The organism is Cellvibrio fibrivorans, from assembly GCF_031457055.1.
Classification (GTDB): Bacteria; Pseudomonadota; Gammaproteobacteria; order Pseudomonadales; family Cellvibrionaceae; genus Cellvibrio; species Cellvibrio fibrivorans.
In genome coordinates, this window is the sequence record NZ_JAVDVX010000001.1 from 634,384 (window position 1) to 692,054 (window position 57,671).

53 protein-coding genes and 3 pseudogenes (2 of these 56 only partly in view) are annotated in these 57,671 nt (G+C 43.4%); 32 read left to right on the plus strand and 24 right to left on the minus strand.

What is annotated here, in order from left to right; all coding sequences use genetic code 11:
• The 3 genes from potB to J2X05_RS02685 all read right to left on the minus strand — a co-directional run.
• On the minus strand, positions 1-235 hold the start of the coding sequence (gene potB / locus J2X05_RS02675; protein ID WP_310068290.1) for a spermidine/putrescine ABC transporter permease PotB. The gene continues 638 nt to the left of window position 1, outside the view; 235 of the gene's 873 nt are visible here — the first part of the coding sequence; the start codon lies at positions 233-235; the stop codon falls past the left edge of the window.
• Entirely contained in the window at positions 225-1,325 is a 1,101-nt protein-coding gene (gene potA / locus J2X05_RS02680) for a spermidine/putrescine ABC transporter ATP-binding protein PotA (protein WP_310068292.1), read from the minus strand. The genes potB and potA overlap by 11 nt, the downstream gene beginning before the upstream one ends.
• Positions 1,326-1,608: 283 nt before the next feature.
• Positions 1,609-1,920 (minus strand): hypothetical protein, encoded by a 312-nt coding sequence (locus tag J2X05_RS02685; protein WP_310068295.1) that lies wholly within the window; start codon positions 1,918-1,920, stop codon positions 1,609-1,611.
• Positions 1,921-2,222: 302 nt separating this feature from the next.
• On the opposite strand from J2X05_RS02685, the gene J2X05_RS02690 reads away from it, so the two are divergent.
• The gene (locus J2X05_RS02690) at positions 2,223-2,546 is read left to right on the plus strand and encodes a hypothetical protein (RefSeq protein ID WP_310068298.1); all 324 of its coding nucleotides are present in this window, start codon (positions 2,223-2,225) and stop codon (positions 2,544-2,546) included.
• Positions 2,547-2,615: 69 nt separating this feature from the next.
• On the opposite strand, the gene J2X05_RS02695 is transcribed toward J2X05_RS02690, so the two are convergent.
• From J2X05_RS02695 to J2X05_RS02710, 4 genes are all read right to left on the minus strand, one after another.
• Positions 2,616-2,954, minus strand: coding sequence for a P-II family nitrogen regulator (locus J2X05_RS02695; protein ID WP_007639554.1), 339 nt, complete (start codon positions 2,952-2,954; stop codon positions 2,616-2,618).
• 198 nt (positions 2,955-3,152) lie between these two features.
• Positions 3,153-4,418, minus strand: coding sequence for an ammonium transporter AmtB (gene amtB / locus J2X05_RS02700; protein ID WP_310068309.1), 1,266 nt, complete (start codon positions 4,416-4,418; stop codon positions 3,153-3,155).
• A gap of 71 nt (positions 4,419-4,489) precedes the next feature.
• Positions 4,490-5,932, minus strand: a complete 1,443-nt coding sequence (locus tag J2X05_RS02705; RefSeq protein ID WP_310068312.1) for an ammonium transporter — start codon at positions 5,930-5,932, stop codon at positions 4,490-4,492.
• 65 nt (positions 5,933-5,997) lie between these two features.
• Positions 5,998-6,336 (minus strand): P-II family nitrogen regulator, encoded by a 339-nt coding sequence (locus J2X05_RS02710; RefSeq protein WP_310068315.1) that lies wholly within the window; start codon positions 6,334-6,336, stop codon positions 5,998-6,000.
• A 437-nt stretch (positions 6,337-6,773) separates the two neighbouring features.
• Between J2X05_RS02710 and J2X05_RS02715 the strand changes: the two genes are divergently transcribed.
• The 7 genes and pseudogenes from J2X05_RS02715 to J2X05_RS02745 all read left to right on the plus strand — a co-directional run bounded on the left by J2X05_RS02715 (position 6,774) and on the right by J2X05_RS02745 (position 14,599).
• The gene (locus tag J2X05_RS02715) at positions 6,774-6,998 is read left to right on the plus strand and encodes an accessory factor UbiK family protein (RefSeq protein WP_310068317.1); all 225 of its coding nucleotides are present in this window, start codon (positions 6,774-6,776) and stop codon (positions 6,996-6,998) included.
• A 120-nt stretch (positions 6,999-7,118) separates the two neighbouring features.
• A pseudogene (locus tag J2X05_RS02720) lies at positions 7,119-7,967 on the plus strand (YifB family Mg chelatase-like AAA ATPase); the annotation flags it as partial.
• A 112-nt stretch (positions 7,968-8,079) separates the two neighbouring features.
• The gene (locus J2X05_RS02725) at positions 8,080-9,918 is read left to right on the plus strand and encodes a hypothetical protein (RefSeq protein WP_310068321.1); all 1,839 of its coding nucleotides are present in this window, start codon (positions 8,080-8,082) and stop codon (positions 9,916-9,918) included.
• Positions 9,919-10,208: 290 nt separating this feature from the next.
• Positions 10,209-11,189, plus strand: coding sequence for an exodeoxyribonuclease VII large subunit (locus J2X05_RS02730; RefSeq protein ID WP_310068325.1), 981 nt, complete (start codon positions 10,209-10,211; stop codon positions 11,187-11,189).
• 875 nt (positions 11,190-12,064) lie between these two features.
• A complete protein-coding gene (locus tag J2X05_RS02735; protein ID WP_310068330.1) occupies positions 12,065-12,250 on the plus strand; it encodes a hypothetical protein in 186 nt (61 codons plus the stop codon).
• Between the two features lie 630 nt (positions 12,251-12,880).
• Positions 12,881-13,111 (plus strand): hypothetical protein, encoded by a 231-nt coding sequence (locus J2X05_RS02740; protein ID WP_310068333.1) that lies wholly within the window; start codon positions 12,881-12,883, stop codon positions 13,109-13,111.
• Positions 13,112-13,171: 60 nt separating this feature from the next.
• Entirely contained in the window at positions 13,172-14,599 is a 1,428-nt protein-coding gene (locus tag J2X05_RS02745; protein ID WP_310068336.1) for a hypothetical protein, read from the plus strand.
• Positions 14,600-14,738: 139 nt separating this feature from the next.
• Here J2X05_RS02745 and J2X05_RS02750 read toward each other — a convergent pair whose 3' ends face one another.
• Positions 14,739-14,864, minus strand: coding sequence for a hypothetical protein (locus J2X05_RS02750; RefSeq protein ID WP_310068339.1), 126 nt, complete (start codon positions 14,862-14,864; stop codon positions 14,739-14,741).
• A gap of 370 nt (positions 14,865-15,234) precedes the next feature.
• On the opposite strand from J2X05_RS02750, the gene J2X05_RS02755 reads away from it, so the two are divergent.
• Genes J2X05_RS02755 through J2X05_RS02775 form a run of 5 tightly spaced genes read left to right on the plus strand, consistent with a single transcriptional unit; the run spans position 15,235 to position 20,499 of the window.
• Positions 15,235-15,567, plus strand: a complete 333-nt coding sequence (locus J2X05_RS02755; RefSeq protein WP_310068345.1) for a helix-turn-helix transcriptional regulator — start codon at positions 15,235-15,237, stop codon at positions 15,565-15,567.
• The gene (locus J2X05_RS02760) at positions 15,552-16,451 is read left to right on the plus strand and encodes a DNA adenine methylase (RefSeq protein WP_310068348.1); all 900 of its coding nucleotides are present in this window, start codon (positions 15,552-15,554) and stop codon (positions 16,449-16,451) included. Before J2X05_RS02755 ends, J2X05_RS02760 begins: the two co-directional genes overlap by 16 nt.
• A 15-nt stretch (positions 16,452-16,466) precedes the next feature.
• The gene (locus tag J2X05_RS02765) at positions 16,467-17,681 is read left to right on the plus strand and encodes a metallophosphoesterase family protein (RefSeq protein ID WP_310068351.1); all 1,215 of its coding nucleotides are present in this window, start codon (positions 16,467-16,469) and stop codon (positions 17,679-17,681) included.
• Entirely contained in the window at positions 17,678-19,519 is a 1,842-nt protein-coding gene (locus J2X05_RS02770; protein WP_310068355.1) for an ORC-CDC6 family AAA ATPase, read from the plus strand. The genes J2X05_RS02765 and J2X05_RS02770 overlap by 4 nt, the downstream gene beginning before the upstream one ends.
• Positions 19,516-20,499 (plus strand): hypothetical protein, encoded by a 984-nt coding sequence (locus J2X05_RS02775; RefSeq protein ID WP_310068357.1) that lies wholly within the window; start codon positions 19,516-19,518, stop codon positions 20,497-20,499. The genes J2X05_RS02770 and J2X05_RS02775 overlap by 4 nt, the downstream gene beginning before the upstream one ends.
• 73 nt (positions 20,500-20,572) lie before the next feature.
• Here the strand turns inward: J2X05_RS02775 and J2X05_RS02780 are convergent, their stop codons facing one another.
• The 9 genes from J2X05_RS02780 to J2X05_RS02820 all read right to left on the minus strand — a co-directional run bounded on the left by J2X05_RS02780 (position 20,573) and on the right by J2X05_RS02820 (position 30,966).
• Positions 20,573-21,010: a DUF6194 family protein gene (locus J2X05_RS02780; protein ID WP_310068360.1), complete on the minus strand. Its 438-nt coding sequence runs from the start codon at positions 21,008-21,010 to the stop codon at positions 20,573-20,575.
• Between the two features lie 140 nt (positions 21,011-21,150).
• On the minus strand, positions 21,151-22,587 hold the full coding sequence (locus tag J2X05_RS02785) for a vanadium-dependent haloperoxidase (protein WP_310068361.1): 1,437 nt from the start codon (positions 22,585-22,587) through the stop codon (positions 21,151-21,153).
• 193 nt (positions 22,588-22,780) lie between these two features.
• Complete coding sequence (locus tag J2X05_RS02790) at positions 22,781-24,193, minus strand: pyridoxal phosphate-dependent decarboxylase family protein (protein WP_310068362.1); 1,413 nt, start codon at positions 24,191-24,193, stop codon at positions 22,781-22,783.
• A gap of 7 nt (positions 24,194-24,200) precedes the next feature.
• Positions 24,201-25,418, minus strand: a complete 1,218-nt coding sequence (locus tag J2X05_RS02795; protein ID WP_310068365.1) for an ATP-grasp domain-containing protein — start codon at positions 25,416-25,418, stop codon at positions 24,201-24,203.
• Positions 25,419-25,468: 50 nt separating this feature from the next.
• Entirely contained in the window at positions 25,469-26,812 is a 1,344-nt protein-coding gene (locus tag J2X05_RS02800) for a coproporphyrinogen-III oxidase family protein (protein ID WP_310068368.1), read from the minus strand.
• A 10-nt stretch (positions 26,813-26,822) separates the two neighbouring features.
• The gene (locus J2X05_RS02805; protein ID WP_310068370.1) at positions 26,823-27,680 is read right to left on the minus strand and encodes an amidohydrolase family protein; all 858 of its coding nucleotides are present in this window, start codon (positions 27,678-27,680) and stop codon (positions 26,823-26,825) included.
• A complete protein-coding gene (locus J2X05_RS02810; RefSeq protein ID WP_310068373.1) occupies positions 27,681-29,270 on the minus strand; it encodes an NAD(P)-binding domain-containing protein in 1,590 nt (529 codons plus the stop codon).
• A gap of 21 nt (positions 29,271-29,291) precedes the next feature.
• Entirely contained in the window at positions 29,292-30,350 is a 1,059-nt protein-coding gene (locus tag J2X05_RS02815; RefSeq protein WP_310068376.1) for a methyltransferase, read from the minus strand.
• 166 nt (positions 30,351-30,516) lie between these two features.
• Positions 30,517-30,966 carry a MarR family winged helix-turn-helix transcriptional regulator gene (locus tag J2X05_RS02820; protein WP_310068378.1) on the minus strand — a complete coding sequence of 150 codons (450 nt, stop codon included), beginning with the start codon at positions 30,964-30,966 and terminating at the stop codon, positions 30,517-30,519.
• A 148-nt stretch (positions 30,967-31,114) separates the two neighbouring features.
• On the opposite strand from J2X05_RS02820, the gene J2X05_RS02825 reads away from it, so the two are divergent.
• The 6 genes from J2X05_RS02825 to J2X05_RS02850 all read left to right on the plus strand — a co-directional run bounded on the left by J2X05_RS02825 (position 31,115) and on the right by J2X05_RS02850 (position 36,328).
• The gene (locus J2X05_RS02825; protein WP_310068380.1) at positions 31,115-31,690 is read left to right on the plus strand and encodes a DUF1330 domain-containing protein; all 576 of its coding nucleotides are present in this window, start codon (positions 31,115-31,117) and stop codon (positions 31,688-31,690) included.
• A 27-nt stretch (positions 31,691-31,717) separates the two neighbouring features.
• The gene (locus J2X05_RS02830) at positions 31,718-32,605 is read left to right on the plus strand and encodes a hypothetical protein (protein ID WP_310068381.1); all 888 of its coding nucleotides are present in this window, start codon (positions 31,718-31,720) and stop codon (positions 32,603-32,605) included.
• A gap of 11 nt (positions 32,606-32,616) precedes the next feature.
• Positions 32,617-32,910, plus strand: a complete 294-nt coding sequence (locus J2X05_RS02835) for a hypothetical protein (protein ID WP_310068383.1) — start codon at positions 32,617-32,619, stop codon at positions 32,908-32,910.
• A gap of 598 nt (positions 32,911-33,508) precedes the next feature.
• The gene (locus J2X05_RS02840; protein ID WP_310068386.1) at positions 33,509-33,766 is read left to right on the plus strand and encodes a hypothetical protein; all 258 of its coding nucleotides are present in this window, start codon (positions 33,509-33,511) and stop codon (positions 33,764-33,766) included.
• Positions 33,767-33,836: 70 nt separating this feature from the next.
• Complete coding sequence (locus tag J2X05_RS02845) at positions 33,837-34,937, plus strand: hypothetical protein (protein ID WP_310068388.1); 1,101 nt, start codon at positions 33,837-33,839, stop codon at positions 34,935-34,937.
• A gap of 611 nt (positions 34,938-35,548) precedes the next feature.
• Positions 35,549-36,328: a hypothetical protein gene (locus J2X05_RS02850; protein WP_310068390.1), complete on the plus strand. Its 780-nt coding sequence runs from the start codon at positions 35,549-35,551 to the stop codon at positions 36,326-36,328.
• Positions 36,329-36,861: 533 nt separating this feature from the next.
• Here J2X05_RS02850 and J2X05_RS02855 read toward each other — a convergent pair.
• From J2X05_RS02855 to J2X05_RS02875, 6 genes and pseudogenes are all read right to left on the minus strand, one after another.
• The gene (locus tag J2X05_RS02855; RefSeq protein ID WP_310068392.1) at positions 36,862-37,746 is read right to left on the minus strand and encodes a hypothetical protein; all 885 of its coding nucleotides are present in this window, start codon (positions 37,744-37,746) and stop codon (positions 36,862-36,864) included.
• A gap of 580 nt (positions 37,747-38,326) precedes the next feature.
• Entirely contained in the window at positions 38,327-38,857 is a 531-nt protein-coding gene (locus J2X05_RS02860) for a hypothetical protein (RefSeq protein ID WP_310068394.1), read from the minus strand.
• A gap of 117 nt (positions 38,858-38,974) precedes the next feature.
• A pseudogene (locus J2X05_RS21135) lies at positions 38,975-39,439 on the minus strand (TniQ family protein); the annotation flags it as partial.
• Entirely contained in the window at positions 39,397-40,212 is an 816-nt protein-coding gene (locus J2X05_RS02865; protein ID WP_310068396.1) for a TniB family NTP-binding protein, read from the minus strand. The gene J2X05_RS02865 and the pseudogene J2X05_RS21135, both read right to left, overlap by 43 nt.
• Positions 40,213-40,286: 74 nt before the next feature.
• Positions 40,287-42,215: a TnsB C-terminal domain-containing protein gene (locus J2X05_RS02870; protein ID WP_310068399.1), complete on the minus strand. Its 1,929-nt coding sequence runs from the start codon at positions 42,213-42,215 to the stop codon at positions 40,287-40,289.
• On the minus strand, positions 42,212-42,898 hold the full coding sequence (locus J2X05_RS02875; protein WP_310068400.1) for a TnsA endonuclease N-terminal domain-containing protein: 687 nt from the start codon (positions 42,896-42,898) through the stop codon (positions 42,212-42,214). Before J2X05_RS02875 ends, J2X05_RS02870 begins: the two co-directional genes overlap by 4 nt.
• Positions 42,899-42,965: 67 nt before the next feature.
• Between J2X05_RS02875 and J2X05_RS02880 the strand changes: the two are divergent.
• From J2X05_RS02880 to J2X05_RS02905, 6 genes and pseudogenes are all read left to right on the plus strand, one after another.
• A pseudogene (locus J2X05_RS02880) lies at positions 42,966-43,337 on the plus strand (ATP-binding protein); the annotation flags it as partial.
• A 65-nt stretch (positions 43,338-43,402) separates the two neighbouring features.
• Positions 43,403-44,602, plus strand: a complete 1,200-nt coding sequence (locus J2X05_RS02885; protein WP_310068402.1) for a tyrosine-type recombinase/integrase — start codon at positions 43,403-43,405, stop codon at positions 44,600-44,602.
• On the plus strand, positions 44,599-46,602 hold the full coding sequence (locus J2X05_RS02890; protein WP_310068404.1) for a hypothetical protein: 2,004 nt from the start codon (positions 44,599-44,601) through the stop codon (positions 46,600-46,602). Before J2X05_RS02885 ends, J2X05_RS02890 begins: the two co-directional genes overlap by 4 nt.
• Entirely contained in the window at positions 46,599-49,280 is a 2,682-nt protein-coding gene (locus tag J2X05_RS02895; RefSeq protein WP_310068405.1) for a hypothetical protein, read from the plus strand. Before J2X05_RS02890 ends, J2X05_RS02895 begins: the two co-directional genes overlap by 4 nt.
• 2 nt (positions 49,281-49,282) lie before the next feature.
• Complete coding sequence (locus J2X05_RS02900) at positions 49,283-49,798, plus strand: hypothetical protein (RefSeq protein WP_310068408.1); 516 nt, start codon at positions 49,283-49,285, stop codon at positions 49,796-49,798.
• 147 nt (positions 49,799-49,945) lie between these two features.
• Positions 49,946-50,692 (plus strand): hypothetical protein, encoded by a 747-nt coding sequence (locus tag J2X05_RS02905; RefSeq protein WP_310068410.1) that lies wholly within the window; start codon positions 49,946-49,948, stop codon positions 50,690-50,692.
• 42 nt (positions 50,693-50,734) lie between these two features.
• Here J2X05_RS02905 and J2X05_RS02910 read toward each other — a convergent pair whose 3' ends face one another.
• Positions 50,735-50,989, minus strand: coding sequence for a helix-turn-helix domain-containing protein (locus J2X05_RS02910; protein WP_310068413.1), 255 nt, complete (start codon positions 50,987-50,989; stop codon positions 50,735-50,737).
• Between the two features lie 57 nt (positions 50,990-51,046).
• Between J2X05_RS02910 and J2X05_RS02915 the strand changes: the two genes are divergently transcribed.
• The 7 genes from J2X05_RS02915 to J2X05_RS02945 form a co-directional block, all read left to right on the plus strand.
• Complete coding sequence (locus J2X05_RS02915) at positions 51,047-52,027, plus strand: tetratricopeptide repeat protein (RefSeq protein ID WP_310068416.1); 981 nt, start codon at positions 51,047-51,049, stop codon at positions 52,025-52,027.
• A gap of 695 nt (positions 52,028-52,722) precedes the next feature.
• A complete protein-coding gene (locus J2X05_RS02920) occupies positions 52,723-53,211 on the plus strand; it encodes a thermonuclease family protein (RefSeq protein ID WP_310068419.1) in 489 nt (162 codons plus the stop codon).
• Between the two features lie 328 nt (positions 53,212-53,539).
• Positions 53,540-54,454 carry a hypothetical protein gene (locus J2X05_RS02925; protein ID WP_310068422.1) on the plus strand — a complete coding sequence of 305 codons (915 nt, stop codon included), beginning with the start codon at positions 53,540-53,542 and terminating at the stop codon, positions 54,452-54,454.
• Entirely contained in the window at positions 54,444-54,893 is a 450-nt protein-coding gene (locus tag J2X05_RS02930) for a hypothetical protein (RefSeq protein ID WP_310068425.1), read from the plus strand. The genes J2X05_RS02925 and J2X05_RS02930 overlap by 11 nt, the downstream gene beginning before the upstream one ends.
• Positions 54,894-54,895: 2 nt before the next feature.
• Positions 54,896-56,935: a hypothetical protein gene (locus tag J2X05_RS02935; RefSeq protein WP_310068428.1), complete on the plus strand. Its 2,040-nt coding sequence runs from the start codon at positions 54,896-54,898 to the stop codon at positions 56,933-56,935.
• A gap of 7 nt (positions 56,936-56,942) precedes the next feature.
• On the plus strand, positions 56,943-57,335 hold the full coding sequence (locus J2X05_RS02940; protein WP_310068429.1) for an Abi-alpha family protein: 393 nt from the start codon (positions 56,943-56,945) through the stop codon (positions 57,333-57,335).
• Between the two features lie 29 nt (positions 57,336-57,364).
• Positions 57,365-57,671, plus strand: the 5' portion of a protein-coding gene (locus J2X05_RS02945; RefSeq protein WP_310068431.1) for a hypothetical protein. The gene runs 224 nt beyond the window's last position; 307 of the gene's 531 nt are visible here — the first part of the coding sequence; its start codon is at positions 57,365-57,367; its stop codon lies off the right edge, out of view.

The following is a 57,671-nucleotide window of genomic DNA, read 5'->3' on the forward strand; positions in this document are numbered from 1 at the left end:
ACACCATCGCCAGCAGTGACATACGCAGTGAATCCCACAATACCTGCAAGTACAGCAGATCGAGAGTGCGCACGTAGCTGTCAGCATTGATGGGCAAGCTGACAGTGGCCTGAGGATCACGCGTCAGGAAACTGGTGAGGATCACCAGCAAGTTGGGGAAAAAGACAAACAGTGTCAACCAGACACTGGCGAGTCCAATTGCCCAGAAGCGGAATTGGCCGACACTAGACTTCATGGGGCAACACCACTTCCCAACCCGGCACCCACTTGATTGCCACTTTCTGGTTCAGGCTGTAATCGAACGAGGGGTCATCCTCATCGAAGAATTCACTGGCGATCACTTCAATACCGGAAGGCAAACGAATCAATGAATCGAGGGTTTTGCCTTTGTAATTGCGCTCGACCACAGTGCCAACAAGATACTGATCGGGATGCGGATCATCGATATATTCCACACGTACATCTTCCGGACGCAGCAATACATTGACCTTATCACCCGCTTTGAAATTGTGTTCTGCATGCAAACGCCATTGCAGACCTTCTACTTTAACTTCGTATTCGTGATTGCCATCAACGGCGACTATTTCGCCATCCAGTTGATTGATCTCACCAATAAACTTAGCGACAAATAAATTGGCGGGCTGTTCGTAAATTTCACGCGGCGTACCCAGTTGCTGAACCTTGCCCTTGTTCATCACCACTACGCGATCTGACATGGACAGCGCCTCTTCCTGATCGTGAGTCACGTACACAAAGGTGATGCCGAGTTTGCGCTGCAGGCGCTTGAGTTCGATTTGCATCTGCTGGCGCAATTTGTAATCAAGCGCGGAGAGGGACTCATCAAGCAATAATAATTTGGGACGATTAACTACCGCACGCGCAATCGCCACACGCTGCTGTTGGCCACCGGAGAGCTGCGCCGGTTTGCGCTGGGCGAAATCCCCCAGACGCACCATTTCCAGTGCTTCAGCAACGCGCGGTGCAATTTCCTCTTTCGCCACGCCGCTCATGCGCAAACCGAAGGCGACGTTATCGAACACAGTCATATGTGGAAACAGGGCGTAACTTTGGAAAACCGTATTGATCGGCCGTTTTTCGGCAGGCACTTGGCCAATGTCCTGGCCATCCAATTGGATGCTACCCGTATCGGTATCTTCCAATCCGGCGATCATTCTGAGCACAGTGGTTTTACCGCAGCCAGAGGGGCCTAACAAGGTGAAAAACTCACCGTCAAAGATAGTGAGATCAAAATTATCGAGAACTCGGTTACTGCCATACGTCTTGGACAGATGATTGAGATTTAGCAGGGCGCGCGGTTCATTCACCTCGACAGAGCTCCTCTGGTTATTTAGCAAGGGATCAGTAGTCACGTGCAGGCGCGCTCGGGACGGTTCAGGTTAGCAAAACAGAAAAATATTAGGATGCGAACCTACGCAAAAGAGAGGCCATTCTACTCAAATGGGCAGCTAAAAATCCAGCATTCAGCGGCGCAAAAAACAGCCTGTATAAACTCGCTAAGTCTATGGATTTAAAGCAAAAAATATTCAGGCAAGCAAACCGCACAAAACAAATCGGCCCCAGTGCGGGGCCGATAGCGGAAATAAGCGATTAGATAGGGCGACCACCGTAGTCAGGAGTCGGCTTTTTTGGTGGATCAGCGGTGACATTGGCCGGCACCTCATTGATCTTTCCTCCACGTGCGAGGAAAGCGGCAATTTGCGCTTCCAGCTCGTCGCGCGCTTTTTGGCGCGAGGCAATACTGAAATCTTCCAGTGCTTCAGACTCAACCACCTTGGCGGCAGGACTGGCATAGCTCACTTCATCACTATCGAGCGCCTCATCCACCTCATCGGCGTCTTCTTCCCCCTCTACGCCAGTGTCTTCTAATTCTTCGTCGTTAATGGGGTCTTCATCAGTCATAATGTCACCTGAAAACTTGTACAATGTGAGTTCTTAGTATTTTCATCCCAACCAAAGCCTAGCTTATTTCGCCGAAGGCTCCGGCTAATTTATAGCGCAGACTCTTTTAAACGTCATGATCATTGGTGATGAATTTTTAGGCTTTTTTTATCTTACCGACAGCCTTTGCGGCGGATTTTAGTTATTAACCATAGGCAAGTCTAGCGCTTGCCACAAGCGTGAAAAAAAGTTACAGCAAAGTTTCATCCACTGCCGGATCTTTGCACATCCAATATGCATTACCAGATTATTTATCGATCCTTATGAATTTCAAACGACTCGCAAAACACTTTCCAGAGCTGGCCACAAAAACACCAGCAGAACAACAAGCGCTGCTCACCCAAGCCTATCAAAACGCATTTGCAGCTGAACACAAAATGAAACTTTGGCGCAGCAACCTGCTAAGTGCATTGCTTATGGCTGGCCTGTGTTTTTTATTTGTGCTGGTGCTGCGACCAGCATTAGGGATGTCGCAGCAGACCAGTGCAATTGTATTAATGCTGATTGCATTTCCGGTGTATTTTTTTATCCAACAGCGCCGCTTTATTAACCAATTGCGCCGCAGCTTGCACAAACTTTTGCCATAAAAAAACGCCACTGCAATGTGGCGTTTTTATGGGTCACAGCAATATAAAACGCTGTGTTGCGAAGCTCAATTAAACAGCATCAGAACCGGTTTCGCCGGTGCGGATGCGGATAATTTCATCGAGCGGGGCAATAAAAATTTTACCATCACCAATTTTCCCGGTTTGCGCCGCTTTAGTAATAGCTTCAACTGCCTGCTCAACCATTGAATCGTCAACAGCCAATTCAATTTTTACTTTCGGCAGAAAATCTACAACATATTCAGCACCGCGATAAAGTTCGGTGTGACCTTTTTGGCGACCGAAGCCTTTTACTTCAGTTACGGTCATGCCTTGAACGCCTACGTCTGACAATGCAGTGCGCACGTCGTCGAGTTTGAACGGTTTTACAACAGCGGTAATCAGTTTCATTATTAATTCCTTTGCTGGAGTCTTGTGAATGCTGGTGCCGGAAAACCCATATCATCTTGCGATGAACCTGGATCCGGAAACTTGCGGTAAAGATACACCCAAGCTTCGCACATCAACAACAACTTTAGTAAGTGATAAGGTTTTTTGCAGCTGCAACCTGCTTAATCACTCAGGTTGCAGCTCGGTTATGTGGAGCAATTACTTGTTGGTGAACTCAGGATAAGCTTCCATACCACACTCAACCAGATCTACGCCTTCGAATTCCTCTTCTTCTGATACACGGATACCCATCACCAGTTTGATGACAAACCAAACCAGCAGGCTGACACCAAATACCCAACCAAAAATCACCGCTGCACCCGTCAATTGCCCGAGGAAGCTGGTACCTTCGGCCGTGAAGGGAACGACCAACAGGCCAAATAAACCTGCCGCACCATGTACTGAAATCGCACCGACCGGATCATCAATGCGCAATTTATCCAAGCCAAGAATAGAGAAGACGACGATGACACCGGCAACCACACCAATCGCCACTGAGCCAAATGCACTCGGGGTGTCTGGGCTGGCAGTGATCGCAACAAGGCCCGCCAGAGCGCCGTTGAGGATCATGGTCAAATCGGCTTTACCAAACAGGATACGTGCAACGATAAGCGCACCAATTAAGCCACCGGCTGCAGCTGCGTTAGTATTAAGGAACACCATAGCAACCGAGTTGGCGTTGGCAATATCGCCCAGCTTGAGCACTGAACCGCCGTTGAAACCAAACCAGCCGAACCACAGGATCAGAGTTCCCAAGGTCGCCAGCGGCAGATTTGCACCGGTAATGGCATTGATCTCACCGTTGGGGCCATATTTACCCTTACGTGCACCGAGCAACAGCACACCGGCCAATGCCGCAGATGCACCGGCAAAATGGACAATGCCCGAACCAGCAAAATCTTTAAAGCCGAATTGGTCATCGAGATTCAAACCAAAAACACCTTCTGCACCCCAAGTCCAAGAACCTTCCATTGGATAGATAAAGCCCACCATAACCAACGAGAACAGCAAGAACGCCCAGAGTTTCATACGTTCGGCAACAGCACCCGAGACGATTGACATACAGGTTGCCGCAAACACCACCTGAAAGAAGAAATCCGATGCACCTGAGTAAATGGACCCACCGGTGAAACCCTCTTCACGCTCGGCAAAACTTTTTAAGGTCTCACCAACATCAACTTCGCCAATCCCGCTCAGGAAAAAATTGCCACCATACATAATCGCGTAACCACACGCGAGATACATAATCGTAGAGGTCGCGTAGAGCACTACGTTTTTAGTCAAAATTTCGGTGGTGTTTTTAGCACGCACCAACCCGGATTCCAGCATGGCAAAGCCCGCCGCCATCCACATGACCAAGGCACCACAGATCAAAAAATAGAAGGTATCCATGGCGTACTGCAGGTGATAAATATTCTCTTCCATTCGATTTTCCCCGTCGCTGCTATTCAGCTCATTTGCAAACAGCCCCGGCCAGAGCAGGGGCTGCCAGTCAATTACATGTGGTAGCCACGCTCACCATGTTCAGCAGTATCGAGACCTTCGGTTTCCACTTCTTCGGTAACACGCAGGCCGATCAGAACATCAATCAATTTGAAAGCAATGAAGGAGACAACAGCAGACCACACGATGGTGACCAGTACAGCTTTGATTTGAATCCAGGTTTGCGCACCAATGCTGGTGAAGCCCCAAGTTCCTGCCACGTAGTCATATACACCGGTACCACCCAGATCAGGACTGTTGAATACACCGGTCAGGATTGCACCCACAATACCGCCTACGCAGTGCACACCGAATACGTCGAGTGAATCGTCATAACCCAGCATGGCTTTCAACTTGATAACCGCCAGCATACAGATCAAACCACCGGCAACACCTATCGCCAATGCACCCATTGGACCAACCCAACCACAGGCTGGAGTGATAGCAACCAAACCAGCGATAGCACCAGAAGCAGCACCCAACATAGTAGGCTTACCGCGTACCAGCCACTCACCAAAGGTCCACGCCAGTACTGCAGCGGCAGTCGCCAGGAAGGTGTTGATAAATACTTGTGCAGCGAAGGCGTTAGCTTCAAGATTAGAACCTACGTTGAACCCGAACCAGCCCACCCACAGAATCGCCGCACCCACCATAGTGAAAGGAACATTGTGTGGCGCCAATGAAGAGTTGCCAAAACCTTTACGCTTGCCGATCAACAAGCAGCCCACCAGACCAGCGATACCGGCGTTGATGTGCACTACAGTGCCGCCGGCGAAATCCAGCGCACCCATTTGGAAGATATAACCTGCACCAGCAGTCGCAGCAGCAGCAGCTTCAGCAGTGGTGTAGGCATCCGGACCCGCCCAGAACCACACCATGTGTGCGATAGGCAAGTAAGCGAAGGTGAACCAGAGCACTGCAAAGATCAGTACCGCAGAGAACTTCATACGCTCGGCAAAGGCACCCACAATCAAGCAGGGAGTCAAAGCAGCGAAGGTCATCTGGAAGGCGGCATACAGATATTCGGGCACATAAACGCCCTTGCTGAAGGTCGCTGCAGGCAGCAGGTTACCGGCTGCATCGAGCATGTCTTTCAGGAACAGGCGATCAAAACCGCCGAAGAAGGCGCTACCGGAAGTGAACGCCAGCGAGTAACCATAAATAGACCAGAGCACCGCGATCAAACAGAAGGTGACGAACACCTGCATAGAGAGTGACAAAATATTCTTAGCGCGAACCATACCGCCGTAAAACAGCGCAAGGCCGGGCAGAACCATGAAGATCACCAATAGTGTGGCGGTTAACATCCAGGCGATATCGCCCTTATCGAAACTGGCGGCAACCGGAGCGGCAGCTTCGGCGGCCTCCTGGGCAAACGCACTGCCTGGAGCAAGTAGTGACGCGGCCAATAGCGCCAGCGGTGTGAGCTTGGCGCCCATACTGAGTAGTTTATTCACGGAATTTCTCCTGAGGTGATTATCTGATGCTAGCAAGCTGTAACACTTGCCCGCTTGTTATTGATCTAAAGAGCATCGTTACCGGTTTCGCCAGTGCGTATACGTACTACTTGCTCCAAATCGGAAACAAAGATTTTGCCGTCGCCAATCTTGCTGCTATTTGCAGCCTTGGTGATCGCTTCCACCACTGTGTCGGTTTCGGCATCTGAAACGGCAATCTCAACCTTGGTTTTCGGCAAAAAATCCACCACGTACTCTGCCCCACGGTAGAGTTCAGAGTGGCCTTTCTGACGGCCAAAGCCTTTTACTTCGGTCACGGTCATGCCGTGCACGCCTATATCGGAGAGGGCTTCACGCACCACATCCAGCTTGAACGGCTTGATGATCGCTGTTACCAATTTCATCGTTTGCACTCCTGAAAAAAATCCCCGCACCGAGAGGCGCGGGAAACACCGGAAATACTGCCTAAGTAGAAGTCGCTACAGCAAAAACCGACTTCTTCGCCAGCGCAGAGAGGGTTCTCGTATCGACCCTGACTAGCATTACGTACTCGGGGACGATTTTGCACAGAGCAGGCCAATTTCATAAATTCGATAAAAATCATATAGATAGAGTTTATCCCTGAGTCAATTTGAGAAAATATCCAAGTTCGCATACAAGCTCTGCACCAATTTTGACCAACACAGCAAACAACAAGCACCAATAGTGAACATAGGCACCTCAAACAACATATTGAGGGATTTCAGGAATATCAGGATTTGAGTGGCAGGTGCGGGACTCCAAGGGAAAAGGTACACTTCCTCCGCGTATTAGCGGCGGCCCCGCCGAGGATGAGGATGACATGATTAAAGACCTGGCCCAACGACTGCTGGATGAATTACACACCCAAGCTCCCCATGCTGAGCAATTCCTGCCCAAACGCGAACTGCACATTGCCCTGCAAGCAGCACTGGCACGCCTGGATCTGGTGACGCGTGAAGAATTTGATGCGCAAACTGCGGTACTGCAGCGCACCCGACAAAAACTGGAAGCGCTGGAGCAGGAATTAGCGCGTCTGGAGCAGTAAATTAAGACCAGGCGGCCAATTGTTTTCTGCCACAGGATTGATTTATAGTCGCTCGACATTTCGCTGCAAGGTTCGCGGCGCAGCGAAAAAACTGTTCAAAAACAACTACAAGGATTGTCAATGTCACTCGCCATCGTAAACTCGCGCGCCAAACTCGGCATAAACGCCCCCCAAGTCACTGTCGAAGTCCACATTTCAAACGGCTTGCCCAGCCTCTCCATCGTTGGGCTACCCGAAACAGCCGTAAAAGAAAGCAAAGACCGGGTGCGCAGCGCACTGATCAATAGCCATCTGGAGTTTCCGGCCCAACGTATCACCGTTAATTTGGCGCCAGCCGATTTACCCAAAGAGGGTGGCCGCTATGACTTACCCATCGCACTCGGCATACTCGCCGCCTCGGGGCAAATTCCGTTAGAGCGATTGGATAGCTACGAATTTCTAGGCGAACTGGCACTTTCAGGCGAATTGCGCCCTATTAGTGCGGCACTTCCCGCCGCTCTCGCCTGCGGCGATGCCGCGCGTGACTTGATTATTAGCAGCGCCAATGCCAAAGAGGCAGCCTTTAGCAGTATTACGCGCGTATTTGGTGCAGAAAATCTCTTGCAGGTCTGCGCACATTTGCACCAGCGTGAATCCCTACAGCGAGCAATGGCGGAGCAAGATGGCGGCGAATTCAGCGATGATCCGCTCGACATCCTCGATGTAAAAGGCCAATCACAGGCTAAACGCGCGCTGGAGATAGCTGCCAGCGGCGGTCACAACCTGCTGTTTTACGGCCCGCCAGGTACCGGTAAAACCATGCTCGCCAGCCGCTTGCCGGGAATTTTGCCCGGCTTGAGCGAAAGAGAAATGCTGGATGTTGCAGCAATCTATTCAGTCGCCGCCCAGTCACAGGATTACCATGGACGTAGGCGCCCCTTCCGCGCTCCGCACCATACCGCCTCGGCGATTGCATTGGTCGGCGGTGGCTGTGACTTTTTAAAATAGCTGCGACATTTTTGAAATAATTGCGACTGAGCTTTGACTTTATAAATTGACGCCATTAATAATTACATCAGCTTTCCACTGGATGTGATTACAAATGCCCATACCCCTTCGCAGGCCATATGAGCTCCTTGCAAGCCAAATTTCTCTTAAAGACAACCTTTATAAAAATGACAAGCCTTGGGTAGCGTGGTGGTACGGCGGAATTTACAAAAACTCGAGAGATCAATCTCAACCTAACGTTGTTGTATCCTTCCGAGAGCTTACATCGGAAGGCTTGAGTGATAGCCAAATCCTACGACAAGTTCCTATTACTTCCCTTGGCCAATTAAGGCTGGGAAGCATATGGGAAGGTAGTACGTGCAAATCCCAGCTAAGTTATGAATCGCAAACTTTCAAGGTCAACTTTACGGCGGGGTCATGGAAATTTTCTTCATTTTCAGGAGCAAGCGCGCTCAACATTGAGCTGCCCTACGATCTAGACACGCATCCTCTATTCTATGACTTAAGAGACCAAAGCAAACTGATCGAGTTTCCAATAAGCACTGGCGGCAAACTCGTCGTGCCTTGTTTAGAGTTTTTTTCAAGGTGTTATGGCTACTCCCAAGAGATCAAAAGAATTCTGACGACATATTTTTGGGATGTACCGAAGGGTGCGAAAGAAAGATTGTTTGCCCCCATCAACCGTCCTGAAGTGCCCAATTTGTGGCAAGTCAGACTTAGAGAACGTTTATGTAACGATGATATAACGTTGTTGGCCCACATAAAATATGATCAATACACACTTAAGCGTGTGAAAAAAATTCATGCGGATCTGGCGACACAATTCAATCGAGTGTTGAAAGATCCAAATGGCAAGCCCATTGCACGCCCAGCATTTCTAGAGGCAGCACCATGGTTTGAAGGTGATGCGGAATTAGAGGTCGAAGGAATTTGGTTTAACGATACCAAGTCATTTTTAGGACTTCGGATCACTGGCTGCAGCGAACCTGGTGGACTCACTATCGAAGGAGATCGCACCAACAACGGCAAAGCCGAAAGATCTGCTCCACCCGGAAGCCCGACAAGCTGGGATGGGGTTCCGAGAAAAATAATATCCCATCCGCCCATACCGTTTGATGTGACAGGTTTCCAAGCGCCAGATCATGCAAGTGGAACTGTAGACATTAAAGATCCAAAGATGAAAATTCTTGGAAAGAGAAGGCGCGTAATCCATCGCAAGACCGAAGAGGCTTCAACTACCCCAGGAGCCGTAAGTGAGGATGAAGATTCGAAAAAGTTTTCCAGTGGTGAGCCTGGAGGAACAGGTAAGGGAACTGGACGAGCCTCTATCAAGGCGGAAGCCATCATGGAGTCGAAAGGAACGTTACGAGACATGTGGAACGCACTTTTATATCTTCGCGACGAATACCCTGAGGTAATTAAAGGAGTCGAATCGTACACAGGAAGCGAGGGTTTTAGTTCAGAAGAAGAACCAAAGTTGGTTTCTTTAACACCATTTGACGATATCGATGACTCCAAGGAAATTACCACCGCTATGCGATCTTGGGTGTATACCTCATATCCAGATCTTAGAGGCGTGCTAGCCGCTCGGATCACCACAGTACAGTCTGTGGTTTATTTGTTCGAAATCACGCGAAAACCGAGACTTAAAACAATTAAAGATATCTCAACAGAAGGAGAAGAGAATTATCAAGGTTTTATGTTCACGTTAAAAGACAATGATGGTTTTCAATCGTGGCTCGATACATTTACAGCGGAGATTAGAAAGACAAAGGGTGTAGTGAAAAAGTTGCTTACTAGATGCCCAGGAAAAGCAGAGGCATTTAATCATCGGATGGGAAAACAAGAGAGAGTCGCTCACGAAACCACCGCAAAAAAAGCGCTTCAAAAATTTGGGATCGTTTTCCCAAATGCAGAAGAGACTACTAGCTAAACCGCCAGTAGAAATGCGCCCCCGGTTAGAAGAAAAATATTACAATTCTTGACCCCGTGCGACCCAGCAAAAGATATGTGAGTGACAATACCATTTTCATTGCAATAATCATCAGCGAGTTATATTGCTGTATGTCGTTAACCCCGAATAATGAGCACAGCATGCGCTGGAAAAAATTGTCGATACACAGTTCAACGAACCTCTTGCACTAGAATAAGAATCAACTTAGTACTACTCCGATGGTTCTTACATACTGCAACACACAATCCCAAGGCTTGGAATCTGAACAAATGGAAATTACGCAATCAATCGACACCTCAACCGGACCATCATGCTACTCGCTCGAAGCCCTGCTGCTGAAAGCAGGCATTTATAGCCAACAAAAAATATTCACCCGCATAGAAGGCTTGGTGAGAGTGAAAGGAATTGTCACAAAAGTTAGCAGGTACAAAACCGCCACTTATCTAACACTAAAAGATCAAGAGTTTAGTGTTTCGGTCAAATGTGATAGCACCCAAGATGTTTATGAAAACGAATTGATTTTGGTTGAGGGAATTTTATATCTCAAACCGAGCACTTTTTTTGTCGGTTTGGAATGCTGTATCCACGGTAACATTGTGGGCTCATGGGAGGCAGCTGAGCGGAGTATCACAAAGAACCATTTAATACCGAAAAAGAAGCGGTTCATTAGCCTTGATAACGTGGTTAATGATGGCACTCTCAGCGGCCTACTATTGCTAGGGACAGAAACGGGAATTAACGACGCACTAAGTCAACTGGATAAAGCCACCGCGAAAAGTATCAGTCAAGCCATCATTCGCGTCGGACGCACTGATAATTTGTTAGAGGATATCAGAGCTGCTGCCCCACACAATTTTCGCGCCTTCATTATTGTCCGAGGCGGTGACGACAATACGATGGAGATATGGAACGATCCTGAGGTAATTACTTTTTTGCTGCATTACGATATTCCATTTTATACGGCGTTAGGACACAGCCACTCCAGAACGTTAACAGATCAGTACGCTGACTCGTTCTACCCCACACCGACTGCTTTTGGCTCTGCATTAAATTCAATAATGACGGGCAAACGTCGATTTAAGGAAATGGAAACTGAGTATACCCGACTAAAGCAGGAATACATTTTATTAGCCAGCCCCCCCCAACCCTCACCCACCCCATCTAAGCAAAGCCATGACTGGGTCAAAATCATTGCAGTTTTCACCACATGCTCATTACTGGTATATCTGTTCATCAGCACACTCTTCTAGAAAAAGACCTTATTGATTTATTGAGGCAACCCAAATGATTCGATACCCAACCGATGAAGAATACGCTTCTTACGATGGCATGCACTGCAATGTGAAGTGGAGCAGGCTTAGCCATGACTGGCAATGCCCAGTGTGCAACCGGAACAAGCGCCAAATATTGCAGTGGGGTAAACGAGTCGGCTCAAATGCACTTCGATATGGAAGTATCGGCTGGAAAGCAGGACTCCATACACACCACGATCATGGGGCAGACATTGGGCGGGAGCGCTTTTCCCCCACACTGCTTTGTGGTGCTTGCAATTATTTGGACGCACGATTGAAGCGCAAAGCAGGGGTTACTGGAGAATTCTCTTTTTCACCAAGCGAAATGCGCGAATGCCTGATACTGGCAAGGCCTAATGAGAAAATTCGCGATTGTGATATCGACTTTGACAGAGCAAAAAGTATCTACTCCGCTCTTTCCCTTATCAGAGCGTCCGCCAAGGACAGAATACTGCCTTTTTCACCCGCACTTTAGACCAAACTGCTCAGCCAGTACTCGCTAATTCAATGTGGAATTATCGATACCCAATCGTGAGGATCGACAACCAAGATCGAACTAAATCTTAATTTGCGGGCTAGTGCGAGCAACAACAATAGATGATGACTTCTAAGCTTTAGAGCCTGAAGTGATGTTCGCTCGTATAAGCTGCCTGAGAAGAAGCTCCCGCCCCATCAACTACCTGCAGCTAGGGGTCTTGATTTCATTAAGGTCGTGAAACTCGCTTTTTTAGATGCCATATCAAGCGTGGCTTATTTATCTTTCTTCGTCCGACTTACACCGGCACCGTCGTGATCATAACCTCAGCTGGAACCAACAGTTAGAGGTAAGTGAAATGCAAGTTATCTGGATATTTGAGAAAGGTCATCTTAAAGCGCGGAATCAATCAGGTGAATTAATGCGTTGCTGGTCAGCAGAAGCCGCCATAGGGCTGTTTCTTGCAGACTTATTAAACCGTGACATTAACTTAACCAGATTGATCCTTTGGCCGTTATTGGAAGACAGCCAATCAAATGGATAGAAAGCCTTCATAGATAAAAGGATGAGACACCGCTAACAAAACCCAAGAGGAGGGGTAAAGAAGCCCGTCGGACCGCAAAGAAAAACAGCAGTATCTCAATAGTGCGAGTACTTTGTCCGGACCGACGAAGTATTTTGTACATATGCTGGCCATTACAATTTATTACACAGCGTTAGAAACCACAGTAAAAATACGCCCAAAAGTGATGCTGATATTCTGCGTCAACAAAAAGCGATTCAACCTACGCTGCTACAACCCCTTGAACAGCAAGCACTTTTATTTCTACTACTGGCAATTTAAACAGCAAGGGGAAATAGCTCTCACCTATTGAAGAAGTAACCTCAATATACATCACTAATACGTTGATTATTAAAGTAACTTTAATGATATTCCAAAGAGTAATAGCGTGTAACTTGCAAAGTAACACTACCTTTGTCCATACTTGCAGAACGGTGATTTTCCAATGGCATCCAGCGGAACTACTTGTTGACACCGTGCACTAATGACGTGAGAATGCCGCGCCTTTTGCTAAGGGCGATCCATGCCAGACGGAATGGTTTTTGCATAAGGACGTTTATATATTAATCTTACAATTATAATAAAAAGCCTTAAAAACAGGAGTGATGGCAGATGAGCGTATTTGCTATAGCAATATCGATTGTATTTTTTTCTCTGTTAGCCGCCGAGTTTTACACCCTGTGGCGCAAAAACAGAATGCATGCCACCGAACAACAATTTAAAGAAGCCGGGATCGTCCCTTACGGTTCTGGTATTTGTCACGGCATGGTGCTATCTCCGGATAAAGCTGGCGTCCTCAAAGACCAGAAGAATACGCCTGCCTGGTATAACCGCCTCGACTAATTCAACAATAATACTGTTTTTGGAAATCCTGCTCAGGCAGGATTTTTTTTTGGAAAATCTATGGATAATTGGGAATACATGGGGTGGGTACCCTGCCTGAATGGACATTTGGATTTCGGGCTGATGAAAGTAGGCATATCCGGCCCCTTTAGTGTCGGAAAATCCCAGGATCGAGAATACATCTCAGTCAACCAATCGACAAAAAAAGAGCGCGACTCTCACGAGCGAAAAATCTTTCTCCAATCTAAAGTGGACTGGAGAGATTCTGAAACATTTAATCCCGATGATGGGCTTTTCAGGGTGCTGGTTTCCGCCGAGGTAACACCTTCGCTCTCAATGGATAAGCGCGCCCTGAGCGGGCACATCGCTATTTACCCTATCGGCGCAGAACCCTCTTCCTATGCCGAACGCATGGAGATGAACATTCATCGCCTCAGTCATGAACTGAGAAATATTGCTACTGAGCGCGATAGAATTAATCTTCGACTTGGGCAACATGAAAATAACCGTTTCGACGAACTGACGAGCGAAATGAACACCTATGCGTCGGAGCTTGAAAAAATCGTCTCCGGTCAAACCGTGATAGATAAACTGGACACCTCTTACTTCTTTGCCTCGTTTGAATTCCGCATTGAGGCAAATGGGATAGTCTGGATTAAATCGGTTAAAGATAATATCCGCACAGATATCAGGTATATCATCGCCAGACAGGCGTATTACTTTTTAAAATATGCACTGCATATTCATAAGCACCATCAAACCAAACAGGACGCACTTACCACGATCGTTGCCCTCGGTGCAGACGAAAACGCAAAGTCAGAAGCGGGCTTACGACTTGTGTGCCAATTGAAGCGAGAGCTTACCTCACTAAATCGCATCAAAAGTAATCGCTCCCATCGCTACAAAGACCAATTCTTTTTAAACGACACTTGCGGCATCATCGCGTACGGCAAAGCACTCATCCGATCACTCCGAAACAGTGAAATTTTTTCGGCGGATATTGCGGATCGGGAGCTAGAGAGATTCGACGACCTGAAATCCTCATCTGACGCACTCAACTTCAAAATGGACAAAATGCACGGAATCACCGAACTGGTGTCGGCAAAATCTAAAGTCCTCGTCGGCTTGTGCATGGGACTGTTCTACTTCATCCTAGGACGGCAATTCGTCATAAATAATTCAGCCATCGATATTTCTGGAGCGGTTAATAACATACCCAAACTACTAACGGCCAGCTCAGTATTTTGCGTAGCATTTCTTATCAGTTATTTTATTTTTAAAAAGATTTATGCGAGCAAACACGGGTTAGAAGATCCAGATCGCGCTGAAGCTATATTCAACACACACAAGAACCGATTTTACACACGAATCGTAGTACTTTTTTGCGCATGGGCAGTTCTGATGTATATAAACTATCTATTTGGTGATGCATTACTAAGTAGCCTTTCCGGGGCATTTTCCTGGATTGGAGACGCACTCAGCGGATGATTTTTAACAGAACCTTAGCACCGAAATATTTAAGTAATTTTGGATATACAAGATGGAAAAGGCACCGAATTGGTGCCTTTTTTATTTGCACTACCGCGCAGATGATTCATACACCGCTGCAAAGGAGCACTCTGACAAGCTATTTCTCATGTTTATGCGTTTTTAATTCCTTGTGTTTAGGCTTATTTTCTGGTGTTACACGTTGTCTTTTATCTTCTTTGCCAGTGGATTTTGCAATTGGCTTGGGACCATGCTTAATACTCATGAGACAAACCTCTTTGTTGACTGAAAAAACGCGGCAGAAATGTTAAACACGCATGGGCACTCCTTTTAAATGGACATTATCCCGACTTCTCCACCAAGCAACTAACATATAACCACTGGTTGACTATACAGCTGCATCTAAAACACCTCAAGATTAAATATTAGGCTTTTTCAATATATAGGGGCTAATAAGCCACTCGAAGCACTACATACAGTGCATCACATCGACATCAGCATTACTAAACCCTGGCATGTCCCCTGCCAACTCAAACCGCTTTCAATCTCTACCCTCTTCTTTAACACCTCTAACTGGACATCCTTACGACGTCATTAGATAATGTATGAATACATAAACTGAATCAGGTGTAATCATGTATCGCCCCAAATTGGATATATGCCGCGACCTCAATCTTTGGATGGAAAAGAGCGGAAATTCGCAGGAATTCGTGGCTAAAAAGCTAAACATTAGCCAACCACACCTATCTAGGCTGCTTAGTCATGAATACGAACCGTACACCAATAGCTTTCTTGATTTATGTATTCATGCATCTGTTGATGCTTATGATAGGAACAAATACGACCCATTAGAGGACGATGAATTGAAGAAAACTATCAGACTATTTGTTGGTAATAGTCCAATTAAGGCGGGGCTGGTTACCAATTTGGTGAAGGCATTAGGAGATGCACCATGGGTGTCGCACTAAGAAAAGGGTTTGCTGAGTATTCTCCGATCATCGATTTGCTGGTGAAGACTCGCAAAAAGGTCAAGCCGGTATTAATCGGAGGCGATCCTGGCCTCACCCCGATTTTGAGATGGGCGGGAAGCAAAAAGAAATTATTGCCCATTCTTCTAGATCAGGCACTTGGAGAGTGCTCAGGCGTTTACCATGAGCCATTCGTAGGTTCTGGCGCTCTTTTTTTACAGATGAAAGCTAAAAAGGCAGTGCTCTCGGATTTAAATCCACATTTGATGCAAGCTTATAAGCAAGTGAAAAACCATCCAGAAGCGGTATGGGAAATGCTTTCAAAGATGCCCTCAAATATTGAGTTTTACTATTCTTTAAGGCAGGTTAATTGGATCACACTAAACTCAATCGAGAGAGCCGCTAGATTCGTTTATCTCAATAGATTTTGTTTTAATGGTGTATACCGCACTAACCTTAATGGGGATTTTAATGTTGCAAGAGGCGACGGCCACTTGGGAATTCCTAGTTGGGATATTTTTAAAGCGTTTGCAAATCGATTAAAGAAAGCGAGCCTGGTCGAGGCCGATTTTGGTGTTTCCATAGATAAGGCAGTTAAAGGAGATTTCATTTATATTGATCCCCCTTATGTGGATCTTACCAAGCGAAATCGTGGTGAGTACGGGTTAGGTTCATTTGGAGCAGAGGATATCTCTAGACTGGCACGCGCTGCCAATCAAGCATCGAAGCGAGGCGCAAAAATAATGCTTTCCTATCGGCATTCAGATGAGCTCATCAGTTTATTCAAAGGTTGGAATGTTCGTTCCTTTGACGTTCAGCGGACAGTGTCGTGCGATATTGCAAAGCGACATGCTGCAAAGGAAATATTATTAACTAATTATTAATATAATCGGGTTCATATGGATTTTAACTCTAAGATTCGAATTGCAATAATTTCAGATCCCCATTTTTACCAACAGGAAAAGGCACAGACTCCACCATCGTGGCTCAATATAAATGAGATGGGAGATCCACAAAACCTTTGGAAACAATTAGAGGATTTAATCACTAAAGAACAACTTTCAGCTGATGTTCTGCTGTCCCTGGGGGATATCACTACCTATGCCAATTCAGATGCCCTAAAAGTTGCCTGGCAATCCCATGTGTCCCTCGGTGAACAGATGGGCTGCGAAATATTGGCCGCTGCAACAGGTAACCACGATGTGTGCTCCCGCCCAAAAGAAGGGGCTAAAAGCCCGAGAGAAATGGAGCATGCAACGGATCTATTTGAAAATTTGAAGCAACTTGATCCGTGTTACCCTCTGCATCTGTACAACAAAGATAATCACAAAAATGCTCATACGCACAGAGTGCATTATTTCGGAGCCGATTTTGTCATTTATGACGATGATGAAAGATTTCGATTGGTTGTACTGAATTCTTGTGCTCGACACACTACAGAAGCAAAGGAACATGAGAGAGGACGCATAGCAGCGTCAACCATATCTTGGCTGGAAACAGAGCTCGAAAAATTTAGCGACGCCCCAAAAAAAATTAACATTGCCATGTGTCACCATAGCCCTATTCCATTGGAGGATAATAATTCAGGAACTTATGATGTGATTCACAATGGCGGCATATTGTTGAATCATCTCAATAAATGTGGCGACTGGGTAGTTTGCCATGGTCACAAACACTTCCCCAAAATTACGCATCAAAATGAATGCTTCATCTTCTCCTCAGCGAGTTTAGCTTCTTGTAGTGTAACTGCTGATAATCAATTTTATATTCTAGATATATTTCTACGGGAAGAGGGTGGAATATCGTGCACGGTCAATGCTTGGAATTGGTTTGAAAGAAAGGGATGGGAAAAAGCACTTAGCGTTAAAAACGGGATTTGGGATGGTTGTGGGTTTGGGACAAAAAAACACCCGGAAGAAATTGCAAAAGTTATCTCTGAAATTAGTCAAGAATTTCCAGTCGATTGGCGATTTGTCAGGGATCAAATATCAGACCTCAAATTCATACCTCCCGAAACTTTTAATAAGACCAATAAAGTTTTAAACAAGAAATATAACTTGAACATAGTTTGCAATGAAAATGGGCCGGTGGAAGTTGCAAGGATAATGATATGAAACCAATAGCCTTTTTAGAATCATTTAACGCAAAAACGATGCAGTTAAAGAATATCGTTGATTCGTTTGTAACTTCAGAACATTTTGATGATCTTGCTGGCGTTTGGAACTCATTACTTATTGGCCCTCGCGGAAGTGGAAAAACTACGTTATTAAGGATGTTGGAACCAAAAGCACTTAGACTATGGTCCCATCCAGACGCGGAAAATTATAGAAACGCAATCCAATATACTGGCATTTATGTTCCCTCAGATGTTGCCTGGGGTGCGATGGTAGATTCACTAGAAGATAATGGAAAGTTGAACCCTGACTGTTACAAATTACTTTCTGAAGCTGCATTTATTACAAGTGTCTTTCAAGCATGTATAAGTGCACTGGAAGCGCGGCTCACACTCACAGAAGATGCTCCGCATGCTGATTATAAGGTTGTTACTTTAACAAAATCCGCCCAAGAAGAAGTCTTAAAAAAAATTACAAGGCTATGGCGGCTGACAGGGGTTAGCTTATCGTTTAGTGGCCTCCGTGAAGCATTGAAATTGCGCATGGTCGAAATTAAGGATAAAGCACGGGAACTTGTCTATATGCCCGGACATAACGTGCAAGACCTCTTCGAAAAAATTCCATATGCCAACCTTCCTGTTGAAGAATGCGTAGAAGCAGCTTTAGGGTATTTTGATGAAGCGATTGGCGAAAGAGACAGCAGATGGGCTTTATTATTCGACGAGTTTGAAATTGTCCCATTTGATCTTCAGAAAGTGATAATGGCAAAACTGCGATCAACCAATTCAAAAATAATCTATAAAATAGCACTCGCCCCATGCGGCCATCACACGCAAATTAACTTAGATAGCTTCAATTCAGACCCTATCAATGATTATAAACCTGTAACGCTTTGGTACAAAGATAAGAATGCAACCTTAAAGTTTTGTTCGAAATTATTAGCTAGTAAAATATCAAGTGACGATTCTTCATCGAACATTTTGGAGCAGGCTCAAAATTTATTTGGCAAGTCGATTTATGCAGATGTGACATCCAATGAAGAAGACGACACACCAAAATCTAACGATTGGAATGGAAAATGGGAAGCCTATTTCATATCGCTAGAAAAAAAGGACAAATCCTTTAAGGATTTTTTAACTAAAAAAAGTATTGATGCTAGCAATTTAAATTCAGACTTAAGCATCATTAGGAAAATTGCACCACTTGTTGCTTTTCGAGAAGCGTTTATCGGTGATACGGGCGTACCGAAAGCGCCCAAAAATTTCTCAGACTTCTACACTGGATGGGAAGCATTTGCCACTATCAGTGAAGGAAATCCACGTTGGTTTATCGGCATGTTAAATACAATGCTTTCCGAGACCCGTCACAGAAACTTAAAAACCGTTCCCAAATCCGTTCAGTTTGAAAAAATCAATACTACTACCGACTCGTATTGCGCAATGCTGAAGCTATTAGCGAAAGAACATAAACAGGTTGGCTTAATTACTAAAAATCCTGTTTTTACGTTGCTGAAGGATATTGGTGACTATTTTCATGAAAGAATAATCAAACACGATTTTGCAGAAGAAATGCCATTAAGTTTCGTTGTTGATAAAGGCATTTCCCTAGAAATAGAGAACATATTGAAAATTGCTTTTAACCATGGAGCTATAGTATGTTTATCCGACAACCGTGATACCAAACAATTTCACTCTCTTACGGAATTGCGTTTTAGATTAGCCTATTTATTGGCACCAGAACTAAAGCTACCTTTGCGTGGAACCAAGGAAATAGCACTTTCAACCATTCTTAGAACAAGGGAAGCTAAAAAGGCTCCTCAGCAGGGGTCGCTAATATGAATAAATATTCGGTATCAAAAGTAACTAATATAAATTCAGATGATATCTTGGACGAGTCAGAAAAGTATGATTTTGCTATTGTATGCTTGAGCAAAGAGTCAAGGTCATTGGAGTCTAGAAAACTTCTGGAAAGGTCTTCCCCCGATTGCAAAAAAATAGCCTATTTAAGTTCCATAAAAAATTTGGAATCATCTGCTCAAGAAGATTACCTGAAGTCAAATTTTCAAATTTGCAATTCTGTTGAAGAATGCTTATCCATTTTGGATTCAGTTATTAAACTTAAAGAACATAAAGAAACATTATCTCTATGTATAGATGTATCTTCTATCCATAGACGAAACCTGGCTTCAATATTAAGTTTTTTGCTGCGGGAATTAAGTGCAAGGCATCATATTGAATTGTCCATTATTTACACGCTTGCTGAATACAGCACACCTCCATCTTTTGATGTACAACCGAATACAAGAGTAGCACCAGTCCATTCCGAATTCGCCGGGTGGGCTAGTCTTCCAAGCATACCTATTGCCGTTATTGTGGGCTTGGGGTATGAGAAAGATAAGGCACTTGGAGCATTCGAATACATTGAATCCAATGAAAGAATTATATATATACCAAACTCACCGGAAGCTGAATATAAGGATCAAGTACTTCAACATAATGATATTGTTATCGGTGCAACAGAGCCAAGAAACATTATCAATTACCAAGTAGATAAACCCGCCTTGATTTTTATGTCATTGCGCTCATTGATGGAAGGAATAAAAAATGAATTCCGTCCGATAATTTTTCCATTTGGACCAAAAATATTTTTCGCAGTATCACTTATCGTAGCAATAGCCAATCCAGAAGTATCCGTCTGGTACGTTAGTGGTGAGGAGGATGAAACCCCTGTTGATAAGAAAACTTCTGGCAAAGTTTCCACATTTGGATTGCGTTGCTTACTTGAAAACTCTCGATTAAATGAGGATCCGGAGAAATAAAAATAAATAAATACAGCTAGCTAGCACACAACTCATCGCTCGCTTGCTAGATCATTATATTAAAGATGAAATATTACTTCGCTTTTTTCGTTGCGAGGCCATATGCGATATCAATAAGCGGGAGAATATTTTGGAAACTTTCCTTACTAGGAGACAGGATGCAGACCCACCCCATCCACGCATAGACCGGATGAGGAAAAAGCCTATTCAGTTCGGCAAAGTCATAATCTAACTCTACAACTTTTCCTTTTGCAGGACGAGCCGGCTTTTCACCGAACAGTTCAACATACTTATCCTTGCCAACGCCTATGCTAACGCGGAAAACGCTTGGTCTGTTCAAGTTAGACGATGAATCGTTTTCTCCATCTTTTTCTTTTATTGTCGTGAAATAAACACCGTTAGGTAATCTGTTTCCAGGGTTGTAGAAAAATGACGTTTCCCCCCATGTTTCCCTTACCACTATGTCTTTATATCGTGATTTTATTTCGTTAATAATTTCTTCAACTTTCATTCGTAATTCACTTTAATATGCGGGTAAAACGCACATTTCAATAACTCATGTGCGTACTATTGCAGGTGCTTTATCGCTTTGATCGAATACATCTATTAAAGCGAACGATCCCGCTTTAATAGATGTAGATTTTTATCAACTTACTTGTCGTTTGTTTTATGGCCGGCAAACAGAGCCATAGAGTATTCCAGCGTATCAGCGCCCAGTTTACTTCCGATATTACGAGCTGGTAAATCACCGTTACGGAAATGTATGCCGCCATAAAGACGCGATAACCCTGCCTCATCAGCAGCATCAGTAAACGTTGGCCAACTCAACGTCACAGGGTATTGAGGAACGATGCCAGGCTCAACCGTTGAGGCTCCGGCTGGGATTACAGCTGAATAACCGAACACATCGCTGCCAGTATAACCCCGCAGAACGGCAGCGGCAGCTGAGCTGAATGTACTATGACCTGAAACGCACTCGGCAAACGGAGGAGTGACAACAGTAGATGGTTGATAAGGAGTCCAATCTGCTCCTGACATCAATACACTTCCCATCCCCGGTCCTCCCCAGGCTTGGATAACCTGATCGCCGTAAAGATAATGAACAGCTGTAACTGGCCTTACATAATCGAACTCACGTTTTGTGTGCCAAGCCCAAATGCCGGCATTAAGCAATGCATTATTGAGAGCAAAAAACATTTTCACGTCATCATCAAGCTGATGGCCGTCACGACGAGATACATACTGGGCAAATAGATTCCAATGGCCTGGCGGTAATTCTGAATGCGGGCCATCCGCCCAATATTCAGCGATCACTTTTTGTTGGTCAGTTAAGTTAGCACTGTAACTAATCACCTGATCCACCTGCTCCTTATACTCCTTACTGCCTACTGCTGGTGGTGCGTCAATCTTGTATTTACGAACCGACTTAATCTCAAATGGCTTCACCTTGCCCCAGTGAGGAGTCAGGAATTTTTGCTCTACAATAACTCCATTTGCGTTGCGAACAGCAAGGGGCTGCCAGCGCCCACCATCAACGATTTCATATGGAGTATTAACGGGTCTATACCCTGTGTAGTCGCTGTAAGCACCAGGAGCCAGATCACCCTTCTGATTTGAGCCATCTTGATGACGGTACTTAAGAACCGCATCACATGCAACACGCGCAACTTTTACAGGACTATCCTGAATGTTGCTTGATTCTGTAGGGCTATATCCTAACGCATTCATAAGCGCATCAAATTTTGGTTTGCTCTGAGGAAACAAATCAACCGCTGCTTGATAATAAGCAAAACTAACGGCCTTGTTTATATTGGCTTGAGTCCGGTGCTGAGCTTTTTGTCTTAAACTTTTTCCAGTGTGCGCAGCCAAAGCTTTTTCATCATATGCAGCCCAAGCATCGTAAGCACACGTCGAAGTGACGTGTAACGCTCTTGATGCTATGGTGGGGCCGGGAGAATTATCTCTGATTGCTTGCAGCACTGCGGAGTTCCACTGTAAAACCAAATTATCAGATGCTGCGAATGCAGAAGGGGCTATAGCCACTAATGATAAGACTGATATAAAAGCGGTGTTTGATAAGGCCTTCATAGAAGATTTCCTTTCCTGTATATGTTGTTAATAAATGAGTGAGCTTACGATCAAATTTTTTTGCATTCCCACAAAGTGGCAATGGACTTTACAAAGAAATAATACGCCGATATTAAATCATTTAATGGAGTCGACTTTCGTAGACACCTCCGTGGTGAATGTTGCAACTTTAGTTGGCTTTGGAGGAAAATATCTATCTTGCTTGACTCAACCGATCATAGGCGAGGCAGATTTCCTGATAAATACTTTTTACTTTTTCCGGACTAATTTCATAATTGCTAAATGCAAACCTTAAGTAATATTCATCATTCCAATTAAGCAGGGTTGGATAACAAATATTATGGTTCTGGCAGTATTCAACAAGCTCCTTTTCGATACCCATATTTGCGGTTTTGAAACAAATAACAGGCAACTTGCTATTTTTTTCCAGCAAAATGAATCTGCTATCTGCTTTTACCAGAGATTGGAACAAGGCTGTACAATCCAGAACATTCAAAAGAAGCTTTCTGTAGCCATTGAAGCCAAGCCCTCGGAGTAACATCCAGATTCCCAGAGATCTGAATTGACGCGTTCCATATAGGTTTTGCTGGAACAGATCCAGTTCTTCCTTATCTTCCCAATATCCTCCACCAGCGGAGCATGAGTCAAATAGCCTTCGACCATCCCTTACTAAAAGACAGCCCACTCCGAATGACATAAACATCCATTTACATGGATCAAACGTAATCGAATCAGCTAGCTCAATGCCCTTCATCGATTCACGAATTTCTGCGCATGCTGCATAAGGCAATCCGGCCGCTGCATCTACATGAAACCAACATTTGAATTCTTTGGCTATTGCCGATAACTCTCTGATCGGCTCAATTGCAGCAGTAGCGGTAGTTCCTACCGTGCCAATAATTGCGATGGGGTGATAACCCTTTTCTATGTCAGACTCAATTGCTAACCTCAATTCCTCTAAATTAACCAGCCCTTGTGAATCAACAGAGATCTTTACCAAATTCCTGCGACCAATACCTAAGAAATCAATCGACTTGTCTATAGAGAAATGAGAGTCATTAGAGCAGTACACACGGCATGATGGTAAAATGCCGTTGATTTTAGAATCTGGATTTGCAGCATCCCTCGCAAGCTTCAATGCGATTAAATTCGCGATGGTTCCTCCACCCGTAAAAATACCACCAGGAAATTCACTGTCTGGCTGGGGAATATTGAATAAATGCCTGAACCACGCGAGAACCTCTAACTCTATTTTGGTAGCTGCCGGGCCAGCTCGCCACGCCCCCGGTGTTTGATTTACCCCTAGCGCCAGGAAGTCACCAATCACCCCTAAAGGATGGGGTCTTGGAGATATATAACCAAAATAGGCGGGGTTAAAAACATTACAAAAATTGTGTTCGAACCTAGCAAATAGTTCTTCCAATAGATTATCAGTACTCTCTCCATTGAGAGGCGCTGCCGAAATCTCACTTGATTTGCAATTACTGGCGACCAAGGAAATCTTACTGGGATCGTCATAGATCCCGCTTAAAAACTCAGATATCTTTGCTATAGATTCAGAAAAATAAGAATCCGTTCTCTCCGATTGTATGGATTCGCCAGACATGAATTAATTACTCTATCTCGATATGAATTGATTTTGTTATTGTGTAGTGGCTTTCTAATATCTGATCTCTATCTGTCCCACTTATCAAGTAATAACAATAATGAGGCTGCGCAGACTCGGGCATCGCTCTCACCGGGTCTCCTACGCTATTAAGAACTATAAGCTTTTCAAGTCCAGGTATAGAGTCAATATCGACGTCGCGTTTGACGCTAATTAGATTGCCAGACTTTTGATATACAACCCCGCCAAACAAAATAGATTGAGCTGCATCTTTCACAGGAATAAAATCGAAATCAACGTTGCAAGATAGCTGAGCGAGCAATGCGTAAAGATTGTTTCCTGTTAGCCGCTCAACTAATTGCGCTGTATAACCTCCACCCGGCCTCAGTCCTGCCTCCAATATTTTTGGAGTATCACCGTCGTATCTGATTTCGACATGAGCTACCCCTTGAGTAAATCCCATTGCTCTTACGCCCTGTATAGCAAGATTAACTACTCGCTCAGTTTCCAGAGAGGTTAAGCTTGCCGGGCTATAAGATGCGGTTTCAGCGAAGTAAGGCCCGCTTGATGGGATTTTTTCTAAAACGGCGAGTGCCAAATCGCCATGCTGGGGCGACAGGAATAGTTCAACACTAACTTCTTTGCCAGCACAATATTCCTGCAACATGATAGTTGCATTTGATAGCCCATAGGCGAATCGATTCCTATCCTCTAATCTACTAACGTCTACGCTTCGACTCACCATTTCGTTCAGCTTTGTAAAAGCAGCAATACAATCGTTTTCAGTAGCAAAAGAGATCACACCCTGGCTGTTCATTGAATCAACTAACTTTAGAACGCCTCTGCCGCCAAATTTACTTTTTGCTAAACTCCATGCCGAATCTGCATCGTATACTAGGTATGACTCTGGGCAGGATATTCTTAATGTATTCCATAGTAAAAATGACGAAAATTTATTTCTACTACTAACAGCGGTGCCTACCGAGTATCCTTTCAAGCCAAGATCAGCATTTATTCGAGCGGTCTGAATAACGGTGCCTTCATTCAGCGGTATGAACGCATCGATTTTCAAGGAGTTGGATAAATTGCATATACTTTCATATAGAGATGCATAATCCGTAAACTGCGCCCTAATAACATGCTCAACGCCGTCAATCACACTATCAAAATCCTCGGGTACAACGAGGACAACGCGAATTCCCGTTCGCGTTATTGAATCAATCATGTATTGACTAGGATAGGCGTGAATTATCCCAACTCGTTTTAAGGGGCTCATCAGAAATTACCAGTCCTTGTGCCTGCTTTATTTGATAGTGCTATAACAGCCCGATCACCGACATCACGCTGAGCAGCTTCAAATAAATCAACTGTCATATTGTTAGTCCAGACTTTTCCTTTTTCGGAAACTTTAAACGTATTTGACTCCTCAAAAATGAGCCCGGAACTCAACCAATCGGCCAATAGCTTTGGCGATATGGTGTTAAGTGCTAATTCATGTTGCTTATCAATCTGAAGGAACTTGGGAAACAAAACCGCACCACGATTTTCTGGCTTTGACAAACGACTGGATATTTTTTCAATCGCATCATCGCCTGCTTCGACTGACTCCATATACTTATTAACATTTCCATACTTCATGTATGAGAAGCCATCAATATATCCTCGGGCGGAAGAACCTACGGCCAAGGTTTCGGCCGAGTGATCGCCAGATCCACCACCCCAGAGCAAGCGGAAGTACTCACACACTTTTTCTTTCTTCGAGTAAACCTGATCAGCTACATTATTGTAACCATTCGAAGTAAGTCCGCTCTTTATTTCCTCAAACAGAGCAATCATTATGTCATCTGAGGGCTTTGGAGGAACTTTTCCCTCGTCCATTTCACGAACAAATTTCGGAGGAAATGCAAAGTAGTGAAGGTTATAATAATCGACACTATCAAAGTCATCTTGTAAGAATCTACGTATATCGTTACGAACATGGTTAATATCTTGCCCTGGCAAGTTATACATCATGTCCACATTAACTTCATCGAACCTAAACTCCTGACTATTTCTTCTCAGGGTTTCGATATCTTGTAATGTAGCGGCTATATTGAAGATTGTACGAAGATTCTCATCGTAGGTTTGAAGCCCAAAACTTATCCTTCCAACACCATGTTCTTTCAATACTTCCAATCGATAAGGATCACCTAGCGTTTTAGGCTCCCCTTCAAATGATATTTCAACATCATCAGAGATATTGAAATTTGTTTTAATCGTGCTTAGGATTTTTGCTATTTGCTGTGGCGAAAGCACTGATGGAGAGCCACCACCAAAGTAAATGGCTTTGATTAAAGAACTTTCTGCACGCGGCTTCCTTGATGTATTCACGATATCCAAACACAGGGCATTTGTATAACGTTCATAAACGGATAAGTCCTTATCCACACGAACATGAAACGGACAGAACCGGCACATATCCTGACAATACGGTATATGGACATACAATAAAGTCTCGGTTGATTTATCAACACTTTTTTCAAATGAACTCGCAAATCTTGCTTGATCTGGATGTGCCTTTAATTCCAGCTCTAATAGGGGATAAAAATAGTAAGTCAGCGGAAAATATGACGTATACATCTCGATTTCCTTATGCGAATTCGGGTTCGACTTGATTGAGTTGAATACCGGCAAGTAAGCGCTCTGCATTCCCTCGAAATATTTTATTTAAATCATCGGCAGATATACCTGATTCAATTAGCTTTTTCTTAACAGCAGAATACGCCCCACAAACCGGCAGGTCAGAACCGAACAAGATTTTATTCTTCACTGCGCTATTAGATTCCAGCCAATTTACAACTTCACCAGCGGGGACTAATGCCGTGTCCAAGTAAACGTTTGGATAAGTTGTAGCTATCTCAACAGCCTCTTGGTACCAAAGAGGCTTACCTCCGTGGGCAAAAATAATTCTCAATCCCTCAAATCTCTCAGCCAGTTGGCGAAACTCTTCGGGCCTAATATGCTTTTGTTCAGTGTCTTTCTGACCCGTAAATCCCGTATGGAATATGATAGGCTGACTGGCTTCTTCACACAGTCCATAAAGCGACATCATGGTATCTGTGAACGGATTGAAGTCGTGATCTGCGGGATAAAACTTATAACCTCGAATACCTCTCTTTTTATCCTTTTTCCACTCTCCAATTGGATCATCGTGATGATTAGGGTTGATACTGCCAAATGGGATGAAGAAATCATCATTTCTGCAGAATTCCAGAATAAGGCTACTATCGATAGAAAAGTTAGTTCCCGGACCGCACTCAGCAAGAATAACTGCCCGTTCAACGCCATTGAGCATTAGATAATTTTTTAATGTCTCAGGATTAGAGAAGATGTCTCTAACATCTACCTCTTCTTCGAATGGAAACTTCGTTAGCAACCCCTGAATATCATCTCTTAATAACGAAAACTTTCCAGCATGCACGTGAAAATCGATAATTTTAGGGTTCATTTAAACTGCCTCCAATGCTTCGGTTTTGACGTTGCTGATATTGTTGTTAACTGCCTTATGTAAATAAGCCACCAGTGGAACTATATGCTCTGGCTCTTTCCACTCAGCGGATAAATCTTCGATAATATGATGCTCGCTCAACAAAGCGTTTGCGTTCATGTGCCTTATTACAGGATGCAAGAAATTCGAGTCCTCTGCCTGCTTTGCGTTGTCCCTCGCAATTCTCGCTACAGCAAATGGGTTATCGAATTTCTGCTGCCCAAACTCCAGCGTCAATACATACATTTCACGTTTTGCAAACAGCGGTTCTGTTTTAATGTAGTCCACAGGCAGATCTTTATAGCAAACAATACCTTCCCCAGATCTAACATATGCATCACACAGAAATCCTGGCTGCTGCCACAAGGAGGATGCTTGATTCACCCTATCAATGATGTCAGCTGCTAACACCTCTGCGATAACGGGTAGCTTAACTTGCGGAAGTTCTTTCTCTTCGTATTTGCACATAAGCAAATTGAAAAGTGTTCGGACGTTGTACCTGAATCCATGAATGAAACCAGACATGAATTTTTTATAATCAAGATATTGTGTAATAGTACCTGCGAAGTACAAGCCAGGCACATTCACAGACTCCCAATTCGGATTCTGGGCTGGAAACTTGTTTCTGGCACAAAGGGTGGGCTTACAACTTTCATTAAATATCGAGCTATCAAAGCGAAAACCAGTACAAACGATTACATGATCATAGGTCAGTGTTTCGACTTCGTCCTCTGCATGACGATATTTAAATGTGACCGAAAATTGTTCGCCATTTTTCTTAATGCTTTCAACATCAGCATCAAGAATCGCGTTCTGCGACTTTAACTGATAAGTATCTAGTAAATTGTTATTTACAGCTCTCAGGTGACCAACATAATGAGTTGACCACGCCATTTTCAGAGAGTTTGGGCTGCATAAGTGGATGACAGCGGCAGTTTCGACAAGGGAATCACCTGTTTCGAATGCCGAATTTCCTTTCCCAAGAATAAGGACTTTTTTGTTCTTATATATGTCGGGATTAGTATCCATGTCGCAATAGTTGGTTGCAGATTCAATTCCATCAATATTAGGAATCCACGGCTTGCTGACACCAGTGGCGACAATAACCCTTCTTGCGCGATAGATATTTTCAGAAGCAGTCTTTATTAGAAATTCACTTTCTGATCTTTCAACAGAAGTTACTGCACTATTATATTTTATGTTAAGAGAAAACTTTTCCGCGTATGCGCCTAGATAATCCACCATATTCTCCGCAGCAGGAAAATATCGCTTACTAAAGGAAGTAAATGAACATTCATCGTCATCTTCTGTCAGAAGAGAATTCCAGTCCCAACGTAAATTTATTTCCTTGTCACTATATCCGGTATACACTTTGTTAATCGAAATCAATTTGCCATGTCGAGGGTGCGTTTTAAAAAATGATCCAGCAACGTCTCCTGACTCGAGAATCACATAGTTCTTTCCATGCTTCTCAAGGTAGTAGCCTAGCTGTAAACCCGCAGGGCCAGCACCAATTATCAGGTAATCAATCATTCCTTCTGGGATTAACATAAGATTTTCTCCAATTAAGTTTTACTCTATTTTTATTCCAACGATTGCATGTTTTTCTGCTGACGAACGGGTTATTCGAATATTTTTGTATCCAGATTTTTGCAACAACTCATGAAAGTGTTTTTCAGTGCGATGCATTCCCCCGGTTTCCAACATCATCGCAATGTCCTGCATAACACCAGGAAAGGGGCCTGACCTATTTTCATCAAGGATTCTATCTAGAATTATGACCCTGCCGCCGAAGGGTAATTTTTTCCATATTCTCCCAAGCAACTCCACGCACTTTTCATCGTTCCAATTGGACATTACGTAACCAAGCGTATAAGTATCGCCAGAAGGAATTTCATCAGTCCAAAAGTTGCCCGCTTGAAAAGAAGCGCGCTCTGTAACACGATTTTTTATTAGATTTCTTACGCAGAATTCTTCGACCTCTTGAAGGTCATATACGATTCCGATCAAATCCGGCTTCTTTTTAAGCGCTGCAACAACAAATGCACCAGAGCCCCCACCAACATCAACAAGTTTTCTGGTTTCATCAAGAATTCCATTTTCAACAAGCTCTTCAGAAACGGTATAACTGAGATTCCACATTGCATCGTGAAATGCTTGCGCTTTTTCGCTCTCACTAAACAAGTTTTCAAAAGGATGTGTTGCGAGACGCTTGTTTGCACCGAGAAATCTCTGCCACTGCGCGTCACCGGACTTTAAAGCTTCAGGAAGATATTCTGCTAAGGGAATGGTATTCCCAATAAAATGATCAAAGATCGAACCCAAGTAAGACTCATGGCGGTAGTCGAGCTGATCTTTAAATTGGTTGGGAATTCTGTATTTCGAGAACTCATCACACTCGACAAGCCCCCAAGCGGCTGCCGCATCAAGAACTCGGCGTACTGATAAATGGTTTAACCCAAGAGTTGCTGCAATTTCATTAGCGGATAACGATTCATCATCTACCAACAACTGGTAAACACCTGCCTGGTGCAGAGTCATTAGTACTGATGTGGCCACGAACCCGTAGAGAGCGGCCGAAAGAGGTGACGACTTAAAAGCATGTGGCGTTTGGGGCACGGAGAGCTGCATCAAAATGTCCTTTTGTGCGTTGTTACATGTTGCTTACTTAACGGGGCGCGATAATGTCGCATCAACAGTTGATATGTCAACTGTTTAGCTGTTAAATTTGGATGACGAACGAATTCGGACTCATGTGAGGCTAAGAATAAGAAAAAAAGGGGGGATAGGCTGGAGGCTATGCTTGGCTGGAATTTAACTTGCGCAGAAGTTCCACTGTACTAATCAGCTCGTTGATTTTCGATTGAGGAATCACCTCCCGAAGCTTTTCATCGGCCTTCTCCATGACGGATCGGATATTTTCTCGCAGCTCAAAACCTTGCAAGGTCAAAAACACCAGGGTCTGCCGTCGATTTGCCGGGGAAACGAGCCGCTTTATCAAAGCGGCAGATTCCATTCTGCGAAGCATGCTTGATATTGCAGAATCATCGATTTCCAGCGCCTTGGCAAGCTGGCCAACCAATACGCCATTATCCAGATCGCATAGCTCCAAGATATAAGTCTGCTGGGCTGAGACACCATCTGGAAGATAATTTTTATAAAACTCCGATATACCTCGCCAGCCGCAATAGAAATTGAAACAAACTAGCTCTTTCAAAATGCCGGAATCTATTTGCTCTACACTCACGTAACCCCCTAGTACCTGCCGATTTGCGTGCCTTGCAATCTTAGCACAGATTATTACAGGCGCATTAATTGTTGACATGTTAAATGTTAATGCATTAACTTACGCCGCGTTTCACACAGACCACCAGTAATCTAAGGATTAGTTGCCAATGAAAAAGCTTTTATCCTCTTCGCTGCTCTCTGCAAGCCTTCTCCTGACTACGCTATCTCCCCTAGCGGCAGATCAAGAAGCGCTGGATATACATATTAAATATCTGGATCTCGCTAGCGAAATAAGCCTCAAACCCATAGCCCCGATGTCAGAACTCCAGATACCGCAAGTTATGATACGTCCAGCGCCTGCTACGGCATCATTAACTGCGCTTAATCTCAATGCGACGGCGTCCCAAAGTGATTTGGACAAGCTGAGCTCGGGAGTGGTAATTGCAGTCGCCGCCAAATTGAAGCAAGGGCGAGGACTATCTGACCAGTTGGATTTTAAATCGCTGGAAGCCCCCATAATTCGTAAGCACAACGGAACCGTTATTGTGTCAGCGGGTTTAGCAGACTCCACAGATTCACCTTTCGACATTCTGGAAGTAATTCATTTTCCAAATCAGGAGAGCTTCGAGCGCTTGATGAATGACGAGGCATATGCACCCGGTAAAAAGCTGGGCGATCTCATGTCGAAAACGTATGAAAAAGATGTTGCTATCGCACAGGTAGCGGTCGTAGGCGAAAATTAAAATTTATTCAACCAGGAGGTTAGTGTCATGCGTAAATCCCTTTTTTCAACGTTTTTTATTTCATTTTTATTGAGCAATGTCAGCGTTGCAAAAGACACGTCTCAAGCTCACTGGGACACTGTTTCCAGCAATTTAATGATGCCTTATGGAATTCTTGTTAAATCTCAAAAGGTATTAGTTAGCACCATTCCTACCATTGGAAGTATTGATGAGGAAAGCGGCGCGTTTTATGAAAAAACCGCTTTAGCTAACGGTTCTCCAGCTGGCTTCATAAAGGCAGAAAATGGCTACGTGGTAGTTGAGAATGGAACCGGACGGTTGCTCGCGTTTGATAAAAATTTTAGCGATTCTCAGGTAATTGCTGAGGGATTAGGTGACCCCATTACGGTTAAAGAAACTAAAGATGCTTATCTGGTGGTCGATTATAATTTTGGTTTGCCTAATGGCCGCCTCATGAGCATCAGTAAAAAGTCAAAATGGCCGGTCTCCCCTAAAATCCTGCTTACCCTCGATGGCCCTGGAAGTTTTTATGTCGATAAAAACGATCTTGTTTACATTTCAAAATTCGACTCAGGCGATCTTATCGAGTTCAATTTGAAAACCAAATCTCAGCGTATCGTCGCAACTGGCTTAGGCCGCCCATTAGACGTAGTTCGGGTGAATAAGGAAGGATTTTTGGTCAGTGACTTCGGTGGTTTTGATACTACAGGGCGCCTACTTTTCGTTAGCAACGAAGGTGCAGTGGTCACGTTAAATAGCGATTCTATTGCAAATCCAACAGGCCTCTTCCTTACAGAGAAATTTGTATACACCACCGACATGACGGGCGGCAAATTGCTGAAAGCTCGCACATTTAATTTGCTCTGCAGCTCCAAGCAAGCGAATGACCTAAACAAGAAATTTTGCAAGAAATAACCAGGAGTTAAATGATGAAAGAAGCAATTGAAGTAGTAAAGTTTCGCTTAGCAGCGGGCGTTACTCAAGGTGATTTAGAATCAGCATCTAAAGCCGCGGGGGAAGCGTTAGCGACTTTTGAAGGCTTTATAAGTCGCGATTTAGGTCAAGGTGAAGACGGAACGTTTATCGATGTGGTCCGCTGGAGAGACATGGATTGCGCTCAAGCTGCTGCCGAAAATGCAATGAAAAGCGCTGCATGTGGCTCCTTTTTCCAGCTAATTGATCCAGAATCAATAGATATGAGCCATTTCAACAAGGTTTAGTCGAAGAATGGTGTCTCGCAGCCCGGTACTAACAAGGCTGCGAGATATTTTTAAATTATCGCACATGAGCCGGCAAGCAGAGCCTTTGGCAAAATTCGGCGTTAAACCTTAATGCGTCCAAATAGGAGCATTCGATTAAGCCTCACGAGCCAACTTTTATTACATATTACTGATCAATTGGCACAAGCAATTAGAGTTCCCCGATCTTTTACATATACTAATCTCACAACTTATCCCTAGCAGGTTTCATTTAGTTGACTCTTGTCTGGGAAGATAAAACCGCCTTTTGGCGGTTTTGTCATTTTGGGACACTAGAAATATGTAATAAAATCGACGCCTTACGGAACGGCAGCCTGGGGGATACTGTACCCTTGGACTGAAAGATGGTTTTTAACGTGTTACTTCAATTAGCCGAGTCTACTGGAGGATCACTTATTTTAAATGCAAAGCACATAATAACAGTTCCTGAAAGATAGCGGCTTTGGCCAAATTGACACGTGCTGCTAATGTCTCACACAAATCTGTGCATTTTCCTGCCCACTTGAGACGAAACATCAACTAGAATTTCCAAGAATAAATCATTTAAAAGGACTTTAAATTGAAAATCAGCATCGTCACTTCTACAGATACCCACGAAATCAGACTCTATGAATTCATAGCACCCGCCGGATGGATCATTACATCCTTCTTTCAGATTGTCGAAAAACCCAATACGGGTATTGGTTGTGTGGACACATACCATGAAGCTCTTGAGGCAATTGGTTATCCCGCAGATGATGACCAAAACAATATTCAAGGCTCCTCTGCAAGTAATTGGGTAGCTAATTTCAAGTATGTCCCGCATTTCCCTAATTAACATTGAAATTTCCCCCAGCTCCGACGCAATACTACCGGCAAACAGCTTCATTACAATTATAGGAAAAGAGATGGCAGCACGAGATCCTGCAAAAACCCTCAGAAACCAAAAAATTTCAGCACTCACAGAGCAAATCAACGCGTTAAAAAATGAGGTTCTCGACCTGACGGAGTTTACTAGTGAGCTTTCCTTAAATGCGACCTATGGCAGCAAGTATGCTGATTACATCGACATAAAGAATGAGGTCATAGATACACCAGAGCAATTTGTTGCGCTGTACTTTCAAGGGTTTTTGAGAGCTTTGGAAGGACTAGGAATATTCGCAAGAAAAGGAAATGCAACTTACGATGCATACCTACATGTGAAAAATCACAAAAAAGTTCGGGAATGGCTGAAACTCTTCCTTAATCGAACATACCTTAGAAACTATGAGGCATTGTCAAAAGCCAGACCTCGTGTAGAAGAGGCCGAAATATGGATCGGGCAAAAAAATGCTTCCTACGGGATACTGGTTACGCCCCGGTTCAAGAACGGGCAATGGGAAAATGACAAAAGTGAGATACGGCATTTTAAACCGAAGTATTGGACTATCGGACATATTTTAGAGACTGGATTTGTTATTCCTGATGAGAACGATCGAATCATGTTTAAAGACATCGACGGTTACCTCTCGTTTTTTCGGAACACATTAGTCAGAAACTCAGGGTCAATTCATGAACTCACAATCGCGAGGATGTATTGTGAGTTCGTAAAAAATAATCCAGAGCCACTCGATGTTCCTTTATTGATTCCTGAGCTGCGGTATGGAGGCAAGGACGTAAAGCATGAGCACCGCCTGGACTTCACTGTAATTGACTCTTACACGCTATCGAAGGTGGGATTCGAATTGTCTCCTTGGTCAACCCACGGCCAGATCGCCAGCACCAAGGGAAAAACACAGAAAGAAATAAACGCAGAAGCAAAGGCTAATTTCGAGAAAGAAATGAAGAAGCTCAAGGCGTACTTTCGCAAGCTCGGAATCCCGATTATTGTCTACACGGACAACGATTTGGCAAATTCAGAAATGATTTTTTCCGAGATTGAACAGTATCTGACTCCATCCAAAATACAAAAAAAGCTAGAGTTTCAGGCGATGGAGGATTTCCTTTCGTTTAAGACACCGGAGTTATGACGCCCTGTCATACAACTAGCATACGTCCTGTCCTTAGCATGCTTAAGAACAAAGAGGGTTTGCATGCACCTCGGCGATTCCAAAGAGAAGACAACAATATCTTAGGCCTAGGCGATCTTTTTACATTACGGCAGTGCCGCACGCCAACAAAGAACTGAGTACCGGATTATCACTTTTCACAGATAGTGCTGCTCGAATTGGAACCAGACAGAATTTCAGGGCCACCGAAATTATCTGGTGAATATGTAACGGACAAGTCTGGAGGATCGACAGAGAAAAGGGCGTCACCTGCTCTGCGGCTCTCAGGAGAGGAAATACGTACTCGCAGAGCATCAAATTCGTTAGTAATATCAGACATAATTTCCACGCTCAAAGATGCAGGTGAAGTTACGTAGGAATGATAGCTCAGTGCTCAACCCATCATATAGATCATTTCATTCTCATAAGTAACCTAGTTAAATCCTAATATATCTATACTGTCCGTTACAAGATGCGACTACAGATATTAATTTGTACAGCAGGCATTTTTTTAATTGCTTTAATTCACACAACATTAATTAGTTAACCCTTAAAACCCTATATCAATTTTTTCAAAATCGGAGGAAATTTAATTGATAAATTTCATTAGAAAATGGTTAAGGAGAGATAGAAACGTTATCGGTATGCATTTCAATTCTTCAACGCTTGATCTTCCTGGCTATGAGCAACCGTCTATTGAAGACTTAAAACTAGAAGTTGTGTTATTCGAAAAAAGAGTAAAAGATTATGCAAAGTATCAAGGAATTTCTTTAAAAAAAATAAACGGCGATAAGAAAAGCTTATTCGAGTTAATAAATGAATTAAAAAAGATAAACCCGTTGAGAAGTTTTGATGCCGAAAACCACAAATGGTTTAGCCATATTGAGGAATTACATGAACTCAGAAATTTTAGAAATAAGATAATCCATATTGATTATACGGGGTTGCCTGATGTTGCAGAATTGTATGACAGATACTCGGCAGCGAATCAGCTTTTACTGCCATTCCGACTGAATGGCGGTTGCACTAAAGCAAGCTTCAAACCTATCAAATGGCATGGAGAAACATTAGAAATAGTAATTAACGAGCACAAATATAATCTCGATTACTCTGATATCGAAAATTTATCTGTTCAACTTCATCCGGCGAGCAGAGGGGCAGTTTACTGCAAGCACGGCAAACAAGTAGTAGTAAAAACAGTTGATTATGAACATGAACAGCTGTGCGTCTTTATCGAAGACTGCCCTAGCTTTCAATTAACAGAAGATGAAGCAGCAATTCTCGACGACCTTCTGCTCTCGCTACTAACTGAAAAAGAATACCGCCAGCGGACGACACATAAGTTGTCCACAGCGCTTTATACAAATCAATAGGTTAGGAAAACTGGCGACACGCATTGTCCAATGCCTGCGACGCAACCGGTGGCCAAACCCCACTGAACCGACACAACAGTTGTCCAAAAACGTGTTCCGGTGTTCTACTACCTGTCGATAAACCGGCATCAGAAGTCTTAAACCAAATCCAGCAAGGCACTATTAGCCAACCTCGTCTAGTATGGTACACTCACATCAGTATTCTATTTGGGCATTCAGTCCTACACAGAAATAAATGGTCGCCCGTCTGGTTTGGAGCATAGTCCCGCAGGCGGTCCCGGCCAGTCTATTGAAGGGAGCGACACTAGTCGGCCTTTTTCTTTTTAGAGGGCAGCTGTAACGGTTTCTGCAGTGTGCGCCCTTATCCTTCGTCCCCTAAAGCAAATAGCCCTCGTTATTCGCCTTCCAATCTCTGCCGGATTCAGTGATATTACTGAGCAAAACCACTAGGCTCTCCCGACCAGAGTCCTCACTTATACCCTATAAAATTGCGATAGATGGAACATGAACAATTATTGGTGGCCTATCTAACTTCACCCGCTGATGGAGCGTAAGGTCGATGTTTGGTTAATTTCAGGAATCCAATAATCTTCACCTCCAATTCGTATAGTGTATGAACCATCTTCATTTTCCACTACAGCTTCATGAGATATCTTAGCGGCCATGGATTTTGGCACTCCGTGGAAATATTCTAGGGATATTTTTATCCATTTCTTCAATGCACCTTCATCTTTTCGCCCACTCATTATCAAATTTACGATTGATTTCTCTAGTAATTTACGTCGATGTGCTTTGTGTTTTTTACTGTCTACCCTCAACTCCAGATTCAATGCATTTTCCTTGATCAAGAAATTTATGAAGCCCGTTATCGCTGCTTCCTGTCCGGGACGCTCAACAAGGAAAGTATCAAGTTGCATTTGTGTAGGAAATTCGAATCCCGATTCGTGAGCCATTTTTTGCAGCGTAGCGGCCGGTCTTAACGCGAGTCGGATTGATCGAAGACTTGTTTTTCCGACCTGTTTTTTTTCAATGAGATAATCCCGATACCTATTAAGGGGAACGCGTGCAGGTGATTGCTGGGGAACGCTGTCTAAATATCTTCCGATGAGGCGCTCATCTAAATGTATTTGTTTTGCTTCATCATTCAATAAAAGTAATTTCTGACTGCTCATCCACTCCAATGCTGGCTTCAATTTTTTTAAGCTTTCCTGTCCGAACGCCTCTAACAAAAATTCATAAGACGGAATTTCATTCCACTTTTTTTCTACCTCCTGAAAAAAAGGCACATATTTATTTATCGTCAAGGCTGCTTTATGTGCCCCAATGCGCTGCAGCAACCACGTTCCAAAAAGTTCAAAATATCGTTCCATTACAATATTACTAAACGCTGACTTGTTTAATACAATTCGATTCTTCAACGTTTTTTCCCAATAACACCTTTCACATTGCGCACCTCTACCCGCAGGGACGGCAATTCCGCAGGATCCACAAAGAGTGTCTTCATGAGTCGCACACTTTTTACAAATTTCCAACTCATTCTGAGTTGCAACTAAAAGTCGATGTCTGCCACATCGCCCACACGACCTGTAATCACTTCGCGCGCAGCGCTCGCACAACTGCACTTTGATGCCAAGTCGTCTGACTTCACTAAGGCGAATTGATAGTCGTTGGCAGATGCCGCAGGGGCGTGGCGTCCTAAAATAAACAGAACAGCTGTTACAAACAGGCCCATAGGCTGTCATCTTTCCAATAACGAAATTGAATCGACCACAGCGAACACATGGTTTAGCCTTTTCACAATTGTCACATATGGCAGCGTCAATATTTTTAGGCAGACGAAATGGCAAGGTACATTGGGCACAAGGCTTCTTAATAAAAATCCTTTCATAGCATGTCGCGCAATAACGAATGCCATTAAATACCCTTTTTATCTTTGCAACTGCGCGACCACATTCGTCACACGTTTTCTTTACATCATCACCGCTCAATATTCGCCTCTCATAATTTTCTGAAGAGTCTCGCCATCATCGCCTTAACGGTCGATCGTGACCGTGGTATTAGCTCGATACTGGCAGTTCTTTCGCGTCTATGGTGGCGCACCTCCGGCAAATCGCAGATTAAATGATTAATAACGCCAGGCACTACTGTATCGCGCCCGCACAAGGTGGATTTATTTAAACCTGTTAGCATTGCTGATTCATAAAAATGGCTGGCGTGGAACGCTATCAGCTTATTCGCGGCCGCCATATAACGCATGCGATCCACCACCGAAAGTAATTCAAAGGGTAAACCTGTACTAGATTTAAAAAGGTCACTTTCTGAAATATCAAACCTCTCTAAAAATTTCACGAGTTTGGTACTCTTGCTTCGGGAGGCAATTTGAAAGATTTCAATGAAATAGCTAAGCAAGTGAAACCAATCAACGGTAGCGATTAACTGATCCGAGTAATTCCCCTGTTTTTTACAAACAGTCGTGTCAGCTGATAACTGAAGCGTTAATACTCCAGGCGGAGCTTCGGATACATTCACAGCCCTCAAATCAGAACCGCAATTCGCGCATTCATATAAATGAGGATTAGAGATGGTGAGCATGTGAAAAATAATAGGGGCACCACATTTATAGCAGGAGTCCTTGAGAACAACTTTGTGCTGCACGCAGACTGTATGCCAAGCAAACCGCCAATCCATTCGGTAATAGGGAGTACGATCGCAAGCCAGGCATAGAGGGCAATATTGGATACCTCCATGACGATGTCGATTGCGAGAACCCAGGGCCAGCAACCACGGCCAAGTGGAATCATCCAAGTTTTGCGGAGTAATGTGTGTGAGTATGGCTCGCAGACTTGTCGAGCTAAAGGAATGCTCACTAATCCCTGCTACCCGCGAAATCTTAATCAATCGATTGTCGGGAACGCCCCGATCAAAATCGGTACACCACAGTCTCCACTTGGGCCAAATGGAGCCTGTTAGCACCAACGGATCACACCCATGTGATAGGGCCGCCCTTACCAACCACGATGAGAATAATTCATCCGGAAGTAACGGAACTGGAATCGGCCATGTGGGCGCTACAGGGACTGCTCCCTGATGCCACGTGTGGGACGTAACCATGATTTACTCTCGATAAGTGATTTATCGATTACTTCATTACCCGTGTCGATAGCCTCGCGCGCGCATTCAATTAAGAGCCGATGAACGTTGCCAAGGTTACCTTCAGAAATCGTATGAATCAGACGACATAGTTCAGGTTTATGGAGCTCCGAAGGTTTTTTTAGTGGCAATATTGTTTCAAAACTTGCTAGTAACTGTTGGAAGTTTTGATCCAGATCCCACAATGGAACCTTCACTACGTCAAATCGACTAGCATGCTGGGGATCGTGATGTAAGACTCTCACCGCATCACGCGTACCGAAACCTACGATAGGGATTTTTAGCTCATTACATAAATACTTGATGACGTTCATCACTTCTCGCTGCTTAAGAGCTGTGCCCGTAAGCATCGAATGCATCTCATCAAAAGCAATCATTCGAACTTTACATGCTCGGCACAAATGTAAGACTTGAGCCCTAAGTGCTATAGGCGTATCTCGTTCGTTATAAGGAGTGAAAAATCTTTGGAGAATGGCGCAGTAAAAACTTTTTTCATCCGCATAAGGTGGCGATTGACAGACTAAAAGAGGCTTGACGGGTTCTGAATTCTCATCAACATACGCCTGCCCACACAATTCTTCAAAACGTTCAAGGATTGTCGTTTTTCCATTATTAGGATCGCCCACGATCAGCAGGTTCGGCATCCTTGATCGCTGAGGTTTATGCATCAAACCTTGGAGCGTGTCTAAGATTTTCTGCGCTGTGGGATATCCCACCCAACGGGGAAAATCCATAAATTCAATTCTCTCCGCAGAACTTAGTGCCATCACATGCCGGAATTCAGGGTGTATGTGCTCGTATAAGCCCGTCATGCAATGTCTCCAAAGCTTTTAATCGGACCGTCAGATAGCTCAATTTCTAAAGACGTTGTAGGTAGGGGACTAACATTTGGAGCTGCCGGTAAGGGATTAGCTGGGGAAATGTTCTTTTCATGCTCAGTACGACGTTGTGACGCACGTCGAGCCTTTTTTGATTTTTCTTTTGATTTATCCACGTGCTCACGCAGCTCAGTAATTGCGTGCAAAACCTGGTGCTCGTCGAAACTTTCAATCCCCTGAAGTTTCAATTTTTCTCGTACCTGCTGATACTCCCAGACACTCATTGGGGGTAAAGATTGTTCAGATGTCGGTACCCTGAAATATTGCTTCAACACCGGGTCAAAAAACCAAATGGACGTGATGTCGCGCGGGTCCCTTCTAAAAACGAACAATCTTTTCTCTCCGCTTTCTTCGTCGACAGCACCAATCCACGGCCGCAACGCCTCCGAATAGTAGGACAATTTATCTATGGTTACGCCGTCTTGTTGCACCGTCCGATGAAAGCAAGGCAAGAAGTCTAACAAGATACTTAGGCGGTCAACCGGTCTAGGGGGAACACCTGTACCGGGTAAATCTCCGCTACCAAAAATACCTAACTCCCATTGACGAAACGGAGTCATGCCCAAGCTTGAGTGTTTTCGCCTGTGATAAACCTTAGTAATTAATTTTACTAACCATTCCTCGAATTCTGATTTAGTTATCACCGCATTTTTTTCAGAGTCGTAGCCTTCTCGCTTTGCTACTGAAGAGAACGTTGTACCTGGCAAATCGTGGATCTCAAATAATAAAGTTCCTAGCATACGCTCGATGTGTCCACCGTAACGCGGCTGCTTTACTGGGCGGTATTCCAAATGTATACCGTAAAGACTGCAGGATTGTTGAAAATTGTTGGAGCGAAATTCAGCGCCATTATCTACATGTATTGTTCGCATCACACCCCATACTGGCCAGTCAGCGTCCACATTATGCAATGTCATCCACTCTTCCTTAGGTAACATAGAGTGAGCAACGCACATCGCAACAGATGTCTCAGATGGTGGATCAAAAGACAGGTAGTAGCCAGTTACCATCCTACTGTATACGTCCATTGCTAACGTTAACCACGGCCTCCCAATAGGCTTTCTGTGGGTGTCATCGACCAAAATTATATCTACGGGCGTGTGGTCTATTTGAACAACCGATAAAGGATAATTTGCATTGGGAAACTGGCCAGGTGCTGGAGAAAATTTATTATTCGCTTTCTCTTTGAATCCACGCCCTTTAAGTTTTTCTCGCTCCGACACTTTCGCAATTCGCGCTCTTATAGTGGAAGCGCTTGGCTTTTCGATGCCTTTTAACAGGCAAATCCTATGAACTTCAGTGACTACCTTTTCAACTCTTGGTCTTTGTGAGGTTAAATAATATGTCCTGATAACCTCGTTGATTACGCTCTCCGCTTCAGAGGAGATTCTGCCATTACCTGACTTCCAGCCGCGTTTCTGCGGAATGAGTGAGGAGATCAATCTGTAGGCCTTATAACGCTCCATCCATCGATACAACGTAGCCGTGTCAACACCCGATTCGTACGCTCGTAACTCCACATCCCCCCGACCGAGGTCACTACGATCTAACAGCGGGCTTATCGCAGCGAAGCGTTTTTCGGCAATACGCCAGTCTTCATCTGCAATGTCCTCTAAATCAAAGTTAGAAGAATGGACCGCAGCCAGATCACCCGATACGACCCGAAGCTCACCTACTCTAAGTGCTGAGCTACGTCCTGATTCAACCGCAACCCCTATGACAGTTTCGAAATCCAGGACTTGAGCAATTCGATAGACTACACCCTCTCTTTCTACCAATGCATCCACATTGACATCAACACGCTCTCGGATGGGATCAAATACAGACTCGCCCATTTCACTGATCTGATTTAAATTCATTGAGGCACCCAAAGTTCTGTACGTTCGTTAAGTGGGAGGTTAATATCACAATCTATTTGACGGGTAGCGAGCAAATGCCAAACATGAGCAATACCAGCCGCCCTATACTCACCCATAAAATGCCTGGCGAGGAGGAAGTGAACCGGGGCGCTTCCCATTGCAGCTAGGTTTGCAAGTATCCATTGCGTTTCTTCAGGATCAAATTGCATGCGCTTATATGGATCTAAAAATCGAATATTCTCAAGGGCCTTATCCCTGATCCGCGACTCGTCATAGATATGAAATTCCCAACCTTGACTGCGAGCTATGCGTAACGCCGCCTTCCACTTTGTTGACCATGCCCTCCAGTTTTTCCTCCACTCTTCCGAAGGTTTCACTTCTACCAAGATCGGTCTTGAATAATCTAACAAGGCACTTTCAATCTGCCGATATGACACGAAGAAATCGGGGGTATATACATACTTTCCGCCTTCCAGTTCAAATGGCACCTCAATCGGCTGTGGCACCACGCTGAGAACACTCAACGAGAACTCCATTTTGATGAGGAAGTCTCGCTCTAATGTAGATTCATAAGGAATGGACAGTTCTCCTCGAAATGAGTAAATCCCAGAGACACTCCGCCGGGTAGGCTTAATTTTCCGCATTTGACGTGGATAAATCGGGTCGCAGCTATTTGCACTCATTTCACCCTCAGTCGCAGCTAATTGCTACTTTTCATGTCGCATTAAATGTTAAAAAATTGCCTGAAACCCGCATTATATGGTGATTATAGTCGCATTAATTAATGAAAGTCACAGTGGCAGCAATCCCAAACCAGGGGAGATTTCGCTCTCCCACGCCGGCGTTTTGTTCCTCGACGAATTGCCCGAATTTCCACGCAAAGTGCTCGAAGTCCTGCGCGAGCCACTCGAAAGTGGTGAGGTACGCATATCGCGCGCGCGCAACCAGGCCTGCTTCCCCGCCCGTTTCCAACTGGTCGCGGCCATGAACCCATGTCCCTGCGGCTATCACGGCAGCGACGCCAACCGCTGCCGCTGCACACCCGACCAGGTAAAACGCTATCGAGATAAGATTTCAGGCCCCCTGCTCGACCGCATCTTATCCTTATACATAAACAATATAGGAAATATGTTGGGGGCGCTGGTAACCTTTGCAGCAACGATACTTCCGACTAAGGTAGCAATTCAATGCCAGCTAAAGTTCAAAAACTGCCAGTCTTTAAGTACAAACAGATCGTTTTAGAGCCGTTATATATCATCTTTGACTCTCATGGTTCAGTTCCCGTCCTACCCCTTTTGTATTCTTTCCATCTTTCACGTTTCGGATACACCTATCATGTCGACAGAGTCCTAAATGAGGATGGGGCGTTATCTAATCGTTTGGTTACAAAAGACATTTCGGAAAAAACTATTCGGACCTACATATACAAACTTAGTCACTTCTTGAGGTATTTGGAGAAATTCCAGCCTAGCCCAATCAAAGATATGCATGGATCATCGGCCTGTAACGAAAAGCTCGTTAACAATTATCTCAACGATTATTTGCCGGAAGAGACAAAGTCGCCGGGTTCAATGAACACACACTTAGCCGCTTTGACAAGCTACTTTAATTGGCTCAGCTCTATTGGCTTGGCCCCCCTGCTGAATTTGAGAATTTATCGCAAAACTCAACAGAAAGTGAACGAACTCGGAAGCACGGAGCACTACATTAAATATGTGACGGAGGAAGGGCGGCTACGCCTGTTAAATTCCTGCGGCACTCTGGGTGACAAATTGATGATGCGGATGGGGTTTGAAGTAGGTTTACGTACCTCTGAAGTATCAGCATTGAGAGTCAAAGGCCCCGGTCAGATTCACGAGCTTTTCCAAAAAATGTCTGATCCTCGTTACAAAAATAGAGAGCTATTTCGCTATAAGCTTGAAGGAAGATATACCAAGAGAGGAAAGTCCCGCTCAATATATTTCGATCGCGAACTATTGAACGACATGAAGCGCTACTTCGACAGCGAACGAAAAACCTTGGTTACTGGAACGAAACAAGACCCCGATGTCTTTTTTTTACGTCGCGATAAAAGATTCGCTGGTACAGCCATCGGCCCCGAGCAGGCATCCCGTGTCTTTAACCGTGCGAAGTTGCTCGCAGGCCTTAACAAGCACCTTTGCTTTCATGATTTGCGACACACATTCGCAACCCTCCTATTTCACGAAGAAATATCTGGTTCTGAAGGACGTGAAACTAGATCGGAGTCAGCGGCGCTAATTGTTGTTGCTCAACGTCTCGGACATTCATTCACTCGTGATGGGCAAGCACCAGCAACAACAACGCGATATATAAGGATGCGGATTGAAATGCTCCAATTGGAATTCGACGGAGAGTTAGTTTCATGAAAGAAGACTTTTACAAAGCAATTGCTGAGAAGAAGGCGTCTAACGAAGAGGCCTCTACGCTTATCCTGCCCAACCGTTCAGGAAAGAAATGCGACGTTCAACTTACATCTAAAAACGCTTATCACATCGCCATATTCCAAGCATTGACATTTGGACTCAATTCTAGTTGGTTTCACGAACTCAGTGATATAACAAAATCTAATCAGATCCTTATAGTCCATCCATTTGTAAAATGGATGAACGGAATAGACAATAAGCGCTCGCCAAAGAATCGTTACGAATGCCTCATGGATTATGACGTATATCGAAAAAATGAAGTCGGAGTAAAAACAAGTACGGTGATCAGGTTAAAACTACTCATCGAACATGGCTTGAGCAGTCCTTACCTAACAAAGGAAAGTGTTACCTTTCTAGAAAATTTATTGAGATTAAGTAATCCACCTCCAGATGATGAGGCTCAAGGGCATTCACTGACACAGTGGTTTACTCAATTCGACTTAAGAAATTCCTTGGGTGAAAAAAAATTTCTTTCACTTGAAAGTCCAAGGCAATTAATCACTAGTTTTCGAGTCACCATTGCAGTGACGCTGTCGTTTTTGATTGAGGTTAGACAAAATTGGAAGGCACGCGAGTCCCCAAAACACAAGCCAAAAATGATCGGCAGACATTGGTACCCAGATTGGAACCGGTCCATTCTGAAAATTAAGGGAGTGTTCGGAAGCGATGGCGCACCTGCAGACATCCTGACTTCGATACTACTCTACGATCTCGTAATTGAAAGAGCACACACAGCCTTCTCAAATGTTATTCGCACCACTGATATAGCCAACCTTACCAACAATCTTAACTGCAAAAGGTTGTGGCAAGTGCCCAAGCTTTTCACACCAGACTACGACCATTTTTATTCTGAACTAGAAGAAACTCTCGCGGCATGGTTAATCGCAAGTTTCGCCGTACAGCCATCTGACGTGAGCAAACTCAAAACTTCAGATTTTGCGATTGAATATAATAGTGCTGGCCGACCTATCCTCATGCAAATTAAATATTTCAAAGGACGCGCAGGTACAATTAAAGAAACAGATGTACTGACTGGCTCAGATTGTTGGACGAAAGCGCTACATGAGTACATAAAAAACTTACCCCGCGAAGGAAGAATTTTCGAGGGAGATTTCAATAAATCTTTGCAATTCCCAAATTTGAGATCGACAGAATATAACTCACGATTTGGCTTGCTCTTTCGTATCTGGTCTATCCCGGAGGTGAGGAAGCGTTTAGATGCAGAGTTTTCTCGCTCAAATGTCACCTCGTTGTTTCTGGACGCTATGCATGCGATAAAAGATGTAGAAAATATTTACACGAATCGAAAATCCGTTGCAGGATCAAACCAAACTAAATATATTTTTCTATTTCGTTTGGCGCATATAAAAACAACAGCCGTGCATGCTCAATCAGACCGATACAGAGATTCAGATCTCATTAACCATCATTCGCATACATCTGCCACAGAAAAGATTTCCTATCTAACCGATAAAAATCAAGAATGGGTGAACCAATGTGGACGAGTCACGCGGTTAGTGCTACATGATCTTCAAAACGTAGTCTACCGCCCATCAATTGAAGCAATAAAGGATAACGTATCAAATCTAATTTCAAAGAGCACTCTTACCCAGGGTGTCCAATTTAACAAAGAAGACATTAAAAAAATAAATCACCCCGGCCTCACACCAATGGATAGCGATGACGCACCTCAATTAATCGTAGCAGACACAGAGGATACAGCCATCTATTTTCTCCATTACATCAAGCAAGCGGAAACCATGTTTGAACGTTTAAATCGCGTACGTCCAGATTTCGTTGAAATGACGCTGATAGTGAATGTTGAGTGGATGACTAGAATGTTATCGAAAATGAAATCTGCACGCATTGCTGAGTCGAATTACGCTTTGCTTAGGAACCACCTCCCTCCTCTCTTCGAATATCTACTGGAAACAATTGAATGACTGCGATCATTGAAAGACATTCAGCTTTCATAACGACTGATGACCTACAAGCCAAGCTAAACGCAATGCCAGGCTCCCATCATAATAGTTACCATGAAGTTGTCTGGTTCTTTGAGTTTGACTCTAAACCTAAGATCACTATAAGTTTTGTAGAACTATATGAGTTTATTGGACGCAATCTCGAGTGGTATAAGCGCGTCAATGTAGATTTGTTAGATTTGACAAAAAGAGCTTGGCTGGATTCGGCAAGCCTATTCAACTCAGACAAATGGAGACAGAGGTTTTCAGGTATTTTGCTATTCTGGACAGCGCTAGCTGAACGAAATATCACTAGCGTGACTGTGGAAAATCTGCCTAATATTTTAGAATTCTTGCTGACGCATAGTTGGAGGGGCTCTAAACATTTCCGCCTAAATGGCCTTCAAAGCAGCGTAAACTACACATCCATGGTATCGATTCATAAATGGAGACGAGCTTTTAATTCCTGTGGACAAGAGATTATTCATTCCTGCATAACCGAAGCACGGATAAATAAGGTGATGAGCAAGCTTGTACCAAAGATATCCAATGATTCTCTGACATTCTCTGATTGGAAAACAGGAGGAAGTTACAACCACTTAACGTTAGACTTTGGTCAATACTATATTGAGCACTGCATGGAATTTTTTTACAAGCATGCAGCCCTTGCCGCAACACTCAACTCAACATTTAATAAAATTCCAGACCTTTCAAAGCAATTTGAGTGCTGTGAAGCTTTGATGTCCAAGTTTGTTTTAAAATTTCTTGAAGGAAAATCTTTGCCTGAGATTCAACGTGAAATGACAAAGGATGGATCGATTGCTAGGGCCGACCGATCAAAGCTATTTCAAACTTGCGCTGAATATTTCGAAACAAGCTATCGGACTGAGGGATTCAAACGTTTCATGCTTGAAACTTCTTCACTGAGGAGTTTACTTGAGTTAATGAAAATGGAATCTTCCTATCCCAATCTTGATAGGATTAAAGCGATAGTGTGGCAATGGTTGAAGTCAGGAAAAACACACCGCTCTCTCGATCTAATGAACAAGTTTGCCCCCACAATAGACTGGGTCCAATTTGAAGCAGCAATTGAGACAATGAAATCAGCTTACAATGATCAAGAATTTTTGGTTCCAAGCCTAAGCTACTATGAATCACTAGGGCTAGATGTACCTACTTGCCCTACCGACGCTTGGCGACGCTATCCGAGACAATTAATAAAAAAGGTTGAACAAGCTGGTCTTACTCTAGTCGTAGCGCTAACGGGATGGCGTCGAACTGAGTACGGATTCCCGCTTGAATCCATTTCCCAAACACAAAATTTTGATGTACTCGATCAGTATTCTTTCCCAGCAAGATATCGAATCAATTGGTATGTCAGCAAAACCCACGCCGAGGAAAAAATTGAAAGGGAAATTACTTTTGATATTGCAGTTCTGATTGAGAGCCTCGCATCCATCATCGCAGCAAAAGACGGTAGACCTTGCCTGTACCGAAGCGATCGCCAAGCGAACCCCAGCGATTCTGGGCAAGTAGTGAAGTCAAGTGTAGTCGGTCTTTGGAAGCATTTCGTAGAAAATTATTCCGGATTCAAACATATCTCTGACCTCACCATTTGGCAAGAACTTGCTTCCACTGAGGGAGACCTATCTGAACACCAAATAGCAGAGAAATCTCGCCTCCTTCATATTCGATCAGATGCAGAATGGAATAATATGCCTTTCGACGTAAATTTGTTTGAGTGTTGGCATCGAGCCCGTAGCGAATTACCGATCCTTAATTTTGTATTTCATAATACTGGAAGCGACAAAAAAAATAATTGGCTTAGCCAATATCGTAAAGGAACTTTACCTTCTGCCTGGATTGAGTTAATTGATCAACGTCTTTCATCAGAGACGCGCGATTGGATTAAGGGGCTATCGGATGCCGAAGCTAATATTGCAGCAACTAGCCGGGAAGTTACTCACCTGTTAACGGCCGAGTGCCTATATCCAACGCCGCATGCCTTCAGACACATGTTCGCAGAAGCAATATATCGTCGATATGATGGCGACATAGGTTGGATGATACGAAGTTGTTTCAAGCACATTAGCCGCGTAATGTGGCAGACATATATCAGAGATAAATTCAATCGCGCTTCTCTTGACGTGGCTAAAGTGCGAATCATTAATTCGATCATTCTCAACTACCTAAAAAAGAAAGGAGATGGGTATGCAGGACCAATGCAAAAATGGTTGCGCCGGTTACTGAGAAATTCCTCTGTCATGACAACTGAAGAACTGGTGGAGTTTGCCGACCATTTATCAACGCACGAGATCTTGGACGTCAAAGCCAACCCGTGGGGTTATTGCATGTTGAAAAAGCGCACGAAAGCCAAAGCCCATTGCGCTTCACTCGGCGAGCCTCAACGGCACGAAGCGTCCCCGGCACTATGTTTGAACTGTACGCACAATCTTATCCAGCCTGGGAATGTTGAATGGATTCTGTTCCATCTTCAAACACACGTTGCCACATTGCAGAATAAGTTAGTACCTGATTTTTTCAAAAAAGCCTCTTACAGTTTGATCAAAAATGCAACTCAGCAGATTCGCAACATGGCTCCAAATCATGAAGCGCTCGAAGAATTGCAATCTTCACTCAATAGTTACGCTGGGGTATAAATATGGTCATGGATTATTTTACGAAAAAGTTGACCCAACAGGTTCTCACTGATAGCGCCCAACTGCCGGACTGGGTTACAGATCGTAATGCTAGTTTAAGGGCATGGAAATGTGTAGAAGCTTTAAAAATTGAGAGAGCCAAGTACATTGATTCTCATAGTAAGCGATACGAATTCGCAAATAAAAGCTCCTATCAGGTTAATGCTGCGGAAGTCGCTAGAGCAATTACATTGAATCGCTCTACGCTCATGCATGGCTCTTCATATTCAAAAGCTTTTACGAAATATTTGAATGAGGTGAACGCTGAGCTAGAGGCTGCGGTAACCAAGAAACTGGATCCGGTAAAAAAAAATCCGTACAGAGGTCCAATCAGTAGCAGCAAAAATGAACTCGTTAAAACTAATGCTGAATTACGTAAGCGTATAGCTTGTCTGGAGGTTCAGAACACCGAAGAATTGGTAACATTGGCCTTTGATCGTTTACCGCTTCCCGTCAGGAGGACACTCGGCCTAGACTAGTCAACTGCATTCAATGCATCCCATCTGGGCTAGCATCGGCCTCAAAAATGATCAACCATTAACCACCGCAGTCCCTTATTGCCCTAGATTGGCATGAATCACTCTTTTTTCGCTACAATGTACCCAAAACAGGTACAGTGACTATTTATGTATATAGACAAACCATCCTCTCTGCGAGAACAAATTGTCACCCAAGCTATTTGGAATTCATTTTGTGGCCAAGAAAGCGTTTTAAGTTTGCATCAGCTTCTATTAAGACGCCTCACCCCTACAGAAGCTATGTCCAGAGAGTGTATTTCTTCTGCGATAACATCAGGGCAAATCAAGGTGGCATCTGGTGTAGATGGGCCAGGCTTGTTTCTTAGCATGAAACACGGAAAAGTATATTTTATTGCCGTACAGAATTCTCAACATCGTAACGATTTTGAGTTTAGAAAAACGGAGACTTTGTCCTCTAATGAGGAAAAAGACCTTCTAGAGTTTGTTTTCAATCTTCTGAGCGCGAATGTTATCGAGTATGCGAAATATTTTGCTCTCCGCGGCAACATACAGCTATCAAACCTGGATTACCGTACACCATCACTGAGAGTATTCTTCGAGAATCTTTCGTTGTCGCAAACATTCAGTCTGTTCTGGCGATCAGTTAAAAGCTTTTCTGACCAAAACTCAATGGTGAACTTCTCCGAGGTAGCCATGCGGGCTAACGACTTCTTCGAACATTATTGCCGATCAGGAAAAGAGATAAAGGCCTACCCTCGCCCCACCATGCTGGTTATGTCTCAGGTAGAGAAAGTATTATTTTCTGACTGGCTTGGCCTTGCCCAGCCGGATTTTCAACCTAACATTTATGAATATTTCAACAGCAGTAAATTGCGTGCTCTACGTGCCAGTTAAAGAATATAAGGTAATAGCCTCAAAAGACCAACAATGAAGCATTTAATGAAAACCTTGCCTTTTTAACAAAACCAATCCATCTCGTGGATCCAAGTTTAAAGCTTCGCAATAGACTGTGTATTCGTAAACATCTAACACGCGTTCGTGGATCTCAACCTTCTGCACAAATGTGTGTGGCTTCCCTAGCATTTGCGCCAATTCCCTCATCGTCATACCCGAGTTCTTCCTGGCCTGTTTCAACCAAGCTATGAGGTTTCGATATTCTTGGGTGGCGATGGCTTTTTTCATTGTACCCATTATTGGTACAATCCCCTAATGTACCCAAAACAGGTACAAAGCGAGCACTTCGGGAGGGTGGATACTTTGATTTTTAAGCGACTTTCTTGGCGTAAGAGCGTACTTTCTGTAGTCGCCTCTTTAATTGTTCTATCCGATTTTGCATTTGGAATTGCAAGCGCTCCCCCCCTGAATTCCGTAGCAAATAACCAATTCACCGAAAAACTCGCCGCCGCTAGAGCCGGTGATCCTGTCGCCCAACATCTGGTCGGCGACGCTTATACAACTGGAAATGGTGCCCCCAAAGATTTACGAAAAGCATTTACTTGGTATAAGGCAGCTGCCGATCAGGGAATACCTAAATCTGAATTTAATGTGGGTCGCGCCTATGAGTACGGTGAAGGCGTGGAGGTGAATTATACGCTGGCGCTAAAATGGTACGCGCGCGCTGCCAGAAAAGGATCAGTGCATGCTCAAACCAACCTTGCGCATATGTATATAGATGCCAAAGGAACCAGAAAAGACTACAAGCTGGCTTTGAAGCTACTTATGGCGGCGGCAGACAAGGATCATCCTACTGCCCTGAACAGTTTGGGGCAGATATACAGCGGAGGGATTGGTATTCCTAAAAATGACGCGCTCTCATTTGAATATTATAAAAGAGCAGCAGATAAAGGATTTGGTATCGCTTATTACAATGTCGGTTCATTCTATTTTGATGGCAACCGCGGCAAACGGCAGGACTTTAGTACTGCGAAGGATTGGTATGAACGGGCTGCGGCCCAGGGAGTCTTACCGGCATTTTATTTTTTAGGGTGGATGTATGGTGAAGGCAAACTGGGAGAATCGAATACCATTCTTGGGTACGCGTTAACCAACGTAGCAGCATCCGAGAACAACGAGCATCATTTGGAGATAGTTCGATATAGGGAACATTTACAAAAAAGAATGACGCAAGCTCAAGTTACAGAAGCGCAGATATTATCCGAAGCTTTAGTGAACCCAGACACCTTCACACCCGCATATAGAAGGTATACAGCGGTTCCAGCTATCGATTAACGCGGTAGAAATTCGCAAATAGATTTTGCGAGCACGTTAGATTTCCCCTAAAGGTTTGGAAACAAAAGTCTGCGAATGGTCATTTTGATAGATGGCCAGAAGATAACCAACAGCGATAACTAAACTATGGGCAGAAAATATGCCGCAATGGCATTTTACATGCTGCATATCTTCGATCAGAATCAAAAATGCAGCATCGAACAATCCGTCGATAGTGCGCGGCAACTTTCAAACTCACTTTTTGGCTAGGCAACGCTTACGCTGAAACGCATTAAATTGGGGTGATAGTCATCCCTTATAGAAAGATGGTCGCCCACCCGGTTTGGAGCACAGTCCCACGGGTGGTTCCGGCCAACCAACTCAATTTAGAGTTGAGTGCAATCACTTATTGATTGTTTGTATTGCGCTAAAAGAGCGGCGAGATGAGATTACACGCTTCCCCCCGCTGCAATCCATAATTAATCGAGCAAAGCAGACCGAATCGAAGGCCTTTAGTGGTTCTGCGTGGTTAAAGATAAATTCTTGGGAGCTCTATACTGTGGCTTCCAATCTATTGACTTGAATTACTCTGATGCGGCCGTGGCAACCGTTTACATCAGCAGAGAGGAGATTAAGTAATCTCAAGTAATTGACATATCAGTTCAACTCTACAATGCTTGACCACAAAGCAATCTCCCTAATGGAATCATTGAGCAATGAATGCACTTTCCTCTATTAGCCTCACCGTAGTACTTCTATTCCTCACCCTTCCAGTTTCCGCTCAAACCACTAAACTCTACGGCAACGTCGTTGGTATAACCGACGGTGACACGATTACGATCCTCACTGATGACAAGCGAAGCATCAAAGTTCGATTGGTTGAAATTGATGCACCAGAAAAAAACCAGCCTTGGGGTCAGCGATCAAAGCAGGCGCTTTCAAACCTGATTTTTTCACTAAATGTCAGCGTGGCATCGCATGGAGAAGATAGATACGGACGAACTCTAGGAACAGTTTATCTTGGCGATTTAAATGTTAATAAGCAGATGGTAGTAAAAGGAAATGCTTGGGCATATACGCAATATGTTCGGGATCAAGACTACTTTGCACTTCAGAAAAATGCTGAGTCCAGAAAGGTCGGCCTTTGGTCTTTAGCGCAAGATCAAATAACGGAGCCATGGATTTGGCGCAAACAGAAAAAATAATAATATGGGGTCACATCTAAACCGGAAGCGCTCGATCCGTTTATGCGATGCAATTTCCAAGTTCAAAACTGAATGTATCCAGACTGACTCAGTTGTGCCCAAAGCGGACGTTCTAGCAACGGATAAACCCTGTCCGTCAAATGGGTTAGTTGCAAAACTTGTAACCAGTAAAACAGATTAACTGAAGCGTTGGTTATATCTCGACATTGGCCCCTTAGAGATTGTAGCCAAGAATTTGATCGCGCGGATAGGTGGAAGCTGAATCGAGCGTTAATAGATATGTCTGCTTTTCTTAAAAATATAAAACCGAAATCAATAGGCTAGAAAGATGGATGCGTTTATAGAAAGTTTATTGCCAAAAGAATGGGAATCATTTTGTGAAAAAATGTTGAGGCAACACTATGGCGCTAAAAATTTTTGGGCTGTACCAGATGTGGATAGGGGAGATTTAGGAATAGAGTTCTTTACAAGTGACGGAACGATTTATCAGTGTTATTGCCCTGAAAAAAATGCGGATATGAAATCATACAAGGAAAAAATCCAAAAAAAAATTAATGATGATCTAAAAAAGCTAAAAAACAAAGAGTCAGAAATTCAAAAAATGCTTGATGGCATAGTTATTAATCATTGGGTTTTACTTACGCCAGAAAACAAATCTAAGGATTTGATACCCTATTGTCATAAAAAGAAAAGGGAAACAATTAAGGAAATGATTGGGTACGTTGATGCAAGCAGTTTTACTGTAAAAATAGAAACTGCGGATAGCTTTCCAGCTGCAAAGATTTATGCTCAAGGCGTTCACTGTAAGGCCGTTAACATTCCAATAAATGAAGTGTCTGAGCAAGAAAAAATCATATGGAAAAATGCAAATTCAAAGTTCATGGGGCATATTGTTAAAAAATCTGATCTTTTGATGAAAGACAATCCTGATCAATTTCAGGAACGAGTGATAGTGAAATATCTTCAGATTGAAAAGTTCTTAGAGCAGCTTCGGGATAATCACCCAGACATACACGCCAATATAGAAGATACTGCTGTGGCGCAGTTGGATGATATGCTCGATAATTCTTTATTTGAAAAAGATATTGATAGCGGATTCGTTCAGAGTGTTGTTAATTCAAACAGAGATGCATTCTCTAAATATTCAAAGGATATGTGCGATAAAAACTTAAGCTCCTTATCTTTTGGATATTTGTCAAAATGGTTGACTGAATGCAATATGGATTTTAAAAATGGAAAATAAAATTCGCGTTATAAATGAGAAAAAGCCGTATTCTGTGCCGATTGAGATGAGGCCTCTCTGGAGAATTTGCCTAATTGTTGTCTGTGTTTTGTGTGTTTCTCAGGATAAAAAATATCTTAATCTAAAAAAGGTCAATATATTGGTATGGATTTTAATAAGAAAAAAAATGTGGTCAGAGTATGAGGATTATCTATTAGGGAGATCGTCCAAAGTCCCTCTGATTTCTGTCGACACCGCCACATATAAAGCGATAGAAATTTCAATTGCAAAAGGAATACTCAACTTAGAACGGGATAGATTGTATGTCGCTAGTGCTGGGGATAATTTATTTAAAACAATAATGGAAAATGAAATCATGGCTGAAGAGATTAGCTTTCTAAATAGCGTTGGCTCGAAGTTAAGTGAATCAAAAATTAAGGAAATGACAGGGAGAAATTGAAAATGCTAGGAATGATAATAAACTCAGTTTCGGTATCTGTCTCGACAAATGGAGGTGAGTTTTTTACGCACATCCCCTTTGAAAAGGGTTTGAATATAGTTCGAGCAGAAAATTCATCTGGAAAGTCAACAAGCATTAATGCGATTGCTTATGGGTTGGGATTGGAATCAATTTTGGGGCCAGGTAGGCGGCGGCCTTTTCCTAAGTCATTATATGACGTCATTTATGATAATAAAAAAGATGAGAATCCATATGACGTAATTTCCTCTAAAGTAGTAATCGGCATTACCAATAACAGTGGAATCACTGCGTATTTATCGAGAGATGTTAAAGGTGATTCTGACAAGGTGATTGTGGAGTCTGCTTTTAGTTCGGGAGAATATTTTCTCGGGACTACTGGAGTAGCCGGTGTAGGAGCCTCCATGAGCGAGAAAGGTTTTCACTTTTGGCTTGCAAAGTTTATAGGCTGGGAGCTTCCTACAGTCACAAGTTTTGACGGAAAAGATGTTAAATTATATTTGGAGTGTATTTTCCCATTATTTTTTATTGAACAAAAAAGAGGATGGTCTGAAATACAGGCGAATACACCCAGCAATTACGGCATTAAGAATGTGAAACGTTCAGCTTTAGAGTTTTGTTTGGCTGTTGATGATTTTACATATGATCGAAAAGTAGCTGTGCTAAAAAATAAAATACAGCAGGCGGAGTTAGAGTGGATATCGTTCAAGAACAACATAGAAGGAGTAGCCGATTATAATAGTGTAAGAGTGGATCCGCCTAAAAATATTGAAGAATTCAGCGCTGAAGATAGAGTAAGATTTTTTTATCCTGAAAATAATGCGCTGATTAGCGTTCATCAGCAATTAGTATCAGTCCAAAAATTAATTAGGGATTTGTCGGGTAATGTTGCTGGGCTTCACCCAGTGAGCGATAAATTGAATGAACAAGTTGCAGTGATTGGTAGCCTTCAAAGAAAATATGAAGAAATATATGAAAAAATAGAGACCAATTATATTTCGAATTCAGATGTGGAAAAAAAATTAGCTACATTGAGTGGCGATCTTAATCAGTATCAACAGCTGAGAAAGCTAAGGAATGTGGGCGGAAGCATCGATTCAGATCTTGGTCTTGAAAAATGTCCCATATGCGAAAGTGAGCTCTATGATACTTTGGGGAAAAGCTCCTTAAAAAGGATGCCAATGACCTTGGATGAAAATATTGTCTTTTTGCGAAACCAAGTTGATTTCTTTTCCGCCATGAAAGATCAGATTAATATTGAGATAAGCAGACTTAAAGGTGAGGCAGACATTTTAATTAAACGCTTGAAGACTGAGAATGAAAAGTTACAGTTTTTAAGAAATGATTATGAAAGTGTAAACGGGGATTTATTATCGATCCTAAGAGAAAAAATATCTGCTGAATTACTGCTCAAGCAGGTTTCTAAGTTGAAAGAAACTGAGGATGAAATAAATGCTCAAGCAGAAAGGATTCTGTCGGCTTGGTCTAACGCAAAAAACTCATTAGCACTCGTCGAATCTGATGTTAATCAAGTATATAAAAATTTTATCATAGCGCAGTTGGAGCGGTTGATTCGTGAAAATCTTCTTGCATTTAAGTTTAAAGAGTCGGCGATTGATAGTGTAAGTATTTCTCATCAAACCTTACGGCCCGAGCAAGAAGGGTATGATATTGTCGCTGAGACATCAGCTAGCGATTATATCAGGATCATTTGGTCATTTACTCTGGGTTTGCTGCAATTAGCTGGTGGAGATCGACAAGGAGATGACGAGAGTTTAAAAAAATTCATTGGAATTCAATGTAAACATTCTGGCTTTGTAGTTTTTGATGAGCCGCGCCAGCATGAAGCCAGTAAGCTTAGTTTTACTAATTTAATAAAAAAAGCTAGTGAATCCATAAGTTACGGAGGACAAGTAATTTTTGCTACCAGCCTCGATAATCAAGAGTTAATTGAAGCATGTAATGGGGTTCAGGTGAATCTGAAATCATTTGATGATTATGTCTTACAGTTAAGAACTAAATAATTTTTTAATGGATTATAAGAATGAAGACCGATGCATTGTTTTATCTCCTCAAGAAGCGTTGTTGTTCATCAGCTTTAATAAAGTAGGAAGCATTAACCTTTTACAAGAAAAAGACGCTTACTCTTCATACAGAAATCCAAGCATTGAAAGTCAATTTCTAAGTTACTGTAAAGAATTGGGCTTTGCTGAATGTCATTACGCTCAATTGTGGTTAGAAAATTTACAGCGCCTCAAGTTGGTGGTATTGCAGGAGTACTCAGAAGCCAGCTATCGGGCACCAGACTTCGATAGTCCGCCTCCAGAGGTCGTAAATAAAACAGATCGTTATCTAGAATTAACGGAGTATGGTCGTATGTTTTTTGATGCCTGTACGCCAATGGACGAAATACGAAATCCCTAAAAAGGCAAATCAAACGGTGTTAGGCCGATATGCATTATTTAAATTCTGATTTTAGGTCTACGCCTTTAAGAACGCTTTGTACCTCTTCGTCCAATGCTATTGATGAGTTAATGGAGTTTTCAAAAAATTCTCTGCTATTAGACGGACTGACCGCATTAGAGTATGCAGAATATTTTTATGGCGCGGTGCTTGTTGCTTGCCAAGCTTATGCTGTCGGAACTGTAAGTGATGTAAATGTAATAAGAGAAAGCCAAGGCAAAGAGAAAGTACAAAAATTTGAATTATACAAATATTCGGTCTATCCAAAAATTGAACCAACTGATGTTGAATTTATTA

Bases quoted from the DNA above. Each gene is read 5' to 3' on its own strand.
- J2X05_RS02805 (WP_310068370.1), bottom strand. From the start codon at position 27,680: ATGAACCCTAAAATTATCGATTTTCACGTGCATGCTGGAAAGTTTTCG.
- J2X05_RS02870 (WP_310068399.1), bottom strand. From the start codon at position 42,215: ATGAATTTAAATCAGATCAGTGAAATGGGCGAGTCTGTATTTGATCCC.
- J2X05_RS02845 (WP_310068388.1), top strand. From the start codon at position 33,837: ATGGCAGCACGAGATCCTGCAAAAACCCTCAGAAACCAAAAAATTTCA.
- J2X05_RS02750 (WP_310068339.1), bottom strand. From the start codon at position 14,864: ATGAGTATTAAGCATGGTCCCAAGCCAATTGCAAAATCCACTGGCAAA.
- J2X05_RS02890 (WP_310068404.1), top strand. From the start codon at position 44,599: ATGAAAGAAGACTTTTACAAAGCAATTGCTGAGAAGAAGGCGTCTAAC.
- J2X05_RS02895 (WP_310068405.1), top strand. From the start codon at position 46,599: ATGACTGCGATCATTGAAAGACATTCAGCTTTCATAACGACTGATGAC.
- amtB (WP_310068309.1), bottom strand. From the start codon at position 4,418: ATGGAAGAGAATATTTATCACCTGCAGTACGCCATGGATACCTTCTAT.
- J2X05_RS02770 (WP_310068355.1), top strand. From the start codon at position 17,678: ATGAAACCAATAGCCTTTTTAGAATCATTTAACGCAAAAACGATGCAG.
- J2X05_RS02730 (WP_310068325.1), top strand. From the start codon at position 10,209: ATGGAAATTACGCAATCAATCGACACCTCAACCGGACCATCATGCTAC.
- J2X05_RS02920 (WP_310068419.1), top strand. From the start codon at position 52,723: ATGAATGCACTTTCCTCTATTAGCCTCACCGTAGTACTTCTATTCCTC.
- J2X05_RS02745 (WP_310068336.1), top strand. From the start codon at position 13,172: ATGGATAATTGGGAATACATGGGGTGGGTACCCTGCCTGAATGGACAT.
- J2X05_RS02810 (WP_310068373.1), bottom strand. From the start codon at position 29,270: ATGTTAATCCCAGAAGGAATGATTGATTACCTGATAATTGGTGCTGGC.
- J2X05_RS02875 (WP_310068400.1), bottom strand. From the start codon at position 42,898: ATGAGTGCAAATAGCTGCGACCCGATTTATCCACGTCAAATGCGGAAA.
- J2X05_RS02935 (WP_310068428.1), top strand. From the start codon at position 54,896: ATGCTAGGAATGATAATAAACTCAGTTTCGGTATCTGTCTCGACAAAT.
- J2X05_RS02715 (WP_310068317.1), top strand. From the start codon at position 6,774: ATGATTAAAGACCTGGCCCAACGACTGCTGGATGAATTACACACCCAA.
- J2X05_RS02775 (WP_310068357.1), top strand. From the start codon at position 19,516: ATGAATAAATATTCGGTATCAAAAGTAACTAATATAAATTCAGATGAT.
- J2X05_RS02690 (WP_310068298.1), top strand. From the start codon at position 2,223: ATGAATTTCAAACGACTCGCAAAACACTTTCCAGAGCTGGCCACAAAA.
- J2X05_RS02815 (WP_310068376.1), bottom strand. From the start codon at position 30,350: ATGCAGCTCTCCGTGCCCCAAACGCCACATGCTTTTAAGTCGTCACCT.
- J2X05_RS02900 (WP_310068408.1), top strand. From the start codon at position 49,283: ATGGTCATGGATTATTTTACGAAAAAGTTGACCCAACAGGTTCTCACT.
- J2X05_RS02790 (WP_310068362.1), bottom strand. From the start codon at position 24,193: ATGTCTGGCGAATCCATACAATCGGAGAGAACGGATTCTTATTTTTCT.
- J2X05_RS02780 (WP_310068360.1), bottom strand. From the start codon at position 21,010: ATGAAAGTTGAAGAAATTATTAACGAAATAAAATCACGATATAAAGAC.
- J2X05_RS02865 (WP_310068396.1), bottom strand. From the start codon at position 40,212: ATGGATTTTCCCCGTTGGGTGGGATATCCCACAGCGCAGAAAATCTTA.
- J2X05_RS02885 (WP_310068402.1), top strand. From the start codon at position 43,403: ATGCCAGCTAAAGTTCAAAAACTGCCAGTCTTTAAGTACAAACAGATC.
- J2X05_RS02800 (WP_310068368.1), bottom strand. From the start codon at position 26,812: ATGTATACGTCATATTTTCCGCTGACTTACTATTTTTATCCCCTATTA.
- J2X05_RS02910 (WP_310068413.1), bottom strand. From the start codon at position 50,989: ATGGGTACAATGAAAAAAGCCATCGCCACCCAAGAATATCGAAACCTC.
- J2X05_RS02735 (WP_310068330.1), top strand. From the start codon at position 12,065: ATGCAAGTTATCTGGATATTTGAGAAAGGTCATCTTAAAGCGCGGAAT.
- J2X05_RS02695 (WP_007639554.1), bottom strand. From the start codon at position 2,954: ATGAAACTGATTACCGCTGTTGTAAAACCGTTCAAACTCGACGACGTG.
- J2X05_RS02905 (WP_310068410.1), top strand. From the start codon at position 49,946: ATGTATATAGACAAACCATCCTCTCTGCGAGAACAAATTGTCACCCAA.
- J2X05_RS02740 (WP_310068333.1), top strand. From the start codon at position 12,881: ATGAGCGTATTTGCTATAGCAATATCGATTGTATTTTTTTCTCTGTTA.
- J2X05_RS02825 (WP_310068380.1), top strand. From the start codon at position 31,115: ATGAAAAAGCTTTTATCCTCTTCGCTGCTCTCTGCAAGCCTTCTCCTG.
- J2X05_RS02725 (WP_310068321.1), top strand. From the start codon at position 8,080: ATGCCCATACCCCTTCGCAGGCCATATGAGCTCCTTGCAAGCCAAATT.
- J2X05_RS02835 (WP_310068383.1), top strand. From the start codon at position 32,617: ATGATGAAAGAAGCAATTGAAGTAGTAAAGTTTCGCTTAGCAGCGGGC.
- J2X05_RS02710 (WP_310068315.1), bottom strand. From the start codon at position 6,336: ATGAAATTGGTAACAGCGATCATCAAGCCGTTCAAGCTGGATGTGGTG.
- J2X05_RS02755 (WP_310068345.1), top strand. From the start codon at position 15,235: ATGTATCGCCCCAAATTGGATATATGCCGCGACCTCAATCTTTGGATG.
- J2X05_RS02925 (WP_310068422.1), top strand. From the start codon at position 53,540: ATGGATGCGTTTATAGAAAGTTTATTGCCAAAAGAATGGGAATCATTT.
- J2X05_RS02785 (WP_310068361.1), bottom strand. From the start codon at position 22,587: ATGAAGGCCTTATCAAACACCGCTTTTATATCAGTCTTATCATTAGTG.
- J2X05_RS02765 (WP_310068351.1), top strand. From the start codon at position 16,467: ATGGATTTTAACTCTAAGATTCGAATTGCAATAATTTCAGATCCCCAT.
- J2X05_RS02940 (WP_310068429.1), top strand. From the start codon at position 56,943: ATGGATTATAAGAATGAAGACCGATGCATTGTTTTATCTCCTCAAGAA.
- J2X05_RS02795 (WP_310068365.1), bottom strand. From the start codon at position 25,418: ATGATTGATTCAATAACGCGAACGGGAATTCGCGTTGTCCTCGTTGTA.
- J2X05_RS02685 (WP_310068295.1), bottom strand. From the start codon at position 1,920: ATGACTGATGAAGACCCCATTAACGACGAAGAATTAGAAGACACTGGC.
- J2X05_RS02760 (WP_310068348.1), top strand. From the start codon at position 15,552: ATGGGTGTCGCACTAAGAAAAGGGTTTGCTGAGTATTCTCCGATCATC.
- J2X05_RS02930 (WP_310068425.1), top strand. From the start codon at position 54,444: ATGGAAAATAAAATTCGCGTTATAAATGAGAAAAAGCCGTATTCTGTG.
- J2X05_RS02830 (WP_310068381.1), top strand. From the start codon at position 31,718: ATGCGTAAATCCCTTTTTTCAACGTTTTTTATTTCATTTTTATTGAGC.